The following is a 57,671-nucleotide window of genomic DNA, read 5'->3' as shown; positions in this document are numbered from 1 at the left end:
CCGACGTCTTGCCGCTGCCGGCCGCGCCGGTGACAAGGAGCGCCGGCGACTCGTCGTCGCGGATCACGACGTTCTGTTGGCGCTGGATGGTCGCGACGATGTTGTGCATCTGCGCGTCCGAGCGGCGCGACAGGGCATACATCAGGAGCTCGTCCCCGATGGTCAGCCCTGCGTCGAACATGGCCAGGATGGTGCCGCCGCGGATGACGAACTGGCGCTTAAGCTTGAGCTCGCCCCGCACTATCCCGGCCGGCGCCTTGAACGACGCCGGCCCCGGCAGCGCGTCGTAGTAGACGCTCGAGATGGGCGCGCGCCAGTCGTGCACGAGGAACGTGTGATCGCGCTCGTCGCGAAACGACGCAATCCCGATGTAGATGGGCTCGGCTTCGCGCTCGCCCTCATATCGAAAGTCGATCCGCGCGAAAAACGGCGACGAAATCTGGCGTTCCAGCGTGCGCTTTGTCTTCGCCGCCTGCTGATAACGCCGCTCCCGTTCACCGAGGACTTCTGCCTGCTGGCGGATGGCGAAGTGGGTTTCGACGAGATCGTCCAAGGTACTCAGGTTGATGGTGACGTCGTCCCAAAAGTGCCGGCGAAATTCGACGATCTCGCCGCGCACGCCGCGCAAGACGCCTTCAAGCTCCGCGAGCTTGGCGCGCATGGCGGCCACGACGCGATCGACGTAAGCTTGTTCCGACTCCCAGTCGGGGTGGCGTGCGGATGGTTGTCCTTCCATGCGATGTTCCTCCTTCGGCGTGGCGCTCTGCGAACGGCGCGACGACCTTCGCGGTCCGCGCGACGCCGTCTCAACAGACGGAGGCGCTCCCGTCAGGAGCGGGGGAGCGCCTCGATGGAGTTCTCCGTATCAGTTTACACCGTTTTGGGCTCCGCGCGCCCAAGGCGGCGGAAGAAACCCGCGAAAATGACCACGCCGATGACGATAAACGCCACTGTGTAGATGGCGAGCTCCGCGAGATCGCGCGCCATCAGGGACGGATCGCCGCCGCCGATGAGATAGCGGAATCCGCTCACGGTGGCGTACATGGGCAGCCAGGGCCCCACCGCCTGGAAGAAGCGGGGCGACAGGCTCACCGGGTAGGTCCCCGACGTCGACGTGAGCTGCAGAATGAGCAGCACCACGCCGAGGAAGCGGCCGGGATTGTCGAGCAGCGCCACCAGCGCGAGCAGGATGGACGCAAAAGTCGTGCTCGCGAGGAGCGAAAACAGCACAAATTCGACTGGATGCGCCGTGTGCACCCCGACGAGGCCGAGCACGACAGCGTCGGCGATGAGCGCCTGCGCCCACGCAATGGCGACGACGAGCAGCCACTTGGAGAAGAACCACGCGACGCCGTTTTTCGGTTCGCCGTAAGGCTGGCGAAATGGAAAGACAACGCTCATCATCAGCACGCCAACGTACAGCCCGAGCGATAGAAAATACGGGGCCAAGCCGTTCCCGTACGTCTGAATGTCGCCGAGCTCCACCTGGTGCAGGGAAACCGGGTGCGCCACGGCGGTCATCACCGCGCTGCCGTCGAGCGCCTGCAGCTTGGACACGCCGCTTGTGAGATTCGAGGCGAGATCGGCGGCACCGCTCGCAAGCTTGCCCACGCCCGCCTGATAGGCGCCGAGGCCGTTTGCAAGCTTTTCGGCGCCGCCTGCGAGCGAGGCCGCGCCTCCGGCGAGGGCGTGGTTTCCCTCCGCGAGCTTGGCGGCACCGGCCTGAAGCTGCGCCAACCCGCCGCGTAGAGAGGACGATGCCTGTTGCGCCGCACCGCTGCCCGCCGCAAGGCCCTTCGCGCCTTGCGCGATTTGGCTGGCGCCTGTGGCGAGTTGGCCGGACGCCGCCGCCAACCGTGCGCCTCCTTGCGCCACGCCGCTTGCGCCCTGCGCCAACCGCTGAAGCCCCTGTTGCAGCGGGGCCGCGCCGGCTTCCGCCTGCGTCAGCCCAGACGCAAGCGACGATGCGCCAGACGCCACCTGCGAAGCCCCCTGCGAAAGACCTGCCGCGCCCGCGGCGAGCTCTTCGTTGGCGGATGCGGTCTGCGAGGCGCCCTGCGCCACCTCTGCGCTCGTCGCGAGGAGCGACTGAAACGCAGGTGTCTCGGCGAGCGCAGGATTGGCCTTCGCCAACTGCTGAAGCCCTTCCGCCAACTGTTTTGCGCCGGACGCCACTTGCTGCGATCCCGCCGCGGTCTGATTTGCGGCCTGTGCGAACTGGGACGCGTTTTGCGCGAGCGCCTCGGCGCCAGACGCGAGATGCGACGCGCCGGTATCCAACTGGCTCAAGCTGGTCGTCAGCTTGCCCGCGCCCACAGCCAGCTGGGACGCCCCCTGCCCGACCCCTTGAGCCGCCTCGCCCAGCTTGCCCCCTGCCTCGCCGAAGGCCCGCGCTTGGTTGGCCCAAGATGAAGCGCCCTGCGCGAGCGCCTCGGCGCCTTGGTTCAGCCGCGAAAGGCCCGCGTTCAAGTGGTCCGCACCGGACACGGCCTGCGACGCACCTTGCGCCAGCGCCCCCGCGCCCTGAGACGCCTGATCAAGTCCACCTTCCAGGCGATTCGCGCCCGCAGCCAACTGGGACGCTCCTCTCACGAGCAACTCGCCTTTCGCCTCAAGCTCTTGCCCGCCGGAGGCGAGCGCTTCCGCGGCCTTCGCCGCCTTGTGAAGCCCCGTGCCCGAGCTTTCCAGCGCATCGACGAGCGATGCCGTGTAGGACTTCGCAAGCCCCAGCGCCGTCTCCGACGCGAGCTTCACCGCCGCGTTCCGCCCGATCACGCCCGCGATGTAGTTGTAGCGATCATTCGTGACGCTCGTGATCTCCGGCGCAGGCGCGCCTGTATGCTCGGCGCGATTCACGGCGCGCTTGGAAAAGTCGCGCGGGATGACGATTTCCATCGCGTACGCCCCGTCCGCCATCCCGGCCGAGGCCTCGGCCGGCGTCACGAAGTGCCAGCCGAGGCTGTGATCGCTTTTCAGCTTCTCGACGAGGTCTCGCCCCGCGTTCAACCGCTCGCCGTGAAACGAGGCGCCCGCATCCTCGTTGATCACGGCCACCGGCAGGCGGTCGAGATGGCCGTAGGGATTCCAGAACGACCAGAGAAACGCGCCCGCGTACAACACCGGGATGAGGGCGATCCCGGCGGCTTGCACCATCATCTTGGGTGTTCTCAGCCTCGCGAATTCCTGAAAGACATGGCCCCGCGCTGTGACTTCGGAAGCAGTGGCCATCCGCCTCACCTCTCCTGCGCAGTCTGCGCGTTCCCGGGCTCGCCCTCGCCGGGCCTCAGGCGCAGGCCATCGACAAACAGGCCCGCGAAAAGCTCGTACAGCTCCTCGTCCGAGAGCGCACCTTCCGCAGACGGAAAGTCGCGCAACACCGCCGTGTACGCGCGCAACAGGACGAACGCCACGAGGTCCAGCCGGCACGGCCGCACCACGCCGAGATCCACGCCACGCTTCAGGTGGCGCGCGAGATAATCCAGGATGGCGGTCTCAAGCTCCCGGAGCCCCGCGCGCGCCTCCGCTGTCCCAAACTGCCGGACCTCCTGGACGAGCTTCGAGAGCATGGCGTGATCGGCGCGAAACCGCATGAGCGCGCGCAGGCCGCGCTCGAGATTGCGAAAGTAATCGTCGCCTTCCACCTGGGCCGACTCGAACGCGTCTCGCACCTGCGCGATGACCCCGCGCAGCATGTGTTGAAACAGCGCTTCCTTGCTCGGGAAGTGGAGATAAATGGCCCCCTTGCTCACACCCGCGAGCCGGGCAATCTGATCCATGGTCGTGCCCTTGTAGCCAAATTCGGAGAACGCGCGCTTGGCCGCCTCCTCGATGCGATCCCGCATGGTCATCCCTCGCTTTCTGCGCGCTGTGGCGCTCTGACCAAAATTCTAATTTGGTCATTTGGTCATTGCAAGCGCGACGCATTCCCTGAGCCGACAGGATTTCCTCGACACAAGCGCGAACAGTTTAGCGTAGGACACCGCGGCGACACCGCGGAAATCGGTCGGCGATGGGGGAAGGCCCATGGACGCGATATTGGTGACAGGATTCGAGCCGTTTCAGGGCGAGGCGCTCAACCCTTCGTGGGAGGTGGCGAGATCGCTCGCTGGAGAGACCGTGGGCGTCCACTATCGAATTGTCGCGCGGCGCCTGCCCACGGTGTACGGTCGGGCCGGCGAGGAGCTCGTGAGTGCCATCCGAGAGGTCAAGCCGCGCGCTGTCGTCTGCCTGGGCGAAGCGGGCGGCCGCACGCACGTGACCCCGGAGCGCATCGCCATCAATATCATGGACGCGCGCATCCCGGACAATGCGGGCCAGAAGCCCATCGACGAACCCATCGCGCCGGACGGGCCCGCCGCCTACTTCTCGACGCTTCCGATTCGCGCCATGGTGGAGGCCATGTGCGGCGCCGGCGTTCCCGCGCACATCTCCAACACGGCGGGGACGTTCGTGTGCAACGACACGTTCTACCGCCTGATGCACTTCATCGCCGAGGAGTCGCCAGGTATCATCGGGGGCTTCATCCACGTGCCCTACATGACCGAGCAGGCGCTTCACAAGCAGGCGCCGTCCCTGCCGCTTGCGACGCTTGTCACGGGCATCCGCACGGCGCTCGCCGTCGTCGCCTCGGCGCTCGGGCCGGCGGGCTTGCCAAAGTGCTAGCGGGACGCAGGCTGGGGACAGAAGTCGCCTCCAAGTCCCCACCCGCGCCCCTGCGCATCACCACGCGGCAATCGCCCCATCCGCCCGAGGCTCGGTCGCCCCTGCCAAGGCCCCGTTTGGCAGGCGCCAGATGACCTGCCCGCGGCCAAAAGGCGTGCCGTCGTCTGTCACCTCGACCTCGTGGCCGCGCGCCCGCAGCTTAGCGATCACGTCCTCACCCAAGGCCGCCTCCGCCAGCACGCGCTTCCCCTGCAGCCACTGCCAGCGCGGCGCGTCGAGCGCCGACTGTGGGTTGCGGGCGAGATCGAGCATCTGCACGAGCACCTGGACGTGGCCCTGCGGCTGCATGAAGCCGCCCATGACGCCAAACGGCCCGACGGGCTCGCCCCCGCGCGTGAGGAAGCCGGGGATGATGGTGTGGTACGGGCGCTTGCGGGGGCCGAGGGCGTTCGGGTGCGACGGGTCCATGGAAAAATTGTGCCCGCGGTTCTGCAACGAAACGCCGGTCCCCGGGACGACGATGCCGCTGCCAAAGCCCATGTAGTTGCTCTGGATGTACGACACCATGTTGCCCTCGCCGTCCGCGGCGCAGAGATACACGGTGCCCCCGTAGTACGGACGTTCCACGGCCGGCAATCGAGCCTCCGCTCCAATCTTCGCGCGAAGCGCCTCCAAGTGGTCCTTTGACACGAGCGACGCGGGCGCCACGCGCATAAAGCGGGGGTCTGCCACCTCGCGCAGCGCCACCTCAAACGAAAGCTTGATGGCCTCGAGCATCGCGTGTGCGCGATCCGCCTCGTCCATGCTGGCGAGATCCAGGCCGTCGAGCGCGCCGAGCGCCATCAGCGCCACGATGCCCTGGCCGTTCGGCGGCAACTCCCACACCTCGAAATCCCGATAGCGCACGGAGAGCGGATCGACCCACTCGGGCTTGTAGGCGGCGAGATCGGCCTTGGACAAAAGCCCTCCCGTCTCGCGGGCAAACGCGTCGATGATATCTGCGATCTCGCCCTCGTACAACGCGCGCCCGCCGGACGATGCAATCGCTTCCAACGTGCGCGCGCCGTCCGGGTTGCGGAAAAGGTCGCCGGGGCCGGGGACTTCGCCGCCTGGGGCGAAGAGGCGGAAGAACGGCTCGTGCTCCGGACCGGTCAGCCGGCCTCGATGCGCCTCCATCGCGCGGCGCCAATTGCGCGCGGTCACCGGCTGCACCGGAAAGCCTTCGCGGGCGAGCGCCGCGGCGGGCGCGAGCACGTCCTTGAGCGGCAGCCGGCCGAATCGCTCGACGAGGGCCGCCCACGCCGCCGGCGCGCCGGGCACGGTCACGGGCAGCCAGCCGTGCGTCGGTAGCTCGCGCAGTCCGCGGCGCTCAAGCTCCTCCCGCGTCAGCCGCTCGGGCGAGTGGCCGCTGGCGTTGAGGCCGTACAACTTGCCGTCTTTCCAAACGATGGCGAACGCGTCGCTGCCGATGCCGTTGGAGGTCGGCTCCACGATGGCGAGAGCAGCCGCAGCCGCCACCACCGCGTCGATGGCGTTGCCGCCGCGCCGCAGGACCTCGAGCCCCGCCTCAGAGGCGAGCGGCTGCGTCGTCGCCACCATCCCTCGCCTGGCGAACACGACCGTGCGCCGCGAAGCAAACTCGTACGTCGTCGCATCCCAATGAGGCTTTGCCATCCCTCGTCCCCCTCCCCGCCGCAAGCGGCCTTACGCCTCGCTCGCCCAGCGCCCGCTGCGGAAGATGGGCACCGTGCGGCCGTCCTGAAGCACCGCGTCGATGTCGAGATGAGGCGAGCCAATCATGAAGTCCACGTGCATGAGGCTGTCGTTCAGGCCGTGCGCCTCCCAGTCCTCATGCGCAAGCTGGTGGCCGCCCTCGATGAGGGGATACGCGCGGCCGATGGCCAGGTGGCAGCTGGCGTTTTCGTCGAACAACGTGTTGTAGAAGATGCGATTCATCTGCGCGATGGGCGAGTCCACCGGCACGAGCGCCACCTCGCCGAGGTAGTGGCTGCCCTCGTCCGCCTCGATGATAGCCTTGAGCGCCTCCTCGCCCTTCTCCGCGCTGTACTCGACAATGCGCCCGTTTTCGAAGCGCAGGCGAATGCCTTCGATGAGCGATCCGCCGTGATTGAGCGGCATGGTGCTCGCAACCGTGCCGTTCACGCCGGTCTTCTTGGGCGCCGTGAACACCTCTTCCGTCGGGATGTTGGCGACGAAGCGAAATCCCTTGACGTCGGGATGGCCGGCCGCCTCAAAGTAGTGGCCCTCCGCGAGCTCGATGGTCAGATCCGTGCCGGGCGCCCGATAATGCAGCGCGTGAATCTTGAGGCCGTTCAGCCAGGCCGCTCGGCGCTTCAGGTTGGCGATGTGCTGCTCCCAGTCCGCGATGGGATCTTCGCCCGTCGCCCGCGACGCCTGCAGGATATCCCGCCAGAGGGCTTCGAATCGCTCCTCGCGCGGCAACTCCGGGTGCACTGCGTCGGCCCAGGCCTGCGTCGGCGCCGAGGCGAGCGTCCAGCGATACTTGTCGCTTGTGCGCTCATTGTCGAACGGCCGGAACGCCTCTCGCACCGCCCGCTCCGCCTGCTCGACGCGATCGCGCGGGATGCCCGTGAAGAGCGCCGGATCGCTCGCCGGCATGGCGATGTACGCCGCGCCCATCTCCGCGAGGCGCTCCACCCATTCGACTTGCCACTGGGCGCGCTGACGCAGAATGGCGAGATCCGCGCGCTTGACCGTCTCGCGCAGCCACCACTCGTCGCCCCAGTCGATGTGCACGTAGCTCGCGCCCGCGTCGTAGGCGGCCTGCGCGAGCAGCCTTGCAAACGGCACCTGGTCCGGATACACCTGGCGCGATCCGAAGCCAATGACGAGCGGTTGGCCCGGCTGCAGATTCACCCCCACCCGCACGATGAGTTCTGCATATTTGCGCAATGGTTCGATCACGTCGTTCGCTCCCCTTGTCAGCCATGGATGTGATTCTGCACGAACGCTCCTCCCCCACTATATCAAATCGCGCGAGTTCACGAGAGCTTCACACAAGGGTCACACTTCCTTCGCAGGCGATTCACAGTCGACGCTTACACTCGCTTTGAAACCCATCCGCTTGAACATCGCACATGGGAAAGGAGGGCCATCGTGGCCAAGGCCGCCGAAGCCGTGATCGCAGAGCGCATCGAGGAGAGGCGCTTTGCGCGTGGCCGGTTGTCGCTTCAACTCACCGGCGTCGCGATGATGGCGCCCGCGCTCCTCTTTCTGCTCGCGTTTGTCTTTGTGCCGATGGGCTACGCGGTGTACCTGAGCCTCTACCAGTCGACGCTGTACACCCCGCAACCGGTGTTCGCCGGATTCGCCAACTACGCGCACCTGCTCGCCGCGCCCGACTTTTGGCAGGCGGCGTCGAACACGGTGTGGCTGGCGGTCGGCATGATGGCGCTGTCGCTGCCCGCCGCGCTCATCCTCGCCGTGCTCCTGAACCAGCGCATTCGCGGGCGGGCGATATTCCGAGCGGCCGTCTTCGGACCGTACGTGATTCCGCTCGTGAGTTCGGGCCTCATCTTCTCGCTTCTCTTCGCCACGGACGGAGGACCGGTGAATCTGGCCCTGCAGCGCCTCGGCCTGTCGCCGGTCAACTGGCTCGGCCAAGGGCGGACGGCGCTTCTGTCGGTGCTCATCCTCACCGCATGGCAGTTCACCGGCTATTACGCCATCATCTTCCTCGCAGGGCTGCAGAGCGTGCCGACGTCCCTGACGGAAGCGTGCCAGGTGGACGGCGGCGGGCGCTGGCAGGTGTTTCGCCACGTGACGCTGCGCGCGCTCGGGCCAAGCCTGTTTTTCGCCGCCGTCATCTGCCTCATCCAGACGTTCCAGACCTTCGATCAGGTGTACGTCATGACCGGAGGCGGTCCAGACGGCGCGACCACCACGTTTGCCTACTACATCTTCGAGAAAGGCTTTCAAGCGTTCAACATCGGGGAGTCTTCTGCGGCAAGCGTCATTCTCATCCTCGTGCTCGCGTGCCTCTCATACCTGCAGATGCGCTTGAGCCGCAGATGGGTGGTGGAGGAATCGTGAGGGCGAACCCCCTGTTGAAGGGCGTCTCGTACGCGCTGCTGACCATCGCGGCCTTGCTCTGCCTGGCGCCCGTGTACTGGATGATCCGCACGTCGCTCATGCCGACGAGCAGTCTCTTGTCTTCGGCGCTCTGGCCCGCGCACCCCGCGTGGAGCAACTTCGCCGCTGCGTGGCGCGCCCAGCCGTTCCTCCTGTACCTGTGGAACAGCGTGTTCACCAACGGCGCCATCGTCGCGCTGCAGGTGATCACGTCCTCGCTCGCCGCGTACGCGCTCGTCTTCATCCCGCTCCGCGGCAAGCGCTGGCTGTTCTTTGCTGTGCTCGTGGCCATGATGGTGCCCATGCAGGCGACGTTCGTCCCCGTCTACACCATGCTGTCCGCGATGCATCTCATCAACACGTACGGCGCGCTCATCCTGCCGTACGCCGGATCGGCCTTCGGCATCTTCCTCATGCGCCAAGGCTTTCTGACGCTGCCGCGGGACATCGTCGACGCCGCGCGGGTGGACGGCGCGAGCGAGTGGTGGATTTTGACGCGCATCGTCCTGCCGAACAACAAGCCGACCATCGTGACGCTCGTGTTGCTCAATTTTGTCTACCACTACAACAGCCTGTTCTGGCCGCTCGTGGCCACCAACTCCACCAACATGCGCGTGGTGCCCGTCGCCCTGTCGTACTTCCTGACGCAGGACGCGGGTCAAACCCTGCAGTGGAACTACGCGATGGCCTTTGACATCTTCGCCATCGCGCCCGTCGTCATCCTGTTCCTCATCGGCCAGCGCTACTTCGTCCAGGGCGTGGCCCAGACGGCCGTGAAGGGATAAACACGGCGCCCGCTTGAGGCGCATACATTGGGAGGGAAAACCATGAAACGAGATCGACTGTGGAAATCCGGCGCGCTCCTGGCGCTTGGACTCATGGCGACAGGATGTGGCGCGCCCGCCGCAAACGGCGGCGGACAGGCGGCGACGGGCGCCAGCCGGGCCGCGGCATCGAGCCAGCCCGTGACCATCACCTTCTGGTACGGCGTCGGCACGACGCTCAGCCAGGACATTCAACAGATGGTGCAGGAGTTCAACCAGACCCACCCCGGCATCAAGGTCGTGGCCACGTACCAGGGCAGCTACTCCGGCGGCGGCGAGGAACAGCAGAAGCTGCTCGCGGCCATCAAGGCGGGCGATCCGCCCACCATCGCGCAGATTGAAGTGCACGCGATGCCGGTTTTCGCGGCGAGCGGGCAATTGCTCGATCTCACCAACCTGATGCAGTCTTCGAGCGTCGACAAGCCGTCCAACTTCCTGCCGGGCATCCTCGTCTCGACGCAGTACCAGGGCCGGTACTACGCGGTTCCGTTCAACCGCAGCGTGCCCGTGCTCTACTACAACAAGACGCTCTTCGCGAAGGCGCACATTGCTTCGCCCCCGTCGAACTGGGCGCAGCTCGCGGCGGACGCGAAGAAGCTCACGAGCGGGGCCGGATCGAACAAGATTTACGGCTTCGAGCCGCTCGTCGACTGGTGGCCGTGGGAGTACGCGGTGGAGTCCGGCGGTGGCTCCATTCTGTCGGCCGATTTGAAGCGCGCCACGTTCGACCAGCCGCCCGCGCTCTCCATCCTGGAGACGGAGCAGTCGCTCGTGAAGCAGGGCTACGCGAAGGTGGAGACGGGGCCGAACTACTGGGACCTCATGACGCAGGACTTCATCAACGGCCAGGTGGCCATGGATATCGACTCCATCGGCAGCGCGGGTACGGTGACCAAGGGCGTGGGCGGCAAGTTCCAGTGGGGTACCGCGCTCCTGCCGCGCGGCAAGACGCTTGCCGTCCCGCCTGGCGGTGGCGATCTCGCCATCTTCAAGGACGCCACACCCGCGCAGCAGAAGGCCGCCTGGACGTTCATCCAGTGGTGGACCTCGCCCAAGCAGTCGGTGAAGTGGTCCACCGAGACCGGCTACCTGCCCGTGCAGAAGGCGGATCTGAACGATCCCGTCTACAAATCGTATCTGACACAGCACCCGCAGTACCGGACCGCCATTGAGGAGCTCCAGTACGAGCATCCTTCGCCGGCGTCCCCCGCGTACCTGGCCGTGTTGCAGCCGGTGCAGCAGGCGCTGCAAGGCATCTTCGACGAGGGCAAGCCCGTCGCGGCCACCATGCACCAGGCCGCAGAGGCCGCCGATCAAAACCTCGGATGACATCCGCGCTTGAAGACAAGGAGGTCTTCGCATGATTCGAGAACTCCTGATGCGCGACGACACGCTCTATATTGCCCACCGCGGCGCGTCCGCCGAGTGCCCCGAGAACACGCTGCCCGCCTTCGTGCGGGCGGCGGAGTTGGGCGCGGACATGATTGAGCTCGACGTGCGCCTCACAGGCGACGGCGGCGTCGTGGTTCTGCACGATCCGACGGTCGACCGGACGACGGACGGCAGCGGCCTGATAGCCGACATGCGACTCGCCGATCTGCGCAAGCTCGACGCCGGATCGTGGTTTGACGCCCGCTTTCGCGGCACGCTCATCCCCACGCTCGACGAGGTGTTCGCGACCGTGCCGCACATGTGCCTGAACATCGAACTGAAGACGAGCCCCGTCGCGCACACCCGCCAGCTCATCCGCCGCGTGCTCGGCGCCATCTACCGCCACAACGCGCGGGATCGCGTCCTCCTCTCCTCCTTCGATCACGCCGCGCTGGCCGAGGTTCGCCGCTTCGACCGCGACATCGCCCTCGGCGTGCTCTTCACCGGTCGCCTGCTCGAGCCCATTCAGCTCGCGGAGCGCCTTGGCGCGCAGAGCCTCCACCCCGACATCGAACACCTGGATCCGCTGTTTGTGGCCGAGGCCAAAGCCCACCACCTCGCCGTGTACGCGTGGACCGCGACGACCGAGCTGGCCGTAAATCGGGCGCTTGCATGCCAAGTGTCCGGCATCATCCTAGACGATCTCCGGCTCAGGCCATCCGCCACCCAGGCGCTCCCCTCGCCCACACCGCCCTCCGCGTGATGCCAGGGGAGAGATTTGTTACAATCGGATCACCATTTCACAGAGGGAGCGATGCGCGTGAACACAGGTCGGCTTCGGCTCAGGCTGGCTTCCACCCTGGCGCCTGCCCTGCTTTTCTTGACGGCGTGCGGCCAGGGAAACGTCTCTCCCGCAAACGCGGCGAACAGCGCACCTGCCCATGGCACGTCGACAGGCGCCGCGCCCTCGAAGGCCGTCGCCTCCATCGCGGCGTCCGCCAGCCAATTCACGTGGATTGGGGAGCCCGGCGCCGGATCGGCCCCCTGGGTAAGCGCGATTAGTCGGGCGCGCCAGCGCGTGGATTACAACGTCTACCTGCTCACCGACGAAAACATCGCCAACGCGCTCAAGCAGGCCGCCGCGCGCGGCGTGGCCGTGCGCGTCATCCTGGACAGCCACCCGTACGACTTCTCGGACGCTGTCTCGAAGGAACTCGCGATGTTCCGCGGCTCGAAGGTGCAGGTGAAGACGTGGTCGCCCTCCGCGACGAGCTACGATCACGCCAAGTACCTGGTCGTGGACGGGCGCGTCGCCATTGTCGGCTCGGCCAACGCCACGTATTCGGCTCTCGATGGCGGCGCCAACCTCGAGGACAACGTCGAGATCGACGGCGGTACCCTCCCGGCCGATCTCGACGCCCTGTTCCAGGCGGACTGGTCGGGTCGCCCACGGCCGAGCCTCCCGCCCGCGCTCATTGTGTCGCCGGGATCGGCCGAGGCGCTCGCCGATCAGATCCGCCAGCCTGGCCCGGTCGTGATGGCCGAGGAGGAGCTGTACGACGCCCCGGACGTCATGGCGGCCATGGAGGCGAAAGGCCGCCAGCTCGAGCTCTTGCTCCCGTCCTCCATCGACAGCGAGGAGATGGCGAACGCGCGCATGCTCGCGAGCCACGGCGTGCAGGTGCGGCTCCTGTCGTCCCCTTATGTGCACGCCAAGCTGATTGCGGGCACGGAGGCCGTCTTCATCGGCAGCGAAAATCTCTCCGCCAACTCGCTCGACGACAACCGGGAGGTCGGAATTGTCGTCACCCAGCCCCTCGTGCGTGCGCAGGCAGAGGCGTGGTTCGGCCAGTATTGGCAGAAGGCGCAGCCGTTGTCGAGCGCATCCGGCGCGTCCGGCACGGGGACATCCGGGGGCGGGGCGTCCGCGGGTTCGGGCGGGGCGTATCCCTACCTGCCGCTCGGGATTTCCGAGTCGGAGGCGCGGGCGAAGTGGGGACCGCCGTCGTCCATCTCGTCCACCACGTACCACGGCAGGCCCGAGACCGTCTGGACGTATCCGAACGGCGCGCGGCTGTACTTCCAGGACGGCAAGCTGGTGCACGTCTCGCGATGACACCGGCGCACGGCGAAAAGGCCCAGGACCTCAGACGGCCCTGGGCCTTTCCCTTGCGCGTCAGGCACGCGCCGCCTGTCGATCACGCCTCGCGCTTCGCGATCTGCCGCGCCACGTGCACGCCGCACGAGGCCGCCTGCGAGATTCCGCGCGAGATGCCCGGACCGTCGCCCGCGCAGTACAACCCGTCGATCTTCGTCTGTAGATCCGGCCCCACCTCGGCGCGCGCCGCGTAGAACTTCGCCTCTACGCCGTAGAACAGTGTGTGATCGCTCGCGACGCCAGGCGCCACCTTGTCGAGCGCCTCGATCATCTCCATCAGCGCGACCATCGTCTTGTACGGCAGCACGAGGCCGAGATCGCCCGGCACGGCCTCCTTGAGCGTCGGCTCCACAAACCCTTCGCGAATGCGCTGGGGCGTCGAACGGCGGCCCTTGCGCAGATCGCCGTATTTCTGCAGGATGATGGACCCGTTCGACAGCTCGTTCGCGTGCCGGCATATGCTCTTCGCGAACTCGTTCGGCTTGTCGAACGGCTCGGTGAACCTGTGGCTGACCAGAAGCGCAAAGTTCGTGTTCTGCGATCCGAGCGCCGGATCGTGATACGCGTGGCCGTTGGCCGCCATGACGCCCGTGTGGTTTTCAATCACGACGTGGCCAGATGGGTTGGCGCAGAACGTCCGCACCATGAGGCCGGTCGCCGGCGACTGGAACAGGAACTTGGCCTCGTACAGGTGCTCGTTCAACTCCTGCATGACCACGTTTGACGTCTCCACGCGCACGCCGATGTCCACCTGGTTGTTGGTCATCTTGAGCTTGTGGCGACGGAACAAGTCGGACAGCCACGTCGCCCCGTCCCGCCCCGGCGCGAGCAGCACGTAGCGGCTTCGGACCATCTCACCCCCGCGCAGGATCACGCCGCCGACGCGATCGCCCTCCACCACAATGTCCTCGACGAAGGTGCGAAACCGGAGATCGATGTGACGGCCGAGGTGCTCGAACAGCGACTGGATGAGCTCCAGGTTCTTGTCGGTGCCGATGTGGCGGACGCGCGCGCGAAGCAACTTGAGCCCGGCAGCCATGGCCCGCCGCTCGATGGCAGCCACGGCGGGCGTGGACGGATCCGTCACGGCGTCGGGTGCCCCGTGCCGAAGGTTGATGGCGTCCACATACTCGATGAGCCCGAGCACCTCGCTCGCGGGCAGGTACTCCGTCAGGTAGCCGCCGTATTCGGCGGTGATGTTGAACTTGCCGTCCGAAAAGCTCCCCGCGCCGCCCGCGCCGTTGATGACGCCGCACGCGGGCCAGCAGCTCGCGTACGTCTTGATCTTGTTGGGCGGCGGGCACTTGTCGATCCGCCCCTCCATGATGGGGCAGTGGCGAAACCGCGCCTCCACGCCCTTGTCGATGAGCAGCACCTTGAGCTTCGGCGCCTTCTCCACCAACTCGTAGGCGGCGTAGAGTCCGGCGGGCCCCGCGCCCACGATGATCACGTCGTAGTGCTCAGCCATGCGAAATCCTCCTCGTCATCGCGGCCTGAGGCGAACCGTGTCGCCTCCCGCGATCCGAACGTTCATTGTATATAAAGACAAAACGTTCGCCAAGGAGTCTGCGCCACCCTCTTGACACCGAACACACGTTCGCATATTCTGGACTCAAGATGCTGGGGAGGCGAGATCACGTGAAGCGCGTCTATCTGTCCGGTCCCATGACAGGGCTCCCGCACGGGAATCGTCCGGCGTTCCTGGAGGCAGCAAAGGCGCTCCGAGCGCGGGGCCTTGAGGTCATCAACCCGGCCGAGTATGGTTCGCCCGAAGACGATTGGTATGCCGCCATGCGCCGCGACATCCGCATGCTCATGGATGCGGACGCCGTCGTGACCCTTCCCGGATGGGAACGCTCGCGCGGCGCCCGACTGGAAGTGTACGTGGCATGCCAATTGAACATGCCCGTCTATACGCTTACCGCTTGTCTTCGCGCGGCGGAAGAGGACCTGGCGAAGGCGCCCGCCATCCAGCTTTCGCTCGAACTGTGACACCGAGGCGCCGGGGCGGAGCACTGCGCCGCTGAACGCTTGCCTCACGGGCCCGTCGCGCGCATCAGGCCCTCCACGTCCGGGTGAAAGTAGTGCTTGCGGCAGACGGATTTGTAGAGATCGTTCCCGCCGACTTCAATCTGCTCGCCCTCGTACACCGGGCGCCCGTCCTTGACCTTGAGAATCATCGTCGCCTTGCGGTCGCAGCCGGGATGCGCGCAGATGGTCTTGATCTCTTCTATCCGGTCCGCCCACAGGATGGCCGCCTCACTGCCCTCGAATAGGCGGTTGCGGTAGTCCTTGAGCAGGCCGTACATGATCACGGGAATGTCGAGATCGTCCGCCACGCGCGCCAGCTGCTGCACGTGATAGGCGCGGAGAAACTGAACCTCGTCCACCAGCACACAGTCGGGCATCTGCGCGCGCACGCTCTCGAAGAGGTCAGTGTCCTCCTCGACGACGAGGGCCTGCTTCGAAATGCCCACTCGGGATGCGATGACGCCGCGCCCGTACCGGTCGTCGATGGCAGGCGTAAAAAGCGCCACCTTTTTGCCCTGCTCCTCGTAGCTGTGCGCAACGGTCAACAGTTGGATGGACTTGCTGGCGTTCATCTGCCCAAAGCGAAAGTACAACTTCGCCACGTGTATCCCTCTTTCTGGCTCCCGGGAGCACAGGATGGCGCGGATTCATTCGTCCTCGAGCGCGTACCAGGCATCGCGCGGAATGCCGGCCATGTCGAGCGAGGCGCTCCAAAGCTCGCGCGCTGCGGCGAGATCGCGAGAAGCCGGGGACGAATTCATGACGACGGGATATCCCCGAGATCCCCGGTCAGGACCGACGTACTCGCCGCCCTCGAGGTCCGGATGTGTGGCGGCGTACAGCGTGGGAAGCGCGCCCATCTCGCTCGGCTGAGCAAAGCGGTTCACCACCCGAGCCAGCGGCTTGGCCCAGGAACTCTTCAGCATGCCGTTTTCCACGAGGGACGTTGCGGCAAACCCGGGATGGCACGCGATGCTCTTCAAGGGGAGTCCGCGGCGCTTGAGGCGCCGGTCAAGCTCGTAGGCAAAGAGGAGATTCGCGAGTTTGCTCTGCGCGTAGCTCTGGAATCGCCTATAGCGCCCACTCCCGCGCACGTACGCGAGATCGAGGCGCTTCGCCATCTGATGCGCCATGCTGCTTACGGTCACCACGCGCGCGCCCGTGGTCCCGGCGAGAATCGGGAGCAACTGAAGCGTGAGCGCGAAGTGGCCGAGGTGATTGGTACCGAACTGAAGCTCATAGCCCTGGCGCGTGGTGCCGTATGAGGTGGCCATCACGCCCGCATTGTTGATCAGCAGGTCGAGCGGCCGGCCGTCCGCCACGAGCGCCTCCGCGAACGACCGAACGCTGTCGAGATCGGCCAGATCCAACAGGCGCACGTCCACCTCCGCGCTCGGCACCTCCGCCAGGATGCGGGCCTTGGCGTCTTCTCCGCGCCCGCGGTTGCGGACCGCAAGCGTCACCCGCGCGCCGCGCTTCGCCAGCCAACGCGCCGCCTGCCAACCGATGCCGCTATTCGATCCCGTGATGACGGCCCATTTCCCCTTGAGATTCGGAATCTGATCCGCCGTCCATGCCACACGCATCCCCCCGCGCCAGCCGATGTCTATCCTTCATACTACTCCATCGGCGGGAATCGGGATAGACTGAAGACCTGGAGGTGTTCCGGTGAACGACTGGCTAGAGTGGGTGTTGTGGGCGATTGTGGCGGTTTCGGCCTTGGCGGGCTTGCGGCGCGGATTTGAACGAGAGTCGCGGAGGCTTGTACAGACCGCGGCATTTGTCGCCGAGGTGGTCGCCTCGTCCGCAGCCGCCTTTGCGGCGAGCCGCTCCATCCGCAACTTCGTCCTAGAGGATGGCCAGCGCGCTTTTGTGCCAGGCTGGCTAGCGCATCTCGCCGCGTTTTGGCAACAATCTCCGAGGCTGTGCAACTGGATAGCGTTTCTCGCCGCGTATCTCATCGTCTCGTCCGCCATCGGAGCGCTGCTCGCGCCACTTTTCGCCAGATGGATCCGGCCGCGGGGACGCGTCCGCGCCTTGAGCCGCGCCGGCGGGCTCGTGGTCGGCGGCGCGCTCGGCGCCGTTCGCGCCGCGGCCGCTGGCGCTTGCGTGTTTCTCGTTCTCCAGTACGTCTCGGCGCCGGCCCTCGCGCGAGCCGCTCAGGCGTCGCCCGCGTACCGCTGGCTTTCGCATCACGTCTACACGCCGTGGCTTCGACCCGTCGCGGAGCGGGAAATGCCGATTTTGGCCAAAGGTGCGGCGCAGACCGTGGCAGCCGATATCTCTCTGTTCGTCGTGCCCACCGGCCCTGGGGAGGAAACCGGCATTCTCGTCGTCCCAAAGCCGGTGGCGGAAAAAGCCCTTGCCATCACGCGCGGCTTAACCTCTCCGTACGCCAAGGCGCGCGCCTTGTACGAGTGGGAGATCCACCACATCCACTACGACTGGAAGAAATATGACGACTACGTCTACGATGGCAAATGGGACGCTCAGTCCCCGCTCACCACGCTCGAGACCGGAAAGGGCGTGTGCGCCGACTACGCGCTCCTCTATGCGGACATGGCGCATGCCGTGGGTCTGACCGTGCGCATCGACGAGGGCGTGGCGGTGACCGGCGGGGTGGAAGGGTCCCACGCGTGGAACGAGGTGTGGATTCCGGACCAAGACCGGTACATCCTGGTGGACCCCACCTGGGGCTCCGCCCAGGACGCGTGGTTTGACGTGCCGCCCACCCTGTTCGATGAGACGCACAAGCTCACCACGCGCATCACCATCTACGCGTCCACCTGAATCGGCTCGTGCTTGAGAGGCAGGCGCATGCGGATGTGCGTGCCCTGAGGGCTGGACTGGACGACGCCCACCGTCCCGCCGTGCGCGATGGCGATGAGGCCGCAGAACGTGAGCCCAAGGCCCAGCCCGCCCTTTTTCGTGGAACTGTATGGAACAAAAATCCGGTCCCAGCGGTCCCGCGGGATCCCGACGCCGCTGTCGATCACGTCGATGTGCAGCTCTTCGGCCTCTATTCTCACCGTCACGTCCACCTCGCGCCGGGCGCGATCGTCCGGGATCGCGTCAATGGCGTTTCTCACGAGGTTCACGACGGCGCCAAACAGCTTGTCTTCATCCACGTCGAGGTACACGTGCCGATGTCCGGTCTCGTTTCGGAACGAGAGCTTCACATGGCGGGCCTGAGCCATGGACGAACACAGGCCAACGGCGTCCGACACCAGCCGCACCACGTCGCGGCGCCTCACGGTCAGCATGCCGTTGCGCAAGAACGCCGTGAAGTCTCGTGCGATTCGATTCGCGTATTCAGAAGCGGATCGCATCCGCTCGAGGATCTCGCGCGCCTTCTCTCCGAGGTTCGGCTCGATCCTCGGCAAGAGCTCCGCCATCTGCCGAATGGCGGCGAGCGGCGTGCCGAGCTCGTGCACCAGCGCCTGGGTAGCCATCACGAGATAATCGACGCCCCTGCCGCGCTCCCGGCGCGTGAGTTCGCGCAAATATTCCACCAGCTTCTCCGACATCTCGTTCACGTGCGCGGCGAGCACGCCAATTTCGTCCGATCGCGCCACCTCGACGTGCGCCGCGAAATTCCGGTCGGCAATTTCGTCCACCGCCTCGGTGATGCGCTTGAGCGGGCGCGTGATGAGCTCCGCGCCGACGAACGAGAGCACGCCGGTCAGCACGAGGAGCGCCCCGCCCAGAATGGCCATGTCGTGCAGAAGATCCGCCAGTTGTGCCGTGATGAGGTGGTAGTTCATCACGATCTCGACGACGTATCGGTTCCCCTGCTCCGACTCGGGGATGAACGCCTTCATCACCGTCGTGCCGTCGACGTGATCGAGGGCCGTCTGCATGTGGCCCGTGGACAAAGCGCGGTCTTTGAGCTGGACGTCGAGGTCGTGATCGGCATACCGATAGGCGCCGTACATGACGGGCTGGTTGGCGATATCGATCCAGGAGACGCCCTTGTACGAGTAACGAATCGGCTTTTCGTCAAAGGTCTTGTTCAGCACGGCGATGGACAGGATGTCGGGCTCGGTCGCCAGGATGTGGCGGATGGTGCTGTTGACGCTGACCACCTGTTCGTAGCCGGGAATGGACGTCTGGACGTAAAACGGATCGATGATGTAGTCCGTCGTGCCGTCGTAGTAGTAGCCCCACTTGTCGACCTTGGACGGATCGGAGGCGGCGTTGGCGAAGGGCCCGGACCAGTAGTTTTTCTCTGCGGTGCCGTACGTGGACGCCTGGGGCCTTCCGGCGAGAAGATCGCGGAAAGCGATGTACCATTTGCCCATGCCGCGCGTGGAAAGCCCAATCTCGCGCGGATCCGACGAGCGCACGCCGACGATGTCGTCGGCCGTGGGCGCGAGAAGCGTGATGCCGCTCACGCCGAGCTCTGCGGATAACTGGCGCAACTGAGCGTTGGTCACGTCCCGCCAGTGGGGCGGGAGTTGCTTTTCAATCGCGATGGAGGCGATGCGCAGCTCGTTGCCGAGCAGGTTATCGATGTAAGCTTGCCCGGCCTCGCTCGACTCGACCTCGAGCTCAATTTGTTGCGCGAGGAGCTGCGCCTGCTTGTCCGCGCTCTTGAGCATCTGCTGCCTGGCGACACTGTAAAACAGCGTCCCGCCGAGCGCGAGGACCACGAGCATGGCGCCAAAGAGGATGGCGATGATCTTGTAGCGCAGCGAAAAGCGCACGCGGGGATGAGCGTTGACTTGCATGCTGTCCCGCCTTTACGCGTGCTTTCTCGTGCAGGTGCGAATGATGTGGGCGAGTTCCGCCGTGGCGGTGGCGACGTCATCGTTGAAGATGAGGAAATCGAACTGATCCGACAGCGACTCCTCGTACTTGAGGCGCTGCATGCGAATGCGAATGTCTTCCTCTTTGTCGCCGCGGTGGTGAAGCCTTCCTTCGAGATCGTCGAGGCACGTCGGGCGGACGTAGATCAGGATGACGCGATCGCCAAACACGCGCTTCATGTTGAGCGCGCCGTTTACGTCGATGTCCTTGATGATCATGCGGCCCTCGTTGAGGGCCCGCTCGTAACTCAACAGGTGCGTGCCGTACAAGTTCCCATGGATGGTTTCGTACTCGAGGAATTCGCCCCGCTCGGCCATGCGCATGAACTCTTCGCGGGACACGAAGTAGTAGGGATTGCCGTTCGTCTCACCCGGCCGCATCGGCCTCGTCGAAAACGACGGGATGAACGTAAGGCCGAGATCGTACCGATCCCGGAGCGCGTTGATGAGCGTGTTTTTCCCTGCCCCGGACGGCCCGGACAGGATGAAGAGCAGGCCCTTCGTATGCGTCTCCCCCTCTGGTTCGTAGGTCATGAGATCGGACAGCTTGCACGCGAGCGCGTCGCAAATTCGTTCTAACACCCGGAGATCCACGCGGGTGATGGCGTTTTTCTTCATGGCGTAAAGCGTGTTCTTGTTGACACCGGACCGTTTCACCAGATCGGGAACTTTCCAGTTTCGCTCAGACAGGAGCCGATCCAGGTGAAAGCGAATTTGACTCACGGGCATCCGTCCCCGCACGCAAGTTTCTAATTAGTATACTGAGTTCAGGTGCAATTGTACAGGCATCGTTGGACAACGCGGCGATAGGCGCCGCGAAGGAAGGAGCGTTGCCCCATGACGGCGCTGGCTTGGGCCGCGGCCGTAAGTCTCGTGGCGTGGATCTTTCTGCTTGTCGGGCGCGGCTTCTATTGGCGCACGGCGCTCTCCATGAACACCGCAAGAATGGCGGCCGAGGCGAGGGCGCCCCGCGCGTGGCCGGCCGTGTGGGCCGTGGTGCCCGCGCGCAACGAGGCGGACGTCCTGCCGAGGACGCTTCCGACGCTTCTCTCGCAGGCGTATCCCGGTGAGTTCCACGTCGTACTCGTGGACGATCACAGCACAGATGGCACGGCGGAGGTGGCCGAGCGCATTGCGGCGGAGCTTGGCCTGGCGGACCGGCTGCGCGTGGTGCGCGCGGATGCGCTTCCGCCGGGGTGGGCGGGCAAGGTGTGGGCCATGCAGAATGGGCTCAGGCACGTGCCGGACGATGCGGCGTACGTGCTGTTCACGGACGCGGACATCTCCCATCCACCGACGAGCGTCCAGGCCCTCGTGGCGCGGGCCGAGCGAGACGGGTTGGACCTCGTCTCGCTCATGGTCCGGCTCAGGGCCGAGAGCCCATGGGAAAAGCTCCTCATTCCGGCCTTCGTGTACTTCTTCGCGAAGCTGTACCCGTTCGCGTGGGTGTCCCACCCTAGGCGAAGGACCGCGGCCGCGGCGGGCGGATGCGTGCTCGTCCGGCGCCGCCTGTTGCCCATGCCCCCGGGCCTTGAGCCCATTCGCAATGCCGTGATCGACGACTGTGCACTCGCTCGGCTCGTGGCGGATGGCGGCGGGCGCCTCTGGCTCGGGCTTGGCGACGACGTGGTGAGCGTGCGTGCCTACGGAAGCCTCGGCGAGATCTGGCGGATGATTGCGCGCACCGCGTTCGTGCAGCTGCGGTTTTCCGGCTGGCTGCTCGTGGGCACCGCCCTCGGCATGCTGCTCTTGTACGCCGTGCCCCCCATAGCTCTTATCGCCGGCCTCGCAGGTCTTCTGGCGGGCGCGCCGGGGGGACTCGCCGCTTTGTGCCTTGGCGGGCTCGCGTACGCCATCCTCGCCGCGACCTTCGTGCCGATGCTCCGCTGGTACCACCTGTCGCCGGCGCGATCCGCCCTGCTTCCCGTGGCAGGCTTCCTGTACACGCTCATGACGCTCGATTCCGCCAGGCGGTTCTGGTGCCGCACAGGAGATCACTGGAAGGGGCGTCCGTACGAAATGCGCCGCCCCTGAGGGATGTTCACCGAAATGTCAACCTCAAACCGCTTTCAGCATGCGCCGCTCTCTCCGCCCCTGGGCGAAAATTGAAGGAGAGTCTCATCGCGCGAGATGCATCACGCGTTCGGCGCCATAGCGCCGGACGGGAAAGGAGAGGACCGCGTTGGACGCTCGGCAACCTATCCGCCGGGGCACACCGCCCCAGCTTGCGACAGAAGCGCGGGATGCGGGCGAAGCGCGCGTGTACCACGCCTTTCTTCTGCGCAAGGCGCCTTGGCCATGGCGGCGAGCGCTCTCCGCCGGCCTCAGCCTGTTTGCCGTGGTGGCGCTCGGCGCGCTGTTCCACCACCCAGCGGATGGGCTCCTGGCGTCCATTGGAGCCTTCACCGGCATCTATGCGACGGATTTGCCCACCGTTCGACTTGCCGCCAAACTGGCCGCCGTCGGCCTGGGGCTCACAGCCTCCTTTGCCATTGGCGCCGCGACAAGCTTCAGCCCGTACGCGGCCGCCGCTGCACTCGCGTGCGTAGGAGCTGTCGCGACTTACGTCGCCGTCGCCCTCGCCATGGCGCCACCGGGGCCTTTCTTTTTTGTGATGGCGGCCGCCATCGCGAGTGGACAGCCGCTGGGACATGCCATAGCCTCGTCCATAGCGCTCGTCCTCGCCGGAGCGGCCGTGGCCTGGGTGCTCTCCGTCCTCCTCGCCATCACGTGGCCTCGCCATGTGCCTGCGCACGCGAGCCGGTTTCGCCGCGTGAGCGCGCGGCGGATCGCCCCAATGTTGAGAAAGCATCTTCGAGTCCGCGATACGGCGTTCATGGGCGCCCTCCGGATGGCGGTCGGTCTCTTCGCCTCTGCCGTCATTGCGCACGCCATCGGCAGCCCTCGTAGTTATTGGGCGGCCGTCGGGTGCGCGGCGACCCTCGTCGGCATGACGGTGATGGGCACGTTGCACCGCGCCATCCAGCGCGCTTTGGGCAGCGCGCTCGGCGTCGTCTTCGCGGGTGCCATCTTGCGCGCCTATCCCCGCCCGATGGAGTTGGCGCTCTTGCTCTTCGCACTCCAGACCGTTGCTGAACTCCTCATTCCGCGAAACTACGGCCTCGCGGTCATCTTGATCACGCCGCTCGCCATCCTCATTGCCGAGACGGGACACGCCAGCCTCGGCGCGCCTGCCATCGTCCAGGCTCGGCTATGGGACACGCTGCTCGGATGCGCCATTGCGCTCGCGCTCAGGCTCTTGTGGAGACTGCCGCGCGGCGCCTGAACCCCGCATAGGCGGCGTTCCCACCCGAACGTCTGCACCTCATCCCGACGCCTGTCCCTTTGTTTCGACATGTTTCGCTTTCCAATGCAGCCGCCATGCGCTACACTTCGACATGCATGGGAGATGGGCATCACTCGACATCTTGGCCGGCGCGGAAGAATCGGGGCTTCGTCCCGATTCTTTCTGTGCTTTTAGGGGGCTTGTCGACAACCCGCCCATGCGCCCAATCTCTCGCCGCACAAAGGAGCGCATGCTGCGTTGAACCACGATTTTCGCCGCGCCTATCCCTACGCCCTGCTCGCCATTGGGCTCACGGTGCCCTTCTGCGCAGCCTGGGGCTTGTACGGACAGACCCACAGCCTTCTCTGGATCCTTATCGCCGTCGCGTGCGGGCTGGAGTTCTTCCCCCTCCAGCTTCCCGGCGGGCGGCAGTGGTCCACATCCGTCTTCTGCTATGTGTGGGCGGCCCATCAATTCGGCTTCTGGGCGGCGAGCACCACCATCTTGTTCAGCGTCATCGCGGCATTCCTTCGTTCTCTCGAGAGCAAGCTCACAGGCACGCACTTGAGACACCTTCTCATCTCGCTCGGCGCGCGCCAACTCGCGTTCGTCCCAGCTTACGCCGTGCTTCACGACGCGCTTTCCCTGCCCTACCTGATTCGATCCGCCCTCGCCGCCGTCCTGTTCGAGCTCGTTCGCTTCGCCGCGCTCGCATGCGGTCAAGGCGCCATGCGGCGGCTCGGCTCGGCGTTCGCGGCGCTTCGCGGCCTTCACCTAGTCGCGCTTATCATTCCCGCGTCGCTCGCCTCGCTTCTCTCCGCGCACGAAGCGGATTGGGCCGTCACGCTTCCCACCGCGGCGCTGTTTTTGAGCTTCCTCTGGCTATCCCGCGCCCACGCGCGCCTCGCCGACGAATGCGAGTCGGCGCGCCAAACGTATCGCGTCATCGCGGAACACTCGGCCGATCTCGTCCTCGTCGCCGCGTCGAGCGGCGAAATCACTTTCGCGTCTCCCGGCTTCCTCGCCGCCGCCGGCTTCAGCCGCGAATCCTTCGTCGGCCGCTCCGTGTTCGATCTCGTCGCGCCCGAAGACTTCGCCCGCTTCGACGAGCTGTTCACGCCGGCCGGTGCAAACGGCCAGGAGCACGATTTGGCGCTCGAGATTGACGGTGTGCGCGTCGACGTCGCGCTGCGCCTCACCCTCATCCGCTCGGGCACGTCCCATTCCGCGAGCTACATCCTCCAGGCCCGCGACCTTTCGCCGCGCCTGCGCAGGGAAGCCGCCCGCCGCCGCGAGGAGCGGCTCGAAGCCGTCGGCCAGCTCGCCGCGAGCATCGCGCACGAGTTTCGCAACCCTTTGACGACCGTGATGGGTTTTGTGCAATTGTTTCGCTCGCAGTTTGACGAGCATGCGCCTGGCGCATACGAGGCCATCTGGGGCGAACTCGAGCGGATGAAGGACGTGATCGACGCCCTGATGGTGCTCGCCAGACCCGAGGCCGTCAAACCCATTCCGTGCAATCTCGCCGAGATGGCCCGCACCGCCGCCGGCGTGTGCGAACCGCTCGCCCTCGAACGAGGCGTGCCGGTCGATCTCGGGCCGCTGCCGCCGGCCCAGGTTCTCGGCCACCCAGGCCAATTGCGGCAAATGATGGTTCACCTCCTGCGAAACGCCATCGAGGCGGCCGCAGAAACGCGAGGACGGGTGGTTCTGTGGGTCACGGCGACGGAGGCCGAGGCCATCGTGCACATCCAGGACACGGGGCCCGGCATCCCGGACTCCGTGCTCGAGCACCTGGGCGAGCCGCTGTACCACACGAGGGAAAAGGGGACAGGCCTCGGGCTGATGGTGGCGCATCGCATCGTGCAACTGCACGGCGGCCAGATCCACTTGCGCCGCACCGAGGCGCCCACGGGCACTTTGGTGGAAGTGCACCTTCCGACGCTCCGGAGATGACGCGCTTTGCCACGCGCCTTTTCCGCACACTGGGCAAGGCGCGTGGCCCGGATGCCGAGCACACCTTGCGTGCACGGCTGCCGCCCATCTTTCCAATGCATGTCTTTGACAGACAAGCTTGTCGTAGCTTATAAATAATGACGAGCTGCCCATCTGTAAGCGCTGACAGCCGGAGAGACAAAACAATCGGTTGTTTACATGGGCAAGCGCCAGCCATTCGGAAGGGAGGTGCACACGGTGAACGACACCCAGAAGCCGTCCACCAAAGCGAAGCGGTGGTGGTACCTGCTCATCCTCGCACCCGTCATCGGATCGCTGTTTCCGGGCCTGTACGGATCGCTCAAGCCGGAGCTGTGGGGCATCCCGTACTTCTACTGGTACCAGATGCTCTGGATCATCATCGCGGCCATCATCACCGCATTTCTGTACAACATCCTGAAAGACGACTGAGGGTAGGGGGGTGAATTCATGCAGATCAACTGGACTGCGTTCTCTATTTTTATTATTTTCTTTCTCTTTGTCGCCGTTCTCGGCTTTGTCGCGGCAAGATGGCGGCGCGGCGATTTGTCTCACCTAGAAGAATGGGGACTCGCGGGGCGCCGGTTTGGCACGCTCATCACGTGGTTCCTCGTCGGTGGAGATCTGTACACGGCCTATACCTTCATCGCTGTGCCGGGACTCATGTATGGCAAGGGCGCGCTAGGCTTTTACGCCGTGCCGTATACCACCGTCGTCTATCCTATCTTCCTGTTGATTCTCCCGAGATTCTGGTCCGTCGCCAGATCCAAAGGCTACGTCACCGCCTCCGACTTCGTACAAGGGCGCTACGGAGATCGCCTGCTGTCGTTTGTCGTAGCGCTGACGGGCATTGTCGCGACCATTCCGTACATCGCCCTGCAGCTCACGGGCATGCAGGCCGTCATTACGGCCATGGGCATCCCAGGCAGTTGGCCGCTCATCATCGCGTTCATCATCCTGGCCCTGTTCGCCTATACGAGCGGCCTGCGCGCGCCGGCGATGATCGCCATCGTGAAGGACCTCATGATCTACATCACCATCATCGTGGCGGTCATCCTCATCCCCATCAAGCTGGGCGGCTTCGGGCCTATCTTCCACGCGTCGGCCGCGGCGCTCGCCAAGCACCATCCGCCGGGGTCCATCGCGCTGTCGCCGAAGCTGTACGCGACGTACGGGACGCTCGCACTGGGCTCCGCGCTCGCGCTGTTCCTCTATCCACACGCGGTCACCGGCGTGTTCAGCGCCTCCAGCCGCCGCGTCGTGAAGCGGAACATGGCGCTGTTGCCGGCCTACTCATTTGCGCTCGGCATCATCGCGCTGCTTGGCTACATGGCGCTCGCCGCGGGCGTTCACACCAAGTCGACGAGCGAGGCCGTTCCGCTCCTGTTCCTGAAGGAGTTCCCAACCTGGTTCGCAGGCTTTGGCTTTGCCGCCATCGGCATCGGCGCGCTGGTTCCGGCGGCCATTATGTCCATTGCGTCGGCCAACCTGTTCACGCGCAACATCTACAAGGCGTTCTTCGCGCCGAACGCCTCGCATGAAAACGAGGCACGCATGGCGAAGATTGTGTCGCTCATCATCATTCTCTTGGCGCTCGTGTTCATCCTCGGGTTCCCGCAGCAGTACGCCATCAGCATGCAGCAGGTGGGCGGCATCCTCATCCTGCAAACGCTGCCGACCGTCGTGTTCGGCCTCTTCACGCGCTGGTTCCACCGCCGGGGGCTCTTCCTCGGCTGGCTGGTGGGCATCGTGCTCGGCGTCCTCATGTGGGCGAGCACCGGCTACCAGTCCACGAGCTACACGGTGGGCGGCGTGACCGCATACGCCGGCATCTGGGCGCTCATCGCCAACATCATCGTTGCACTCGTCTTCAGCGCCATCTTCCGGGCCATGGGCCTGTCCAACGGCGAAGACGAGACGAGCCCTGCCGACTACCGTCTGGACGTGGAAACCTCCGCCTGACCAGGTCACGACAACTTGCCGCGCAAAACGGGGTCCGAATCGGGCCCCGTTTCGCTTTGCACGCGCAAGACCTCATGCGCGCCGCGCGGAGGTGCAGGGATACAGCGTCCGGGCAAGACCCTCGCCCAGCGCAACGTTCGCCGCGATGCTCAGGCATACCGCGGTGGCATATGCCGCACCAAACGAAAGCCCCGCGGCGTGCACCCCCAGCCAGGTGAATCCGCGGTTCAGCGCGTTGGTGTCGAGAAACACGTAGCTCCTTACAGCCCAGCGCCTGTGCCCGTCAGGGCGGCGCTTTCGGGCCATCCAGTACACCAGAAACGCCGTGACCAACCAGTACACGTTCAAGAGATTGAACGCGATGGTGACCAACTCGCCCCCCGTCGCCTCGGGCGCGAGATAACCGCTCGTCCCATCCACGCCAAGGACGCCCGCGAGGTACACATAGCCCACGGCGCGATGCAGCACCGGGTGCGCGCGGGCTCGCGTCCAGACGAAGTTCAGCGCGCCCGCCAGGATGGCGACAAGCGCGCTCGCCACGTGAACGTGAAGGGCGACGAGCCACGCCCCATGGGACAGATGGCGGTGAAGCCCCGTCTTGTGGGCGAGGAACGACACATCCCCCGGATCTGCGATGAAGCTCTCGTAGGCCATGTACACCACGTACAGCGCGGCCACCGAAAAGACCGCGCTGCCAACCCACCCGATTCGCTTCCTCGTGGGAGACGACGCCACAGAACCCCCTCCATCGGCCAACATCCGCCGTATCCTTCTCGGCCGATGGCTTGAATCCCTGCTCAAGGATAGATGTGGCGCCCGCGGGCGTCCGGAATGCCACACTTTCGATAAAAATAGGTGTTGATCACGTCCCGCCACTCAATGGCGCGCCGCATCTGATCCTCGAGCCGCGCGAGGACGCGCTCGAAGCGGACGGGATCGATCCGCCCCTGAAGCCGCCGCCACGCCTCCATCATCCAGGCCACCGCCTCGACGCCGTCGAAGTGCGCGTCGTAGATGTGCTGAATGACCGTCTTCCCCGAGTGCAGCACGTGCGTGTACGGCACGTGGTGAAAGAAGAGGAGCAGCTCGTCCGGGCACGTCTCCAGGTGCTCGTACAGGCTTCGCACCGGCTCGTGGTACTGGCCGGTGTAGCCCGTGCCCGTGGCCATCGTCCGATCCACGCCCACGCCCTGCCAATCCGCGTAGTGGTACGTGCCCCACTTCGAGTACTCATACCCCTCCGGATTGGGCCCGTCGTGGTGGCCTGGGTTTACCATCCAGCCCACGCCGAGCGGCGCCGTGTACGCCTCGTACGCCGGCCAGGAGGCCATCAGGATGCCCACCACCGCGCGGACGACATCCGGATCCTCGCCGTACGTGAGCCGCGCCCACTCTTGCGCGATCTCGGCCGGGTCAAGCGACGGATCCCAGGCGAGGCGGCCAAACGCGTACAGGTTGGCCTGCGCCAGCGAGTGTCCCGTCCAGTTGACATCGTCGCCGACATTCGCGACGCCCGCCACGCCCCCTTGCGGCCGCCCGAACAGCCTGCCGCTCGCAATCTCGGCCACGGTCGATCCCGGCCCGCGCGCGTGCGTGTCGAAGTCGAGCACCTCTTTCCACATCGGCGCGAGATAGCACACGTGGCGCTGCTGGCCGGTGTACTCCTGCGTGATCTGAAATTCGAGCATCACGTTCGTCGCCGAAAGCCCGCCGAAGAGCGGCGAGACCGGCTCGCGCACTTGAAAGTCCATCGGCCCGTTTTTGATCTGAATCAGGACGTTGTCCAGAAAGCGGCCGTCGAGCGGCACGAAGTGATCGTACGCCGCCCGGGCGCGGTCGGCGCGCCGATTCCGCCAGTCCATGAGGCAGTTGTACACGAAAGCCCGCCAGATGACCACGCCGCCGTGAGGCGCCAGCGCTCGGGCGAGCATGTTCGCGCCATCGGCGTGATCGCGCCCGTAAGTGAAGGGACCGGGCCGGAACTCGGAGTCCGCTTTCACGAGGAAGCCGCCGAAGTCCGGGATGTGCTGATAGATGCGATCCGCCGCCGCAGACCACCAGTCCTGGACACGCGGATCGAGCGGATCTGCGGTCGGCAGGTCGCCGAGATCGACGGGGCTCGCGAAGTTGATGCTGAGGAACAACCGGATGCCGTACGGGCGGAACATGTCGGCCAGCCGCGCGACGCCCGGCAGATGCGCTTCCGTGAGGAAGCGCGTCTCGGTCTCGTGCACGTTGACGTTGTTGATGGCGATGGCGTTCACACCGATGGACGCCAAAAGCCGCGCGTAGTCCCGCACGCGCGCCTCGTCAAAATCGATTTGTCCTCCGCGAAAAAACAGCGATTTCCCCGCGTACCCGCGCTCAATCGTGCCGTCGGCGTTGTCCCAGTGGTCCAGCATCCGCCAGGCGTTCTGGGGTGAGGAGATGCAAGGCTCGTGGAGCGGTTCACAAAGCCGTAGGCGGCGAATCAGGTGGAACACGCCGTACAGCACGCCGGCAGACGTCCGCGACACAACCGCGGTGCCCTGCCCGTCCACCGGCACGATGGCGTACGCCTCGTCCGAAGGCGCGCTGGCGAGCGCGGCCTGCGCGTCTTCACGAAGCCCGCGCGGCATCGCTGACAAAAGCCCTATGGCGACGCAGGGGGCACTCGGCACACCACCCGGGTCTGCCGCCAGGGGCTCGGGGCTTTCTCCGCACGCCGCGCGAACCGCGCGCGCCCACTCCGCCGCCGCGGTGCGAAGCACCAAATCTTCGGCCGGGCCGTACACTGCCATCCGCCGCGCCGCCTCCGGCACACCGTGGGTCAGAGGGCTCTCCTGCAACCAAGCGCAGTAGTCGAGATCGCCCTGAGAGGTGTTCGTCAAGGTGCGTCACCTCACACGTAGCCGTTGGCGAGAAACCCGCCGTCGGCGATGAGAATGGTGCCCGTGACGTAGTCGGAATCGCTTGAGGCAAGAAACACCGCTGGGCCCGCGATGTCGTCGGGTTGGCCCATACGGCCGGCTGGGATGCGCGCGACGAGCTTCTCGGGCTTGTGAATGCCGCGCTGGATGTAATCGCGCACAATCTCCGTCATGATGAAGCCCGGACTAATGGCGTTCACCTGGATGTTGTGCTTCGCCCACTCCACCGCGAGCGCCTGCGTGAGCTGCCGCACGCCGCCCTTGCTCGCCGCATACGTCGCCCGCTCCGGGATCCCTGCGTGCGCCACAATCGACGTGATGTTGATGATCTTTCCGCCCTGCCCGCGCGCAATCATCCCGCGCCCCACCGCCTGACAGAACAGAAACGTCCCGTCGAGGTTGATGTTCAAGCACGCCTTCCATCGCTCGAAGGAGAGATCCGTGGAAGGGGCCGCCACGGAGATGCCCGCCGCGTTGACCAGAATGTCGATCCGGCCAAAGCGCTCCTCGGCGGCCGCCACCGCGCGCTCGACGTCCGCCGGATTCGACACATCGCACACCACCGGCAACGCGGCGCGCCCCGTTTGCGACGCGATCCACTGCGCCTGTGCCTCAAGCTCAGCCTCCGTCCGGCTGACGAGGCAAACGTCGGCGCCCTCCTGCGCGAACCGGCGCGCAATCGCCGCGCCAATACCCCGCCCGCCGCCCGTGACGAGCGCCACCTTATCTTGTAACCGCATGTGCTGCACCTCCTCGCGCCGGTCAGGGGCCAAAGAACGCCGGATGGCGGGCTTTGATTCCAGGCAGATCTTCCATCAGCTTCGCCAGGTGATGGTGCATCGCCTCCGCGGACCGGTCGGCGTCGCCCGAAAGCACCGCCTCGGCGACCCGCTCATGCTCACCGACGAGCCGCTTCATCCGTTCCGGCTCGAAGAGCGAAAGCATCCGCACCCGGTTCAGATGCCCCCGCATCTGCGCCACGATGGCCGTGAGCGTCTCGTTGTCGAAGTGCTGCAGAAAGATCTGGTGAAACGCATCATCCGCGTGCATGAATTGAAGCGCATTCCCCGCCTCGGCCGCCTCCCGCTGGTCCTGGAGCGATCTCGCCATCTCCCTCTCCAGCCGGGCACGCACCGACGCGTCCCGCGCGACGTCCTCCGCGACGCGGCGGATGACCGCAAGCTCCAGGCTCTCCCGGACAAATCGGGTCTCTTCCACCTGCCGCTCCGAAATCAGCGCCACCTTCATGCCCCGCTGAGGCAGCACCTCAATCAGCCGCTCCATCGCAAGCGCGCGCACCGCTTCGCGCACCGGCGTGCGGCTCATGTTCAACATGCGCGTGAAATCCGACTCGTAGACCGTCTGCCCCGGATGCAGCCGAAGCGACAAAATCTCCTCGCGGATGGCCTCGTACGCCTGCTCTCCGAGCGTCTTCTTGGCCACACCGTAGGTCACACCCGCGATCACGCCTCCACCTCCTCGCAGTCTCAAGTCGATCGACATTGTACCGTATACTTGTATACCCTAGCAAACGCCGCATAGTTCACCTTCCGGTGCGCCGCCGACTTCGGAGCCAGCGGCGCTCCCGAGGTGATCCATCTCAGCCCATCGACTTGATGGCCTGCGCCAGGTTGGCGACGTTCGGCGTGCCAATTCCGGAGGCCGGATCGTACCCGGGCACCGCGGACCAATACCAGTTGTTTCCGGTCGTCAAGTCGTTGAACGGCTGATTCGCCCCGTACCCATTCTGCTGCATGAGTTGGTAGAAGACCGGGTTGAGGAAGCCGACGCGGCCGCCGACGTACTGATCGATGAGCGCCGTGATGCCGTTCAGCTGCGGCGCCACAAAGCTCGTGCCACCGTAGCCTGCGAGCCAGCCGCCCCCTGCGCTCCAGTACACGAGATAGCCCGTCTCCGGATCCGCGTCCATCGAGACGTCCGGCAGATTGCGACCCGCGTAATTGCTTGGCAAGTTGTAGGTGAAGGGAGAGCCGTACAGCACGCCCTGCGAATCGGTGAAGGCCTGGTTGGCCGCGCTGTTCTGGACGCCGCTCACGCCACTTTGGTACCACGGGCGCGGAAAGATGACGCTCACGCCGCCGCCTGTCCCGATGGGGAACAGGCCTTGATAGCCGAGATTCTGCAAATACTGCCACGACCACGGCTGCTCCTGCGTGATGTTGACTTTGCCGAGCGAGAACGTGGCGGAAAACGGCACCGTCGTGCCACCCGCGGCCGTGACGAACGGATCCGACGCCGGGAAGTCGACCGTCAGCGGCGTGGAGAATCCCTGCGAAGGCGGGAAATCGCGCGCGGTGTCGTACGCACCCGAGTCTCCGGCGGCCGCGTAGACGGAGATGCCCTGTGCCGCCGCCTCCATGAACGCCTGCGTGAAGGCGAGCAGCTCATCGACGTACGACTGGCCCTGGTTCATCTGAGGCAAATAGTCGATCTCCGGCTGCCCCCAGCTCACGGACAACGAGTCCACCTGGTTGTCGGACACCGCCTGGTAGAACGCGTCGATAAAGCCCTGATCGGTGTTCGGCGCATCGTACACCACGACATTGGAGTCAGGCGCAAGGCCACCCGCCTGCTCGACGTCGAGCGCCGTCTCGACCGACCCATCGTCCATCTGGCCGCCGCCGTCGACGTTCACCATCTGAATGCGGTTCTGCGAGACGTGCAGGCCGATGCCCTTCCAGTAGGTGTAGGCGTCCTGTGGGTTGAAGCTCGACAGCGTGACAATGCCGACCGTCTCGCCCTTGCCCGTGATGCCCTGTTGATAGAGTGGACTGATGTCGTAGCGATTCGCCGTGTCGCCGACGGTGTAGCTCCCCGGCGTGCCCGTCGCCGTGCTGCCTCCCTTCGGGAGCACTGCTTTCGGCGAGGACGTCCCCGACACATTCGGCGTCTTCACGGTGAGCGACTGCGCCGCATTGGCCGTATCAAGCCCCACCACTGCGAGCACGTTGGTGAGGAGCGCCACCGGAATTTGTGGCGGCTTTTTCGGCGCCCGGAACACCTGGCCATTTGCCTTGAACAGGTCGATCACGGTGTTGAACGCATTGTCAAACTGCTGGATGGTCCCCTGCACCTGCAGATCCAGGTGATCCGCGCTGACACTCACCACCTGCAGACCGTACTGCTGAAGTTCCTGTTCAATCTGCTGAATGGTCTGAGACGAGGGCGCGAACTGCGCGGCGAATTGGCTCGTCGTCAAAAACTTGTGATACTGTGCGCTGCCCGGTGTCTCTGTCTGCTGGATATAGTTCTGCAAAGCGGTCGGGTTCTGCACGCGCAGAATGACCGACGCCGTGACGGTCTGGCTCGCGTTGGCGGGTCCCAGATCCTGCGCGTTTTCCGTTGACGGATTGGCGAGCGGCGCCGCCTCTACGGCGTCTGCCTCCATGGTCGGAACCCCGACAGCCAACATGCCAAGCGCGGCCGGGAGCCCGAACGCAAGTCGTTTCCACAGTCCCACAAGAACGCCCCCTGTTGTCCGAATCGAAGCTTGCGCGGGATGGATTCGGCAACGCCGGCCAGGATTCCTGCCACGAAATGCATCGATTTTTGTAGAAAAAGCAGGAAAGCGGCGCAAGTCGCAACTCGCTCGACTTTGCGCCGCCCTCCCATCGCGCCGAGGATCTAGGCGAAAACTCGCCAGACCAACCTCACGCCCCCACGAGGTTGCCCGATGCGGGAATGTCTTCTTCCACCGTGGTTGCCTCCACGACGCGCGCCTGAAGTTCCCGCGCGTGCCGCTCGGTTTCTTCATCGCTCCAACCGCATGCCGCAGCCATGTACCGGATGACGGCGTTCTGGTTCTCCCGCACCCAGCCGATGTCGAAGTACAGCGCGCCTGTCCGCCGGATGAAGAAGTCGGACGGCGTCACCACCATCTCGTGCCGCAGGCCGTACGCCAATTCCGCGTACACATCCGGCCTCAGCCCATACGCCTCTGCGCGATCCCGCCCGGACACCAGCAGGTTGAACACGACATCCACATTGGTGCCATAGCGGCGGGCGAGGCGCCGCGCATCCCCCTCCGCCAGGCCAAGCTTCACGCCGCGCTGCACGCGATCCTCGACAAACGCCGGCATCTTGTCCGATCCGCCGAAATCCCCGCCCGAATACGGGATCTTGTCCGTGGTGCACGGTCCAAAGCGCCGCCCTTCTTGGGCGAGATGGCGCGCCACCATGTCAACGACCTTCTCCGCCATCTTGCGGTAGCCGGTGAGCTTGCCGCCTGCAATGGTGAGGAGTCCGGACGGCGAGACGAACACCTCGTCCTTTCGCGAGATCTCGGACGGATCTTTGCCTTCCTCGTGGATGAGCGGCCGAACGCCCGCCCAACTACTCTCGATATCCGCCGCCGTCAGCTTGACGCTCGGGAACATGAAGTTGACGCAGTCGATGAGATAGTCCCGATCCGCCTTGGTCATGCGGGGATGGACGAGATCGCCGTGGTAATCCGTGTCGGTAGTGCCGATGTAGGTCTTGCCGTCTCGTGGAATGGCGAAGACCATGCGCCCGTCGGGCACGTCGAAGTACACGGAATTTCGAAGCGGAAACCGCTTGCCGTCCACCACGATGTGCACGCCTTTGGTGTGATGCAGGGTTTTGCCGGACTTGGACCCGTCCTTCTCCCGGAGCTCATCGACCCAGGGGCCGGTGGCGTTGACGACCTTCTTCGCTCGGACGGCGAACGTTTCGCCGGTGAGCACGTCCTCGACTTCGGCACCCGCGACGCGGCCCTCATGGTAGAGAAAACCGGTGGCCTTCGCGTAGTTCAGCGCGATACCGCCCATCTCTACCGCCTTTTTCAGAATCTCGAGCGTGAGGCGGGCGTCGTCTGTCCGGTATTCGACATAATAGCCGGCGCCCTTCAGGCCATCGCGGCGGAGCAGCGGCTCGATCTCAAGCGCCTGCTCGGCGGTGAGCATCTTGCGCCGCTCGGATCGCTTGACGCCCGCGAGCTTGTCGTAGATGTAGATGCCCACGCTCGTCGCCAGCCAGCCGTACGTGCCGCCCTCGATGATGGGCAACAGCATCCACACGGGGGTCGTGATGTGCGGGCCGTTCTCGTAGACGATGGCGCGCTCCTTCCCGACCTCGGCAACGAGCCCTATCTCAAACTGCTTCAGATACCGCAGGCCGCCGTGCACGAGCTTCGTCGACCGGTTGGATGTGCCCGCAGCGAAGTCTTGCATTTCGACGAGCGCCGCCTTCATGCCCCGCGCCGTCGCGTCGAGCAGGATGCCCGCCCCCGTGATGCCCCCGCCGATGATGAGCAAATCAAACGGCTCGCCAGCCATTTCCGCTTTGATGGCCGATCTCGCCATCGTGGAAAACCGCGCCTCCGCCATGTTGTATGCCTCCTTTACCTCCGAACAAGAGAAAAAACCACAAACCAAGCGCCTCTCTCAGGCACCTGACCTGTGGTTTTCTCATCGTCTCAACCATGCTTGATGAACTTGTCAAGTTGATTATATCTTCCGCGAAGGCGCGGATCTACGAGCCGTCACACGTCCTCCTGCGCCCAGCCCATCGTGCGCTCCACGGCGCGCTGCCAGCCGCGATACAGGCGCGCCCGTGTTTTCGCGTCCATCTGTGGATCGAAACGGCGCTCGATGTCTCCGCTCTGGGCAATCTCGTCCTTGGACCAGAACCCCACCGCGAGCCCGGCGAGATACGCGGCGCCGAGCGCCGTGGACTCGGTGATCCGCGGCCGCTCTACTGGTACGCCGAGAATGTCCGCTTGGAACTGCATGAGCAGATTGTTCGCCACCGCGCCGCCATCCACGCGCAACGACTTGAGTTCAATACCGGAATCCCGCTGCATGGCGTCGAGGATGTCTTTCGTCTGATACGCGAGCGACTCAAGCGTGGCTCGAATGATGTGCTCCTTGCGGGTTCCGCGCGTCAGGCCGAAGATGGCGCCGCGCGCGTACATGTCCCAGTAGGGCGCACCGAGCCCCGCGAACGCGGGCACGACGTACACGCCGCCTGTGTCCTCCACCTTGCTCGCGAAGTATTCCGAGTCCGCCGCCGCGTCGAAGAAGCGCAGCCCGTCGCGCAACCACTGAATCGCCGCGCCCGCGATGAAGACGCTTCCCTCGAGCGCATACGTGACTTTGTCCTCGAGCCCCCAGGCGATGGTCGTCAACAGCCCGGACGGCGACGCCACGGGTTTCTCGCCTGTGTTCATGAGCATGAAGCAGCCCGTTCCGTACGTGTTCTTGACCATGCCCGGTTCGAAGCACGTCTGTCCAAAGAGCGCCGCTTGTTGATCTCCTGCGATCCCGGCGATGGGGATGTTCGCGCCGCCAAACGTGTGCTCGTCGGTGTGGCCATAGATGGACGAGGAAGGGCGGACCTCGGGCAGCATGGCGCGCGGGATGTCGAGGAGCTTCAGGAGATCATCGTCCCAGTCGAGCGTGTGAATGCTGAAGAGCATGGTGCGGGACGCGTTCGTGTAGTCCGTTACGTGAACCTTGCCGCGCGTCAGGTTCCACACAAGCCACGTGTCGATGGTGCCGAAAAGCAACTCGCCGCGTTCAGCGCGCTCGCGAGCGCCCTCGACGTGATCGAGAATCCACTTGATCTTCGTGCCGGAGAAGTAGGCATCGATGACTAGGCCCGTCTTGTCGCGGATGAAATCGGCGTGCCCGGCCGCCTTCAGTTGGTCGCAAATGTCGGCCGTGCGGCGATCTTGCCAGACGATGGCGTTGTAGACGGGTTTGCCGGTCTCCTTTTCCCATACCACAGTGGTCTCGCGCTGGTTGGTGATCCCGATGGCCGCCACCTGTTCCGGGGACACGGCCGCCTTTTCGAGCACCTCGCGCGCGACGCCGCTCTGCGTCCCCCAGATCTCCATCGGGTCATGTTCGACCCAGCCGGGCTTCGGATAGATCTGGGTGAACTCCTTCTGGGCGATGCTGTGAATGCGCCCGGCGCGATCGAACAAAATCGCGCGGGAGCTGGTTGTGCCTTGGTCGAAGGCGAGGATGAACGTTCGTGCGCCCATAATACCCTCCACAAGAAACGAGTCTGCGGTCGATACAAACAGACGGCGGACAAAGCCCGCATGGCGAACCACGCGTCATTGCCGCCGTCTCAGACGCTCAGAGGCTAACCTTTCAACTTGCCTCCACTGTACCGTGCCGCACGCATTCTGTAAAGGGTTTCAGTTGGGCTGCGGGCCGTCGCGCGCCACTCCCTCACCCCAACCCCTTGATCAAGATGCTCCCCACCATGTCCGCGGCCCTATCGAGCCTATCCGCAGCATTGCTCAGGTGCCGGTACACCTCGCGCATGCGGAAGATGTGGTGCACGTCCTGACTCAGGAACAGCTCGGCGTTCGACTCCCGATACAGTTCCTCCATCCGATTCTCCATCTTTTTCGCCCTCACAATCGCCGCGTGCACAGACGGCCCCGGCTTCACGAGCCCGGCCACCGCCTCGGCCAAGGCATCCACGCCTTCCTTCAGCGCCTCCGCCATTTCATGAATGGCGGTCTCAAACGGAATTGCGTACACCAGAAACTCCTGCACCGTCGTGTGCGCATAGTCGAGAATGTCGTCCAGGCTGCGGGAGAGATCATAGATATCCTCCCGATCCATCGGCGTCATGAAGCTGCGGATCAGCTCCTCGATGATCGTCCGCCGAATGGCGTCGCCCTCCTGCTCCAGCGCGCGCATCCGCTCCGCATACCGGCGCAGCTCGGCCTCACCCGGCTTCACCTCCACAATCTCGCCGAGCAAATGCACCCCTCGTTGTGCCTGCCGCGCCTGCGCCTCCAGAAGCGCGAAGAACCTTGACTCATGCGGGCGAAGCCACTGCGCCAGCTTGCTCATCGGTATCCCCCCCAAACAAACAGTTGTCCCGTCACACATCCGACGATAAACGCGAGCGGCATGGTCATCATCCACACCCCAGCCATCTTCCGCACCACCCGCCAGCGCACCCGCCGCGCATGCGCGCTCGCCCCCACGCCCACGAGCGAGCTGTCGAGCGCCTGCGTCGTGCTCACCGGCCCGCCCAGGCTTGAGGCCGCGATCACGACGGCCGCGGTGGCAAATTCATTCATGACGGCGTGAATGGGACGGATGCGAAAGACGTGGCCCTGAATGGTGCGCGCCACGCGCCAGCCGCCCATGAGCAGTCCCACCAGAAAGGCCGCGGTTGAGAAGCCGACCATCCACGGCGCCACGTGAAATGTGCCGCGGTGGTGCGACACACCCGTCACGAGCGCCAAAAGGCCCAGGGTTTTCTCCGCATCGTTTGCGCCGTATCCTATGCATACGCAAGCGGATGTTGCAATCTCCGTCCAAAGCGCCGCTCGTCCCGCTCGCGCGGACACACGTCCCAGAAGGAGCTTCGCGACAATGTGGGCCACATATCCCGCGACGCCGGCCAGGACCACGCTCAAGACGAGCCATCCCGCCACGCGCCCGACGCTTGCCCAGTGAACCCGATCCATCCCCAGCATCACAGCTCCCACTCCGCCCATTGCGCCTACGAGCGCAAACGTGATGCTGGTCGGCAGCCTTGACACGTAACACGCGGCAAGCGTCAAGAGCGTCGCCATCAGCGCGGCCGTCACAACGGGCAAGCTGAGTTCGGCAAGCGGCAGAATGCCGGCGCCGATGGTATTAGCTACTCGCGTTCCGACGAGGAACGGAGCAACCGCCATACATGTGCCGATCTCGACGATCACGACCGCCACCGGCAAGATTCGCGAACTCGCGAGCACCGCGAGCAAATTTCCTCCATCGTTCAATCCCGAGAGCGCCGAAAAGATCGCTACGAGAGCGTATGCTGCGAGAACACTCACCCATTGGCCACCCCCTTAGATCTCACCACGTTGAGATTGGGAGTAGAAGACATATTATAACGTGCGATGGGGAGCTTGAGAACGTGTTTTTGGAGCACATATGACACACGATAAGTCAAGTTCTGTGGTACAAGGGCAGCTCAAAGAGACACCATCATGACATGAGGTCCCGTCGGCGTCGGGATACGTGATCATTGCGTCTCCTTGCGGCGACGAACGTCATTGAAGAAGCGCGAACCTGAATCGATGGCGAAAACCCAAGGGGTTCGCGAAATGCAAGGATTCTGCGTGGGGACTGGATTTTTGGCCAGGGTGAGGATATGATGAGGGCAGTTGGGAGATCTGAAAAGTCCACGGGTCGGAGAGGTTCGCGATGTTCGCCCGGAAAGCCGCACCAGGAGCGGGCTGTGAAGCGTGGCGTTGATCCGCCGAGATCGTCGGCGGCCCCATTGAAGACCAAATCGTCGCGCCGGAATCCTGCGGGAAGGTGCCGTTGATCCGCCGAGATCGTCGGCGGCCCCATTGAAGAGCCCGGTTCCCGATACGCGCAGGCCCTGAGCTTCGGCGATGTTGATCCGCCGAGATCGTCGGCGGCCCCATTGAAGAATGCACGAGCGCAACTCCAGGCCATTCATTACGCCATGTTGATCCGCCGAGATCGTCGGCGGCCCCATTGAAGAATATAGACTTCTAGCATTGCGTCTTCATCTATGCGGTTGATCCGCCGAGATCGTCGGCGGCCCCATTGAAGGCTACAGGGACCTAATAAAGGATATTATTGGAGGGTGGTTGATCCGCCGAGATCGTCGGCGGCCCCATTGAAGGCTGTTCGCGCTCGTGGTACTGGTTGTGCTTGGCGCGTTGATCCGCCGAGATCGTCGGCGGCCCCATTGAAGGGTGATACCTGGATTTACACAGAGAAAGCGAATCGCGCAGTTGATCCGCCGAGATCGTCGGCGGCCCCATTGAAGGTCCGACATGTACCTGATGACCAAACAGGGCGTGCAGTTGATCCGCCGAGATCGTCGGCGGCCCCATTGAAGGTCGGACTCGACGCGAAAAGCCGCGCGCCCTGGGGCAGTTGATCCGCCGAGATCGTCGGCGGCCCCATTGAAGGTCCGACATGTACCTGATGACCAAACAGGGCGTGCAGTTGATCCGCCGAGATCGTCGGCGGCCCCATTGAAGGTAAATACATCTCAATATCAAGATGCCAAACATCAAGTTGATCCGCCGAGATCGTCGGCGGCCCCATTGAAGGCTCATACTCCACATTGATGATCATACAAATCAGCCTCGTTGATCCGCCGAGATCGTCGGCGGCCCCATTGAAGGGGGCAGGGAATGCCCATGAAATGGAACTGAGCCATGTTGATCCGCCGAGATCGTCGGCGGCCCCATTGAAGCGGTGCGCCGAGGGCCTGTGCGCTTGCAACAGCCGCGTTGATCCGCCAAGACCGTCGGCGGGCTCGCCTTGCAGCTTCCCTTCTACCTGGTTCAGATGATGCGAGTATGCGCGCCCTAAACCTCACGTTGACGTGAGTTTCTGATTGGCGTACACTGGGGTGCGGCAGAAGCTGAGGAGGTGGAAGATGGATCGCGGCAAACTGTGGACCGTGGAAGCCGTGGCGGAACGGTTGGGTGTCACGCCGCGCACGCTCCATTATTACGAAGAGAAGGGCCTCATCCCTGAGGTTCCGCGAACACCGGGTGGACATCGGGTGTATGACGAAGACACGATTGAACGCATCGAACACATTCTTCGCCTCAAGGAAGCCCTGGGCTACTCGCTGCAAGAGATTCGGTCCATTCTCTCCACAGAAGACCAGTTAAAGGCCTATCGGGCGCGCATCGCAGAAGGTCAGGAGCCCGAATACAACGTCCAAATGCTTTCGGAATCCGTGCACTTGCTCGAGGACGTGATTCGCCACATTGACGAAAAGATGTTGAGACTTGCGGCCATGCGGGAACATTACATGAACCGATTGACACGCATTCGAGCCCGTCTAGAGCGCGAGGAGGAAGCAACAAGGGCGGTTGGATTTCAAGACCAAGAGGGTGAGTGAGGAATTTGGATGCGAGAAGTCCTGCTTACAAGTGGATTGCGCTCTCCAACACCACGCTCGGCGTGTTGATGGCTTCCATCAATGGCACGATTCTTATCATCGCACTGCCCGTCATCTTTGCAGGGATTCAGGTCAATCCGCTGCAGAGCGGGCAGACGAGTTTGTTGCTCTGGGTCCTGATGGGCTTCAACGTGGCGACGACGGTGTTACTCGTGACGTTCGGCCGACTGTCCGACATGTTCGGCCGCGTTCGCCTGTACAACCTGGGATTCCTGGTGTTCACCGTCGGCTCGGTGCTCTGCTCGCTGACGTGGAGCCATGGCAAAGCAGGAGAATTGGAGCTCATCATCTTCCGCATGATCCAGGGCATCGGCGGTGCATTCCTCTTTTCCAATAGTGCCGCCATTCTGACCGACGCGTTCCCCAACAACCAACGCGGTCTTGCGCTTGGCCTGAACCAAATCGCCGCAGTGGCGGGCAGCGTCGTGGGCCTTGTGCTGGGTGGGATCCTGGCCTCGACCGGGCATTGGCGTTACGTGTTCCTCGTCAATGTGCCCATCGGGATCGTCGGAACCGTGTGGGCGTACCTGATGCTGAAGGAGATTGCCAAACCGCAGCGCAACGCGAAACTCGACATCCCGGGTAACGCGACCTTGGCCCTCGGCGTCCTGGCCCTCATGCTCGCGCTGACCTATGGCATTATGCCGTACGGGGGACACAGCATGGGCTGGTCGTCGCCGATGGTCATCGCGCTCCTGGTCGGCGGCGTGGTGATGCTCGGCGTGTTCGCCGTGATCGAGCGGCGTATGCCAGATCCGCTGTTTCGCCTCGAGCTGTTCCGGATCCGGCCGTTCACGCTGGGCAACGTGGCGCTGTTCATGGGATCGCTCGCGCGAGGCGGCCTGAGCTTTATGCTGATCATCTGGCTGCAGGGGATCTACCTGCCATTGCACGGCGTGTCGTATGAGAACACACCGCTTATCGCGGGGCTTTACACGCTGCCGCAGATGGTGGGATTTCTTGCCGCCGGACCGCTCAGCGGCTACCTGTCCGACAAATTCGGGCAGCGCGCCTTCGCGACGGGCGGCCTGCTTGTGAGCGCGGCCGGATTTTTGCTGCTCGCCGCACTTCCCATCGATTTCAACCGCTTTGCGTTCTGGGCGGACATCTTCGTCATCGGCGTGGGGATGGGGCTGTTTGCATCGCCGAACAACGCCTCCATCATGAGCTCCGTACCGGCGCAGTACCGGGGCGTGGCGTCCGGCATGCGCTCCACCTTCAACAATGCGGGGCAAATGATGAGCATGGGGATCTTTTTCTCCATCGTGGTGGCCGGGCTCGCGGCGCAGCTGCCACAGGCGCTCGTGTCGGGGCTCACGGCGCACGGCGTGCCGGTCAAGGCGGCGGAGGCCATCGCCAAACTTCCGCCCACCTCGTCGCTGTTCGCGGCGCTCCTCGGGTACAATCCGCTCGAGTCCCTGCTCGGCCCAAGCGGCCTGAACGTGCTGAGCAAGCTACCCGCATCCCAGGCGGCCGTGATCACGGGCAAGCACTTCTTCCCGACGCTCATCTCGTCGCCGTTTCACACCGGCCTCGCCCTGGCGTTTGTCATCTCGGCGGTCCTCATGGTGATTGGCGCAGTGGCCTCGATATTTCGAGGCACGTACCAAGAGCCTCAGGCCATGCCGACGCGCGAAGCGGAGCGCATCGCCAAGTGAGGCCGACGTACAACCCACCTACATCTGCCACAGTTCCTTCACGGAGGTGGTCACCGCCGTCGCGCCAGCCGCGACGGCCCGCTCCACGTCCTCCTTCGTCCGCACAAAGCCTCCCGCAAGCACCGGCAGGCCCGTCTGCTCGCGAATCTCCGCAATGAGCTGCGGCACCACGCCCGGCAGGACCTCCAGGTAATCCGGCTTCGCCTGCTGCAGAACGCGGTAACTTGTGCGCAGGCTGTGCGAGTCGATGAGAAACACGCGCTGGATGGCGATCACGCCCTGCTTCTTCGCCGTCGCAATCACGCTCGCATGCGTGGAAATGATGCCGTACGGCCGGATCATCTGGCACAGAAACTGGGTCCCCGCCTCGTCGTGCTTCAACCCTTGAATCAGATCCGCATGGAGGATGAGACGCTTTCCCGCCTTGTTCGCCAGGCGCATCAGGCTCGGAAGCGCGGTGAGATTCGTCTCCAAGAGCACCACCACCGGATGCGGCCCCTGCATCAGCTCCTCGAAATCCTTTGGGCTGCGCACCGCAGGAAGCACGCGCCGGCCCTCGAACGGATTCATGCCCGCCTCCGCTCCGCGGACGACCGCTCAATCACCACAGGCCGGATGCGCTCCACCTGCTTGGGCAACTCCTCTCCCTTGATGAGCCGCATGAGCATGGCGGCCGCCTGCTGGCCCTGCTGAAATACCGGTTGCTGAATGGTCGTCAGCGCGGGCGTGCTCGCCTCCGCCACGTCCGTGTCGTCGAAACCCAGGATGGAGATATCGTCTGGGACCCGAAGGCCCGCGCTCGCCGCCGCTCGCAGCGCGCCGATGGCCATATAGTCGTTGAAGCAAAAGACCGCCGTGGGGCGATCCGGCGCCTCCAAGATCCGGCGCATGCCCGCCTCGCCGCTCTCCATGTCGAACTGCCCGTGCGCCACCCACTCCTCGCGCCAGCTGAGGCCGAGATCGCGAAACACCGCCTGCACCGCCTGTAAGCGAAGCACGTTGTCCACGTGTTCCGCCGGGCCTGCGATGACGCCGATGGCGCGATGGCCGAGATGATGCAGGTGCCGAATGGCCAATTCCACGCCCGCGGCTTGATCGATCACGACGCAGTGCCCGGGGCTCGCCGCCGGGTCCTGTTGCATATAGACCACAGGGAATTTCTCGGGCAGTTCCTTCAACAACCGCTCCGTCACGCCGCTAAACTGGGGCAGCACGAGCATCCCGTCGACAGAATGTTCGAGCGCTTTCTTCGCTAAAATATCGAGTTTGTCGGGCGTGATGATGTCAAACTGCATTGCATAGTTGTCCTCGGCAAGCACCTTCGAAATGCCTGCGAGCATGGGAAACAAATACCCGTTCAAGCGCGGATCCAGGCTTGGATTGACGATGTAGAATCCGATGGAAAAGACCTTGCCCGCGCGCAGACTTCGAGCGCTCATCTTCGGGTGATAGTTGAGTTCGCGCGCGGCTTCCAGCACTTTGCGCAGCGACTCCTCGCTCACGCGCTTGCCGTTCAGCGCCCAGGATACCGTCGTGGGCGAGACCCCGGCCAGCCGCGCGATGTCCTTCACCGTGGCCACGTTCAATCCCTCCCGGTGCTCGAATGCGATGCAATGCGGAAACCGCTGCCGTTGGAATCGCGAAAAAGATGCTCATTGACATTATAGACAACCGACGCTATAACGAAAGTAAATCGATTTTACTAAATCGTTTTGATCTTGGTGAAACCGCTTTCGTCCATGGAGGGATCGCGTTGAAGAAGACTTGGTCCGCTTCGCTCGCCGCCGTCATCACGCTGTGGACCGGGGCGTCACCCACATGGGCCGCGGCCCATCCCACGGCCCATCTGGCCTCGCAACATCGCCCGAGCCTCGCCACTCGCGTGCGCGCCGACGACCTCGTGTCGACGTCCATGACCACGGAGATGCAGGTGATTCACGACGCGCTCACGGTGCCCGAGCTCAACGCCGTCCAGGCCGCAGCACAGGCAGCGTCCAACCTGTCGACGTCGCAGTGGCTCCAATGGCTGTATCCGAATGCGTCCCCGGCGACAAGCGCGCAGTCCCAGGCCGCGCAGGCCGTCGCCAGCCTGTTCAACCTGGCCACGTACGGCGCCGTATCGACTCGCGGGAGCAACGCCGCGCAGATTTTACAGACGCTTCAGTCGATTTCTCCCCTGCTCTCTTCGCCCGCCGTCGGCCTCTTCTATCAATCGTTTTTGACCGTCATCGGCCAATCGTCCAAAGCCATCTTGGCCGGCCAAGCCTCGAGCTCGACCGTCGGCAACGCGCTCGCGCAGGCCGCGTCCTTGTCCCCCACCATCTCCGCCTACCTGCGCCAGAATGGGCTGTCTCCGTCCGATCTCGCCCGCACCTGGTCGAGCTTTGAAACGCAAGTCGATCCGCAGGGCGCCGCGCAGACCGCGCTCATGACCCGCATCTGCACGAACGCGCTCGGCTTCGGCGCGCCCACCGCCAGCGCCACCATCACCGTGAACGCAGCCGCGAGCCTCCAGGCCGTCCCCGCCACCGCCTTTGGCCTGAACGCGGCCGTGTGGGACAGCGGGCTCAACTCGCAGACCGTCATCTCCGAGGTGCAGGCGCTCCATCCCACGCTCATCCGCTGGCCCGGCGGCTCCATCTCGGACGTGTACAACTGGGAGACCAACACGCGCAACGATGGGGGCTACGTCAACCCCAGCGACACCTTTGACAACTTCATGCAGTTCGTGAACGCCGTAGGTTCCACGCCCATCATCACCGTCAACTACGGCACCGGCACGCCCCAGCTCGCGGCCGACTGGGTCAAGTACGCCGACGTCACCCATCACGACAACGTCCTCTATTGGGAGCTCGGCAACGAGACCTATGGCAACGGCTACTACAACGGCAACGGCTGGGAGGCGGACGATCACGCCGTCCCGAACCAACCGCAGAAAGGTAACCCCGGCCTGAGCCCGGAGACCTACGCGCAGAACGCCCTGCAGTTCATCCAGGCCATGCGCGCCGTCGATCCCAACATCAAAATTGGCGCGGTGCTCACCATGCCGTACAACTGGCCCTGGGGCGCCACCGTGAACGGCAACGACGACTGGAACACCGTCGTGCTCAAGGCGCTCGGCCCGTACATCGACTTCGTCGACGTGCACTGGTACCCCGAGACTCCCGGCCAGGAGACCGACGCCGGGCTCCTCGCCGACACGGATCAGATCCCCGCCATGGTGGCGGAGCTCAAGCGCGAGATCAACGCATACGCCGGATCGAACGCAAAAAATATCCAAATCTTCGTGACCGAGACCAACAGCGTGTCCTACAATCCGGGGCAGCAGTCGACGAACCTGCCCGAGGCGCTGTTCCTAGCGGACGATCTCGCCGGCTTCGTGCAGGCGGGCGCGGCCAACGTCGACTGGTGGGACCTCCTGAACGGCGCCGAGGACAACTACACGAGTCCCAGCCTCTACGGCCAGAACCTGTTCGGCGATTACGGGCTGCTGTCGTCCGGGCAGACCACGCCCAAGGGCGTTCAGGAGCCGCCTGAATACACCCCGCTGCCGCCGTACTACGGCTTCCATCTCGTGTCCGACTTCGCGCGGCCGGGCGACACCTTCCTGGGCTCCGCCTCGTCCCAGAGCGACATCGACGTGCACGCGGTGCGGGAGCCAAACGGCGACATCTCCCTAATGCTCGTCAACCGCAGCCCTTCGACCATCTACAGCGCAAATCTGAACGTGCTCGGCGTGGGGCCCTACGCCATCACGAAGGCGCTCGTGTACGGCGAAGGATCGAGCGCCATCACCCCAGCGCTGACACTGCCAACCGCCCAGTCGATCAAACTCATGCCGTACAGTGGCATGGATCTCGTCCTACACCCGCTCATCCCCGCGCCGCACGCCGCCGCGTCGGTGACGGACACCCTGGCGCTCTCCTCGCCCACCGTGACTGCCGGCGGCTCCGAGACCGTGACCGCGTCGTTCAGCTCGGATAGGCCCGTGCACGGCGCGACGGTGGAACTTGAGCTGTACGACTCGACGGGCGATCTCGTCGCGAGCCACGAGGTGACAGGCGTGGAGATTGCGCCAGGCGCGCCGGCGAGCGAATCCTGGAGCTTCGCGGCCCCATCCGCCAACGGGACCTACACCGTCGAGGCGTTCGCGTTCGATCCAGCCACAGGCGCCACGTACGACGCCGATACGGCGGGCGTAACCTTGACCGTGAATCAGCCGCCCGCTGCCAAGTACGGCGACATTGTCACGAAGAACACCATCATCACGGTGAACGGCACCACGTACAACGTGCCGGCGCCGGACGCGAGCGGCCACTATCCGTCGGGAACCAACATCTCCATTGCGCCGGGTGACACGGTGACCATCCAGACCACGTTCGCGAACGTCTCGTCGACCGACGCGCTCCAGAACGGGCTCATCGACGTGGAGGTGGACGGGCAAAACGGCGCCATCTTCCAAAAGTACTGGCCGAGCACCACGCTCCTTCCCGGCCAGACCCAGACCGTGACGGCCACCTGGCAGGTGCCGTCGTCGGTGACCGCGGGCACGTATCCGCTCAACTTCCAGGCGTTTGACACGAGCAACTGGACGGGCAACTGCTACTTCACCAACGGCGGCGTGGTCAACTTTGTCGTGAGCTGACCCGCTCGCCCCTGCCAATGCCGGATGGCGCCCGCGGGGGCGCCATCTGCGCGTCCGGGCTTCCTGCCGTCGCGCGAATGCGCGCATCGGGCCCATCGCCCGCGGGCATGCGCTCGCCTCGACGGATGAAGACCGGAACCTTCTGTCAGCGGAACGTGAGCAGGATGTGGATGAGGAGCCCCGCGGAGACCCACATCATGAGGGCGGAGATGCGGTTGATGACGCGCTTCAGCCCCACCCCCGCCGCGGCGCGGCCCGCCACATGGCCGAGCGTCATGAGGAAGAAAAACCAAACCCACGAGACAAGTGCGCACGCCGCCGCGAACGACGCCCTCTCGCCCCAAGTGCCGTACACGGCCGCGCTCCCGCCGATCACGGCGAGCGTATCCATGAGCGCGTGCGGATTCAGGAGGGAGACCGACATCGCGAAGCCCATCTGCCGACGCGGCGACCAGACCTCGGATGTGACGGCGTCGTCATGGTCAGGATTTTCGCGCCACGTCTGAAAGCCCATGTACAACAGAAAGGCCACGCCCACGATGCCAAGCGCGACGCGCAGCCAAACGATATGAAACACGGCGCCCGACACCCCAAAGACCGCGAGCGCCACGAGAAACGTGTCGCAGAGGGCCGCCGTTACCACGGCCGGCAGGGCCGCCAGCCATCGCCGGTGCAGCGCGCCTTGGCTGAGGAGGAATCCGTTCTGCATGCCAATCGGCAGGATGAGCGCAAAGGCCAAAATCAGGCCGTGCCAAAACGCGCCGACCATGCGAAGCCCCTTTCCGGCGTTCGTTCAACCGATTCACAATCCTCCGTTGATTCCAAGCACAGTGGGAATCACGCCGAGAACAGCCCAGACGGTCGCCATCCACAGCCTCTTCCTTTTCGACAACCTCACCTGAAACATGCGCGCAAACGCCCAGGCAAAGAGCAAGCCTACGGCGAATTCAATCGCCGCGTACAAGAGAAGAAGGAGAATTTCGGCGGCGAGCACGCATCACGCCTCCCCGAAGGACACAAGAATTCACGAGCTACGGCGATGGAACGCCAATCCTCAGCTTCCACCCTGAGTATACGGCAGGTGCACCTTGAATGTCGACCCACGCCCTGGCTCACTTTCGACCGAGATGTCCCCGTGGTGCATCTCCACAATGCGCTTGGCGATGGCGAGGCCAAGCCCATTGCCCGGCTTGCCGCGCGACCTATCCGCCTTGAAGAAGCGAGTGAATACGCGGCTCATATCCTCCGGACGGATGCCGATGCCGGTGTCCGCAACCGAGGCGCAGACGCCTGCGTCTTCCTTCTCGAGGCGCACTTGAATTCGGCCGCCCGGTTCCGTGAACTTGATGGCGTTGGACAGGAGATTCATCCACACCTGGCCGAGGAGGTCCTCATCACCTTCCAACTCGACGGGCTCCACCTGCATGTCGAGAAGGAGACCCTTCTCCGTCCAGAGCGGCTCGCACGCAATCGCCACCTCGCGCAACTGGCGGTCGAGACGGAAGCGCTTGAGCGTCACCGGGTGATGGCCTGATTCGAGCGAGGTGAGTTTGAGCAGGTTGTCCGCCAGGCGGGACAACCGCTCGCTCTCCGCCTCAATGATGTCGAGATAGTGGCGCCGCTCGCCTTCCGACAGCCCTTCCGATTTGAGCGCCTTCACGAAACCGAGGATGGACGTGAGCGGCGTCTGCATCTCGTGGGAAACGTTCGCCACAAACTCCTGGCGCATCTGTTCAATGCGCTCGAGCCCTTCCGCCATCTCGCGAACGTGCAGCACCAGCTGGTTCATGGGGTGATCCGGAAAGCCACGCCGGACCTCCAGCATGGCGCGAGCGCTGAAATTCCCGCGGCCAATCTCGCGCAAGGAGTCGAGAATGCGGAAAAAGAGGCGATCATCGCGATCAAACCCAAGCGCATTCCAGAGAAGCGCGACGAGCGCGAGCATCACCACGCCCACGCCGCCAATCATCATCAGCTGGCCGTACGGCACGGGCCGCCACCCGAATGCGCGCCCGATGAGGCGCACCACGCCGTACGAGGCGCTCAGCAATACGAACGACCAACACGACATCCAGATAAGCCTATCCAACGCTTCGCGCCACTGCCAGCGCACATGACGGGCGCGGAAGTCATCAGACCCCCGCGAGGCGGCTCGCTCCTTCACGCGTTCACCTCCAGGCGATACCCCAACCCGCGCACGGTGCGGATGCGAAACGGGTAGATGTCCTCGGGGAATTTGTCGCGCAACCGCTTGATGTGCACGTCCACCGTCCGCTCGTCCCCCGCGTAGTCGTACCCCCACACTTCTTCAATCAGCTTGTCGCGGGAGAGCGTCCTGCCCGCCGACGCGGCCAGCGTGAACAGAAGCTGAAACTCCTTCGGCGGAAGCGCTATGCGCTCCCCGTTCGCCTCGACTTCATACGTGTCCGAGAGGAGGCGGAGGCCGGCGAGATCGAGCGCGCCGTCCGCCCGCATGCGGTAACGGCGCAGAAGCGCCTCGACGCGCGCCACAAGCTCCTCGGGGGCGAAGGGCTTGACGAGGTAGTCGTCCGCGCCAAGCCGAAGGCCGCGCACCTTGTGGCTTGTCTCCCCGAGCGCGGTCAGGAGCAGAATCGGCACATCGCGCTCTTCGCGCAACCATTGCGTCAGCTCGAACCCGTCCACCTCGGGCATCATCACGTCGATCACGGCGAGCTGCACGGACTCACGGGTCAGTGCATCCGCCGCCTCGCGCCCGTCCGCCGCCTCCACCACCCGATGCCCTTCCCGCTCGAGCGTGCTGCGCACGAGTTCGCGGATGTGAGGCTCGTCGTCGGCCACGAGGATGGTCGCCATGTTCATCACCTCACGCGCGAGGATACCTCGCCAAGATGAACGGCGCGTGAACGGCGGGCCTGTTGAAAAGCGGGCCTGTCTGTCACGGCGCGAGGCGGAGGCGCTCCACGTCCTTGCTCGGCGGCAAGCCAAAGAGGCGGGCGTAGTCGCGGGTGAACTGCGACACGCTCTCATAGCCGACGGAGAGCGCCGCCTCCGTCACCGATTGCGCGCCGCCGAGGAGGAGCCTGCGGGCCTCCAGCAATCGCAGCCGCTTCTGATACTGGATGGGCGTCATGTGCGTGAGCGCTTTGAAGTGGCGGTGCAAGGTGGACGGGCTCATGTTCACCAGGGCGGCGAGATCGTCGATGCGGACGTGATCGCGAAAATGCTCCGCGAGGTGGCGCACGGCGCGGTGCGCTGGGTTGGCCTGGCCGGCGGCAGCGAGGAGGCGCGCCCACCGCTGGCCGCCTTCGCCGCGAATGACGCGATAAAAGATCTCGCGGCGCCAGAGGGGCGCGAGATACGGCACGTCCTCAGGGTGACGCACCAGATCGACGTAGCGAGCGATGGCATCGAGGAGATGTTCCTCCATGCGCGCAACCCAGAGACCCGCCTCGGGCTCGACTTCGTCTTCGCGGCCCAACGCGCCCCCTTCGAGCAGGTCCAGCCACTCCTGCGGATCAAACTCGATGCGAAGCGCCAGATAGGGCTGTGCGGCAGACGCCCGGCTCACGCGCGATTGCGCCGGAACGTGGATGGAAGAGATGAGGTACGTGGCCGGATTGTACGTGAGGACCTGCTGACCGAACCATACCTGCTTCTCGCCCTGGGCGACCACACAAAGCGACGGGCGATACACCCCGTGCCGCGGGGAGGACGCCTCGGACCAGCGGTACAGCGTGAGACCCGGCACAGGCGTCGAATGGACGCCGTCTTCGCAGAGAGCTTCTGCCATGACCGCCCTGATGCGGCCCAGGAGCTCGGAGCTTCCAGGCGCGCTCGCGCCTCGTTGGGTGACCTCCTGCATGATCTTCACCTCACCTGCTGTCATGAGCATTCGACCTCCCGCCGCTCGGTTCCTACTCACACGCGCGAGGATCTGGCAAGCCCGCGCGAGAATGTGCGTCGCCGGGATGCGGTCTGTGTGGGACAATCTCCATAGACGGAAAGGAGGTCCGCCCATGGAGTATGTGACGTTGAACAACGGCGTTCGCATGCCGATGCTGGGCTTCGGGACGTATCAGATTACGGATTTGGACCTTTGCGAGCGCTCGGTCCTTCACGCCATCCGCGTGGGCTATCGCCTGATTGACACCGCGGCGTCGTACCAAAACGAACAAGCGGTTGGCGAAGCCATCCGCAAGAGCGGAGTCCCGCGGGAAGAACTCTTTGTCACCACCAAGCTTTGGGTCGAGCACGCGGGCTACGAATCGACGTTGGCGGCCTTTCAGCGATCGCTCGACCGGTTGCAGCTTGACTACGTGGATCTGTATCTGATCCACCAGCCGTTCGGCGACGTGTACGGCGCGTGGCGCGCCATGCAGGAATTGTACAAAGCCGGGAAGATCCGCGCCATCGGCGTGAGCAACTTCGCGCCGGATCGGCTGATCGATCTCATCATGCATCACGAGATCACGCCCGCGGTGAATCAGGTGGAAACGCACCCCTTCTGCCAACAGATTGAGGCTCACAAGATCATGCAGGCGTATGGTGTGCAAATCGAATCTTGGGGCCCGTTTGCGGAGGGGAGAAACGGGCTGTTTGAAAACCCCGTGCTCGCCGAGATCGGCAAGCGGCACGGAAAGTCGGTCGCCCAGGTGGTCCTGCGCTGGCTCATTCAGCGGGGTGTCGTCGTCATCCCCAAGTCCGTTCGCCCCGAGCGCATTGAGGAGAACTTCAACGTGTTCGACTTCGAGCTCTCCGCGGAAGAGATGGACGAAATCCGGACGCTTGACACGGGCAAGAGCCTGTTTTTCTCCCACACCGACCCCGAGATTGTCAAGTGGATGTGCTCGCGCCACCTGGACGTCTGAGGCCAAGCCATCCGCGCACCAGGAGGATTCCCATCCACGGCACAAAAGGAGGTTTCAGCGATGGAATACGTCAAACTCGGCCAAACCGGGCTTGAGGTCTCTCGCATCTGCCTCGGCTGCATGGGCTTTGGCAAGCCCGGCACCTGGCACCATCCCTGGGTGCTCGACGAGGCGGACGCGCGCCCCATCATCCACCGCGCGCTCGATCTCGGCATCAACTTCTTCGACACGGCGAACGTCTACTCCATCGGCACGAGCGAAGAAATCGTCGGCAAGATCCTCAAGGAAGCGGTGCCGAGAGATCAGGTCGTGATCGCCACCAAAGTGTTTTTCCCGCTCCGCGAGGGGCCGAACGCCAGCGGCCTGTCGCGCAAGGCCATTATGGAGGCCATCGACCAAAGCCTGAAGCGGCTCGGCACGGACTACGTGGATTTGTACCAGATCCACCGCTGGGACTACCAGACGCCCATTGAGGAGACGCTCGAGGCCCTGCACGATCTCGTCAAGGCCGGCAAGGTCCGCTACATCGGCGCGTCGGCCATGTACGCGTGGCAGTTCATGAAGGCGTTGGCCGTGGCGGATGGGCGCGGGCTCACCCGGTTCGTCTCCATGCAGAACCACTACAACCTCATCTACCGCGAGGAGGAGCGCGAGATGATGCCGCTCTGCCGCGAGGAGGGCATCGGCGTCATCCCGTACAGCCCGCTCGCCGCTGGCCGCCTGGCGCGGGGGCGGTCCGAATCGACGCTTCGCTCCGAGACCGACCAGGTGCAGCGCGCCAAGTACGACCGCATGGCAGAGGTCGATCAGGCTATTCTGGATCGCGTCGGCGAGCTCGCGGAGCGCCACGGCGTCCCGCGCGCCCAGATTGCACTGGCCTGGCTCCTGCACAAGCCGGGCGTCACCGCCCCGATTGTCGGGGCCACCAAGATGCACCACCTCGAGGACGCGGTGGCCGCCCTCGACGTCAAGCTCTCGGACGACGAGATGCGCTATCTGGAAGAACCGTACGTCCCGCATCCGGTGGTCGGCGCGCTCGACGCACCCGCGCGCTGACGCGAAAAACCGACCTCCTTTCCGTTCATCGTCTGTTCATCTTCCGCCGCTACGATGAGCGCGAAAGGAGGTTTTTTCGCATGTCCCTGATGGTTACACAAGCCCAGACCTCGGCCGCCACGGGCGCCGACGCGCTCGCCATCGAAGCGGTCGATCTCGTCAAGGCCTTCGGCCCCCATCGCGCCGTCGACGGCATCAGCCTGTCCGTGCTGGCCGGCACGGTGTACGGCCTGCTCGGCCCCAATGGCGCCGGCAAGACCACCACCGTGCGCATGCTCGCGACGCTCATCCGCCCAGACGCAGGCCAGGCGCGCATCTTCGGCCACGACGTCGTGAAGGACGCGCACCGCGTGCGCCAGCTCATCGGCGTGACTGGTCAGTACGCCTCCGTCGACGAGACGCTCACCGCCGCGGAAAACCTGGTGCTCTTCGCGCGCCTCCTCGGACAGAGCCGCCGCGAGGCGCGAGCGACGGCAGAGCGCCTGCTCGAGCAGTTCGGCCTCACCGAGGCGCGCAATCGCCCGCTGAAGCACTTTTCCGGCGGCATGCGGCGCCGCCTGGATCTCGCGGCCAGCCTCATCGCCACGCCGCCGCTCATCTTCCTCGACGAACCCACCACCGGGCTCGATCCGCGCACGCGCGCCCAGATGTGGGACACCATCCGCCAGCTCGTGCGCGAAGGCACAACCGTGCTCCTGACCACGCAATATTTGGATGAGGCGGACCAGCTGGCGAACCGAATCGCCGTGATCGATCGCGGCCGCGTGATTGCGGAAGGCACGCCGGACGAGCTGAAGTCGTCGGTGGGCCGGTCGTCCCTGCACCTCACCTTCGCCAACCCGGAGGATGTGCCGCGGGCGCGCGCCATCGTGGAAGCGGCGCTTGGCGCGCAGGCCACGCCCTCGCCCGAGGGGCGCCGGATCATCGCGCCTGTGGCCGACACGAGCGTCTTGCCGGATCTGCTCGTGGCGCTGAAGGCAGCCGGCATCGACATCACCGAACTCGGCGTGCAAAAGCCGACCTTAGACGAGGTGTTCCTCGCCCTCACCGGTCACGAGGCCGAAACCGCCGACGAAGGAGAGAGTGCCTGATGCAACAGACAGCCTTCGAAGTCATCCCGGCGCGCGCCTCTATGGCGATTGCACTGCGCCAGTCGCTCACCATGGCCTACCGCGGCCTGTTGAAGATGCGCCGGACGCCAGAGCAGCTGTTCGACGTCACGCTGCAGCCCATCATCTTCACGCTCATGTTCACCTACATCTTCGGCGGCGCCATCTCCGGCAACTCACAGAACTATTTGCCGCTCGTCATCCCGGGCATCCTCGTGCAGACGGTCATCACCGCGTCCGTCGTCACCGGCGTCCAGCTGCGCGAAGACATGGACAAGGGCGTGTTCGATCGTTTCCGCGCCCTGCCCATCGCCCGCATCGCGCCGCTTGCGGGCGCGCTCCTCGCCGACATGGTGAGGTACCTCTTGGCCACGGTCCTCATCTTCGCCGTGGGGTACCTCATGGGCTATCACCCGCGCGGGGGCCTTGCGCACGTCGCTATCGCTGCGCTGCTCGTCATCGTGTGCGCGTTCGCCCTCAGCTGGATCTTCGCGTTCTTCGGCGTCGTGGCGCGGACGGCGGCGAGCGTGCAAGGCATCTCCATGCTCATCCTGTTCCCGCTCACGTTCCTGTCGAACGCGTTTGCGCCGGTCAACACCATGCCCAAGTGGCTGCAGGTGTTCGTCAACGTCAATCCGCTCTCCCACCTGATTGCCGCCGTGCGGTCGCTCGCCAATCAGGGCCAGGCGACGCCGGACATCGCCATCTCGCTCGCCGGCGCCGCGGCCATCATGCTCATCTTTGCCCCGCTCGCGGTGCGGATGTACATGCGCAAAGCGTGACGAAATCTCAACACAAGGTTCCCAATCTTTAACCGTTGCGTGCGCTTCCCTTCATCGAATCTCCACACACGCTCGGTACCATCGGAGCAAGGAGTCGAATGGAGGGTGAAACGCATGCTCATGAAGGGATTGAGTGTCGCCGCGGCGGCGGTGGTCGTCGCGGCGGGCGTCGCAGCGTGGCACGCCGAGCAACATCCCCATGCCCCCGCAGAGTCCTCGGCGAGTGCCCAAGGGACGAAGCCCGCGGGCACCGTCACGGTGTACGCCGCGCTGACCCAGCAGAACGCCCAGGCGCTGGCGCAAGCGTTTGAGGCGTACGATCCGGCCGCGCGCGTGCAAATGGTGACCACGGGCACGGGCGCGCTCGTGACGCGGCTCGAGTCGGAGGCGAAGGCGCACGCCATCGGCGCGGATATGGTGCTCTTGGCCGATCCGACCGCGGCGGACACCTTGGCCGCCCAAGGCATTCTCTCGCGCGAGAAGCCGTCTGGCGCAAGCCACCTGCCGAGCGCGGATCAGGGCGCGGATTGGGTGGGGGCGTACGTGTTTCACGACGTGATCGTGTACCACAAAGGCATGTCCCTGCCTGTGCCCCACTCGTGGCGCGACCTCACCAGCGCCGCGTACAAGGGCGAGGTGGAAATCGGCGATCCGTCCTATTCCGGCACCACCATGGCGTTTGTCGGCATGATGGAGACGCGCTACGGCTGGAACTACTTTGAGACGCTAAAGCAGAACGGCGCGGCGGTGCAGTCGTCGGTGAAGACCGTGGCGGACGACGTCGCGAGCGGCAAGGTGGACGTGGGCATGACCAACGACAGCGCCGCGTTCACGCTTGTGAAGCAAGGATCGCCCATCGCCGTGGTGTGGCCAGAGGACGGCGCCATCGTGGTGCCGGGGCCTCTCGCGTTCGTCAAAGGACACGAGACGCCGGTGGCCAAGGCGTTTGCCAACTGGCTCCTGAGCCCGGCCGGTCAGAAGGTGGTGGCGTCCGTCGGCCTGTCCCCGGTCGTCGGCGCGTCCCCCACGGTGCCGAAGGGTGCGGCGGTGATGCAGGTGCCCTGGGCGCAGTTGGAACGAGACCGGGCGAACATCCTCCACCAGTTCGCCCAGATCTTCCGATGAAATCGCGCATCTCGTGGATCGCCGCGGTTGGCACGCTGGTGCTCGCCGCGGCCGCCGCGGTTCTATGCGGTTACCCCGTGTTCCATCTCGCCCTTGAACTCCCGTCGGCGGCGGGCCTCGCCTCGACCCTCGGCCCGCTCTGGAACTCGCTGTGGACGAGCGCCGTATCGAGCGCCATCGCGAGCCTTGTCGGCATGGCCTGGGCCGTCATGCTCTCTGGCGCCGTGCGCCGGGGTCAGGCGGCCCTTCACGCCATCAGCCTCCTGCCGCTGTGGACGCCGCCGTTCATCGGCGCGTTCGCGCTCGGCGACGCCTACGCCCGGGCGGGCCTTTTGGACCAGTTGGCGCACGTCCACGTGAGCTGGCTGTACGGGCCATGGGGCGTCACGGCGGCCCTCGCCATCCACGCGGCCCCCATCGGCTATCTGAGTGGACTGACCGCCGTTGCGGCCATGAACGTCGAACCCATGTGGGCCGCGCGCTCCTGCGGGGCCGGGCTTTGGCGCGCCTTCTGGGCCGCGTTCCGGCCGGTGGCGCTGCGCCCGCTATTGGCGGCCTGCGCGCTGTCGTTCGCGTTTTCCCTGGGCGACTTTGGCGTCCCGTACGAACTCGGCGAGCCGAGCGGGTTTCGCACGGCGGCCACCTCCATCTTCGCCAACCTGTCCACGGGCGGCACGCAGGGTTTCACGGCCGCCACATGGCAGGCGTTTGAACTCATGGCCGTCGGCGCGCTGGCGGTGACCGTGAGCCGAGCGGCCATGCGGTTCGATCCCGGCCTCGGCACGTCTGCCCCCAGCGCACCGCCCCTGCCCCTGTTTCCCAAGCGGGTTCGCGCGATTTCGCTCGCCGCATACGGGCTGTACGTGGCGACGACGAGCGGCCTTCCGCTCGCCGCCCTTGTGCTCACCGCCCTCACGCGAGCCTACGGCCTGCCGCCCACGCCCAGGAACTGGGACGCGGCGGGACTGTTCTCGCCGCTCGTCAGCGCGTGGCCGGCGCTCGTGCACACGGTCGTCCTCGCCGTGTTGGCCGCCGCCGTGATCGCCCTGCTTGGTCTTGTCGCCGCAGAAGCCGTGCCAGCCTCCGCGGTGGCGCGGGCGGCCCATCTCGCCTTATGGCTGCTGTACGCGGCGCCTGGAACGGCCGTGGCCGTCGCCATCCTGGTGGCCTTCGGGCACGTGCTGTACGGCACCTGGTGGATCCTGGGTCTCGCGTACGTAGCGAAGTTCTACGGCCTCGCCGACGCCATCGTGGCGGCGCGCGGGAATGCGCCGCCCGAACCGTGGCGCGCGGCGAGATCGTTTGGCGCAGGGCCTGCGGGGGCGTATGGTGCGGCGATTTGGCCCGCCATCCGGCCCGCGGCGCGCCAGGTGGCGCTGCAGGCGC

48 protein-coding genes and 1 CRISPR repeat array (2 of these 49 cut by a window edge) are annotated in these 57,671 nt (G+C 64.9%); of the genes, 22 read left to right on the top strand and 26 right to left on the bottom strand.

Going from position 1 to position 57,671, the window contains the following annotated elements:
• From helD to AC27E8_RS06080, 3 genes are all read right to left on the bottom strand, one after another.
• Nucleotides 1-736 carry the start of an RNA polymerase recycling motor HelD gene (gene helD / locus AC27E8_RS06090; RefSeq protein ID WP_487097294.1) on the bottom strand. 1,622 nt of this gene lie to the left of the window's left edge, so only the first 736 of its 2,358 coding nucleotides appear in the window; its start codon is at nt 734-736; its stop codon lies beyond the left edge, outside the window.
• A gap of 134 nt (nt 737-870) precedes the next feature.
• The gene (locus tag AC27E8_RS06085; protein WP_487097296.1) at nt 871-3,228 is read right to left on the bottom strand and encodes a YhgE/Pip family protein; all 2,358 of its coding nucleotides are present in this window, start codon (nt 3,226-3,228) and stop codon (nt 871-873) included.
• A 5-nt stretch (nt 3,229-3,233) separates the two neighbouring features.
• Nucleotides 3,234-3,842 (bottom strand): TetR/AcrR family transcriptional regulator, encoded by a 609-nt coding sequence (locus AC27E8_RS06080; protein ID WP_487097297.1) that lies wholly within the window; start codon nt 3,840-3,842, stop codon nt 3,234-3,236.
• A 181-nt stretch (nt 3,843-4,023) separates the two neighbouring features.
• On the opposite strand from AC27E8_RS06080, the gene pcp reads away from it, so the two are divergent.
• The gene (gene pcp, locus AC27E8_RS06075) at nt 4,024-4,662 is read left to right on the top strand and encodes a pyroglutamyl-peptidase I (protein ID WP_487097299.1); all 639 of its coding nucleotides are present in this window, start codon (nt 4,024-4,026) and stop codon (nt 4,660-4,662) included.
• Between the two features lie 57 nt (nt 4,663-4,719).
• Here pcp and AC27E8_RS06070 read toward each other — a convergent pair whose 3' ends face one another.
• Nucleotides 4,720-6,336: a gamma-glutamyltransferase family protein gene (locus AC27E8_RS06070; protein ID WP_487097301.1), complete on the bottom strand. Its 1,617-nt coding sequence runs from the start codon at nt 6,334-6,336 to the stop codon at nt 4,720-4,722.
• Between the two features lie 30 nt (nt 6,337-6,366).
• A complete protein-coding gene (locus AC27E8_RS06065) occupies nt 6,367-7,608 on the bottom strand; it encodes an aminopeptidase (RefSeq protein ID WP_487097303.1) in 1,242 nt (413 codons plus the stop codon).
• A gap of 192 nt (nt 7,609-7,800) precedes the next feature.
• Between AC27E8_RS06065 and AC27E8_RS06060 the strand changes: the two genes are divergently transcribed.
• From AC27E8_RS06060 to AC27E8_RS06040, 5 genes are read left to right on the top strand one after another with little or no spacing between them, the layout of a single operon-like run.
• On the top strand, nt 7,801-8,736 hold the full coding sequence (locus AC27E8_RS06060) for a carbohydrate ABC transporter permease (RefSeq protein ID WP_487097305.1): 936 nt from the start codon (nt 7,801-7,803) through the stop codon (nt 8,734-8,736).
• Nucleotides 8,733-9,560 carry a carbohydrate ABC transporter permease gene (locus tag AC27E8_RS06055; RefSeq protein WP_067849300.1) on the top strand — a complete coding sequence of 276 codons (828 nt, stop codon included), beginning with the start codon at nt 8,733-8,735 and terminating at the stop codon, nt 9,558-9,560. The genes AC27E8_RS06060 and AC27E8_RS06055 overlap by 4 nt, the downstream gene beginning before the upstream one ends.
• 42 nt (nt 9,561-9,602) lie before the next feature.
• Entirely contained in the window at nt 9,603-10,928 is a 1,326-nt protein-coding gene (locus tag AC27E8_RS06050) for an ABC transporter substrate-binding protein (protein WP_487097306.1), read from the top strand.
• Between the two features lie 31 nt (nt 10,929-10,959).
• Nucleotides 10,960-11,733 (top strand): glycerophosphodiester phosphodiesterase, encoded by a 774-nt coding sequence (locus AC27E8_RS06045; RefSeq protein ID WP_487097308.1) that lies wholly within the window; start codon nt 10,960-10,962, stop codon nt 11,731-11,733.
• Between the two features lie 51 nt (nt 11,734-11,784).
• Entirely contained in the window at nt 11,785-13,086 is a 1,302-nt protein-coding gene (locus tag AC27E8_RS06040; protein ID WP_487097310.1) for a phospholipase D-like domain-containing protein, read from the top strand.
• A gap of 82 nt (nt 13,087-13,168) precedes the next feature.
• Here AC27E8_RS06040 and AC27E8_RS06035 read toward each other — a convergent pair whose 3' ends face one another.
• Nucleotides 13,169-14,596: an NAD(P)/FAD-dependent oxidoreductase gene (locus AC27E8_RS06035; RefSeq protein WP_487097312.1), complete on the bottom strand. Its 1,428-nt coding sequence runs from the start codon at nt 14,594-14,596 to the stop codon at nt 13,169-13,171.
• A gap of 170 nt (nt 14,597-14,766) precedes the next feature.
• Here AC27E8_RS06035 and AC27E8_RS06030 point away from each other — a divergent pair, with 170 nt between their 5' ends.
• The gene (locus tag AC27E8_RS06030; RefSeq protein ID WP_041695582.1) at nt 14,767-15,120 is read left to right on the top strand and encodes a DUF4406 domain-containing protein; all 354 of its coding nucleotides are present in this window, start codon (nt 14,767-14,769) and stop codon (nt 15,118-15,120) included.
• A 44-nt stretch (nt 15,121-15,164) separates the two neighbouring features.
• On the opposite strand, the gene AC27E8_RS06025 is transcribed toward AC27E8_RS06030, so the two are convergent.
• The gene (locus AC27E8_RS06025; RefSeq protein WP_487097314.1) at nt 15,165-15,761 is read right to left on the bottom strand and encodes a thymidine kinase; all 597 of its coding nucleotides are present in this window, start codon (nt 15,759-15,761) and stop codon (nt 15,165-15,167) included.
• A 45-nt stretch (nt 15,762-15,806) separates the two neighbouring features.
• The gene (locus AC27E8_RS06020) at nt 15,807-16,745 is read right to left on the bottom strand and encodes an oxidoreductase (protein ID WP_014462985.1); all 939 of its coding nucleotides are present in this window, start codon (nt 16,743-16,745) and stop codon (nt 15,807-15,809) included.
• A gap of 82 nt (nt 16,746-16,827) precedes the next feature.
• Between AC27E8_RS06020 and AC27E8_RS06015 the strand changes: the two genes are divergently transcribed.
• Nucleotides 16,828-17,949: a CvpA family protein gene (locus AC27E8_RS06015; protein ID WP_487097316.1), complete on the top strand. Its 1,122-nt coding sequence runs from the start codon at nt 16,828-16,830 to the stop codon at nt 17,947-17,949.
• Here the strand turns inward: AC27E8_RS06015 and AC27E8_RS06010 are convergent.
• Both AC27E8_RS06010 and gmk read right to left on the bottom strand, forming a co-directional pair.
• On the bottom strand, nt 17,934-19,889 hold the full coding sequence (locus AC27E8_RS06010; protein ID WP_487097318.1) for a sensor histidine kinase: 1,956 nt from the start codon (nt 19,887-19,889) through the stop codon (nt 17,934-17,936). The two genes, AC27E8_RS06015 and AC27E8_RS06010, sit on opposite strands and share 16 nt — an antisense overlap.
• A 12-nt stretch (nt 19,890-19,901) precedes the next feature.
• Nucleotides 19,902-20,696 (bottom strand): guanylate kinase, encoded by a 795-nt coding sequence (gene gmk, locus AC27E8_RS06005; RefSeq protein ID WP_014462982.1) that lies wholly within the window; start codon nt 20,694-20,696, stop codon nt 19,902-19,904.
• Between the two features lie 108 nt (nt 20,697-20,804).
• On the opposite strand from gmk, the gene AC27E8_RS06000 reads away from it, so the two are divergent.
• From AC27E8_RS06000 to mctP, 5 genes are all read left to right on the top strand, one after another.
• Nucleotides 20,805-22,001, top strand: a complete 1,197-nt coding sequence (locus tag AC27E8_RS06000; RefSeq protein WP_487097320.1) for a glycosyltransferase — start codon at nt 20,805-20,807, stop codon at nt 21,999-22,001.
• A 148-nt stretch (nt 22,002-22,149) separates the two neighbouring features.
• Nucleotides 22,150-23,253, top strand: coding sequence for an FUSC family protein (locus AC27E8_RS05995; protein WP_487097321.1), 1,104 nt, complete (start codon nt 22,150-22,152; stop codon nt 23,251-23,253).
• Between the two features lie 258 nt (nt 23,254-23,511).
• A complete protein-coding gene (locus tag AC27E8_RS05990) occupies nt 23,512-25,209 on the top strand; it encodes a two-component system sensor histidine kinase NtrB (RefSeq protein ID WP_487097323.1) in 1,698 nt (565 codons plus the stop codon).
• A 237-nt stretch (nt 25,210-25,446) separates the two neighbouring features.
• Complete coding sequence (locus AC27E8_RS05985; protein ID WP_008337877.1) at nt 25,447-25,659, top strand: DUF3311 domain-containing protein; 213 nt, start codon at nt 25,447-25,449, stop codon at nt 25,657-25,659.
• A gap of 18 nt (nt 25,660-25,677) precedes the next feature.
• The gene (gene mctP / locus AC27E8_RS05980; protein ID WP_487097325.1) at nt 25,678-27,189 is read left to right on the top strand and encodes a monocarboxylate uptake permease MctP; all 1,512 of its coding nucleotides are present in this window, start codon (nt 25,678-25,680) and stop codon (nt 27,187-27,189) included.
• A 72-nt stretch (nt 27,190-27,261) separates the two neighbouring features.
• Here mctP and AC27E8_RS05975 read toward each other — a convergent pair whose 3' ends face one another.
• The 9 genes from AC27E8_RS05975 to AC27E8_RS05935 all read right to left on the bottom strand — a co-directional run bounded on the left by AC27E8_RS05975 (nt 27,262) and on the right by AC27E8_RS05935 (nt 38,934).
• The gene (locus AC27E8_RS05975) at nt 27,262-27,924 is read right to left on the bottom strand and encodes a DUF2306 domain-containing protein (protein WP_487097326.1); all 663 of its coding nucleotides are present in this window, start codon (nt 27,922-27,924) and stop codon (nt 27,262-27,264) included.
• Nucleotides 27,925-27,986: 62 nt separating this feature from the next.
• Nucleotides 27,987-30,059, bottom strand: a complete 2,073-nt coding sequence (locus AC27E8_RS05970; protein WP_487097327.1) for an alpha-glucuronidase — start codon at nt 30,057-30,059, stop codon at nt 27,987-27,989.
• Nucleotides 30,060-30,070: 11 nt separating this feature from the next.
• On the bottom strand, nt 30,071-30,838 hold the full coding sequence (locus tag AC27E8_RS05965; protein WP_487097328.1) for an SDR family NAD(P)-dependent oxidoreductase: 768 nt from the start codon (nt 30,836-30,838) through the stop codon (nt 30,071-30,073).
• A 22-nt stretch (nt 30,839-30,860) separates the two neighbouring features.
• Nucleotides 30,861-31,565 (bottom strand): GntR family transcriptional regulator, encoded by a 705-nt coding sequence (locus tag AC27E8_RS05960; RefSeq protein WP_487097330.1) that lies wholly within the window; start codon nt 31,563-31,565, stop codon nt 30,861-30,863.
• Between the two features lie 133 nt (nt 31,566-31,698).
• Nucleotides 31,699-33,579 (bottom strand): S53 family peptidase, encoded by a 1,881-nt coding sequence (locus AC27E8_RS05955; protein WP_487097332.1) that lies wholly within the window; start codon nt 33,577-33,579, stop codon nt 31,699-31,701.
• 190 nt (nt 33,580-33,769) lie between these two features.
• Entirely contained in the window at nt 33,770-35,464 is a 1,695-nt protein-coding gene (locus AC27E8_RS05950; RefSeq protein WP_487097334.1) for a glycerol-3-phosphate dehydrogenase/oxidase, read from the bottom strand.
• A 155-nt stretch (nt 35,465-35,619) separates the two neighbouring features.
• Entirely contained in the window at nt 35,620-37,125 is a 1,506-nt protein-coding gene (gene glpK, locus AC27E8_RS05945) for a glycerol kinase GlpK (protein ID WP_487097336.1), read from the bottom strand.
• A 193-nt stretch (nt 37,126-37,318) separates the two neighbouring features.
• Complete coding sequence (locus AC27E8_RS05940) at nt 37,319-37,954, bottom strand: DUF47 domain-containing protein (protein ID WP_487097338.1); 636 nt, start codon at nt 37,952-37,954, stop codon at nt 37,319-37,321.
• Nucleotides 37,951-38,934 carry an inorganic phosphate transporter gene (locus AC27E8_RS05935; protein ID WP_487097339.1) on the bottom strand — a complete coding sequence of 328 codons (984 nt, stop codon included), beginning with the start codon at nt 38,932-38,934 and terminating at the stop codon, nt 37,951-37,953. Before AC27E8_RS05935 ends, AC27E8_RS05940 begins: the two co-directional genes overlap by 4 nt.
• 419 nt (nt 38,935-39,353) lie before the next feature.
• A CRISPR array of direct repeats spans nt 39,354-40,341; the repeat unit is 37 nt; unit sequence GTTGATCCGCCGAGATCGTCGGCGGCCCCATTGAAGG.
• Nucleotides 40,342-40,526: 185 nt separating this feature from the next.
• Between AC27E8_RS05935 and AC27E8_RS05930 the strand changes: the two genes are divergently transcribed.
• Nucleotides 40,527-41,000: a MerR family transcriptional regulator gene (locus AC27E8_RS05930; protein ID WP_487097341.1), complete on the top strand. Its 474-nt coding sequence runs from the start codon at nt 40,527-40,529 to the stop codon at nt 40,998-41,000.
• Complete coding sequence (locus AC27E8_RS05925) at nt 40,997-42,718, top strand: MFS transporter (RefSeq protein WP_487097342.1); 1,722 nt, start codon at nt 40,997-40,999, stop codon at nt 42,716-42,718. The genes AC27E8_RS05930 and AC27E8_RS05925 overlap by 4 nt, the downstream gene beginning before the upstream one ends.
• Nucleotides 42,719-42,736: 18 nt before the next feature.
• Here AC27E8_RS05925 and AC27E8_RS05920 read toward each other — a convergent pair whose 3' ends face one another.
• Together AC27E8_RS05920 and AC27E8_RS05915 are read right to left on the bottom strand one after the other, a co-directional pair.
• On the bottom strand, nt 42,737-43,288 hold the full coding sequence (locus AC27E8_RS05920) for a glycerol-3-phosphate responsive antiterminator (RefSeq protein ID WP_014462963.1): 552 nt from the start codon (nt 43,286-43,288) through the stop codon (nt 42,737-42,739).
• Nucleotides 43,285-44,298 (bottom strand): LacI family DNA-binding transcriptional regulator, encoded by a 1,014-nt coding sequence (locus AC27E8_RS05915; protein ID WP_487097344.1) that lies wholly within the window; start codon nt 44,296-44,298, stop codon nt 43,285-43,287. The genes AC27E8_RS05920 and AC27E8_RS05915 overlap by 4 nt, the downstream gene beginning before the upstream one ends.
• A 173-nt stretch (nt 44,299-44,471) precedes the next feature.
• Here AC27E8_RS05915 and AC27E8_RS05910 point away from each other — a divergent pair, with 173 nt between their 5' ends.
• Complete coding sequence (locus tag AC27E8_RS05910; RefSeq protein ID WP_487097346.1) at nt 44,472-47,363, top strand: alpha-L-arabinofuranosidase; 2,892 nt, start codon at nt 44,472-44,474, stop codon at nt 47,361-47,363.
• 145 nt (nt 47,364-47,508) lie between these two features.
• Here AC27E8_RS05910 and AC27E8_RS05905 read toward each other — a convergent pair whose 3' ends face one another.
• The 5 genes from AC27E8_RS05905 to AC27E8_RS05885 all read right to left on the bottom strand — a co-directional run bounded on the left by AC27E8_RS05905 (nt 47,509) and on the right by AC27E8_RS05885 (nt 51,231).
• A complete protein-coding gene (locus AC27E8_RS05905; RefSeq protein WP_487097348.1) occupies nt 47,509-48,132 on the bottom strand; it encodes a LysE/ArgO family amino acid transporter in 624 nt (207 codons plus the stop codon).
• A gap of 33 nt (nt 48,133-48,165) precedes the next feature.
• Entirely contained in the window at nt 48,166-48,357 is a 192-nt protein-coding gene (locus AC27E8_RS05900; protein WP_487097350.1) for a hypothetical protein, read from the bottom strand.
• Between the two features lie 60 nt (nt 48,358-48,417).
• Nucleotides 48,418-49,527: a sensor histidine kinase gene (locus AC27E8_RS05895; RefSeq protein ID WP_487097351.1), complete on the bottom strand. Its 1,110-nt coding sequence runs from the start codon at nt 49,525-49,527 to the stop codon at nt 48,418-48,420.
• Complete coding sequence (locus tag AC27E8_RS05890; RefSeq protein ID WP_487097353.1) at nt 49,524-50,198, bottom strand: response regulator transcription factor; 675 nt, start codon at nt 50,196-50,198, stop codon at nt 49,524-49,526. The genes AC27E8_RS05895 and AC27E8_RS05890 overlap by 4 nt, the downstream gene beginning before the upstream one ends.
• Before the next feature lie 82 nt (nt 50,199-50,280).
• A complete protein-coding gene (locus tag AC27E8_RS05885) occupies nt 50,281-51,231 on the bottom strand; it encodes an AraC family transcriptional regulator (protein WP_487097355.1) in 951 nt (316 codons plus the stop codon).
• Between the two features lie 130 nt (nt 51,232-51,361).
• Here AC27E8_RS05885 and AC27E8_RS05880 point away from each other — a divergent pair, with 130 nt between their 5' ends.
• The 6 genes from AC27E8_RS05880 to AC27E8_RS05855 all read left to right on the top strand — a co-directional run.
• A complete protein-coding gene (locus tag AC27E8_RS05880; RefSeq protein WP_487097357.1) occupies nt 51,362-52,213 on the top strand; it encodes an aldo/keto reductase in 852 nt (283 codons plus the stop codon).
• A 60-nt stretch (nt 52,214-52,273) separates the two neighbouring features.
• Nucleotides 52,274-53,269: an aldo/keto reductase gene (locus tag AC27E8_RS05875; protein WP_487097359.1), complete on the top strand. Its 996-nt coding sequence runs from the start codon at nt 52,274-52,276 to the stop codon at nt 53,267-53,269.
• A gap of 80 nt (nt 53,270-53,349) precedes the next feature.
• Complete coding sequence (locus AC27E8_RS05870) at nt 53,350-54,360, top strand: ATP-binding cassette domain-containing protein (RefSeq protein WP_487097360.1); 1,011 nt, start codon at nt 53,350-53,352, stop codon at nt 54,358-54,360.
• Complete coding sequence (locus AC27E8_RS05865; protein ID WP_487097361.1) at nt 54,360-55,160, top strand: ABC transporter permease; 801 nt, start codon at nt 54,360-54,362, stop codon at nt 55,158-55,160. The genes AC27E8_RS05870 and AC27E8_RS05865 overlap by 1 nt, the downstream gene beginning before the upstream one ends.
• A 114-nt stretch (nt 55,161-55,274) precedes the next feature.
• Entirely contained in the window at nt 55,275-56,285 is a 1,011-nt protein-coding gene (locus AC27E8_RS05860; protein WP_487097362.1) for an extracellular solute-binding protein, read from the top strand.
• Nucleotides 56,282-57,671 carry the 5' portion of an ABC transporter permease gene (locus tag AC27E8_RS05855; protein WP_487097364.1) on the top strand. The gene runs 260 nt beyond the window's last position, so the window shows 1,390 of its 1,650 coding nt (coding positions 1-1,390); it begins with the start codon at nt 56,282-56,284; its stop codon lies off the right edge, out of view. Before AC27E8_RS05860 ends, AC27E8_RS05855 begins: the two co-directional genes overlap by 4 nt.

Source organism: Alicyclobacillus sp. CIJ1, from assembly GCF_057538885.1.
The sequence above is the reverse complement of the archived record's forward strand: the minus strand, read 5'-3'. Positions and strand labels throughout refer to the sequence as shown.

What these genes read in the sequence shown, in the direction of transcription:
- AC27E8_RS05905 (WP_487097348.1), bottom strand. Translation starts at nt 48,132, where the DNA reads ATGGTCGGCGCGTTTTGGCACGGCCTGATTTTGGCCTTTGCGCTCATC.
- AC27E8_RS05930 (WP_487097341.1), top strand. Translation starts at nt 40,527, where the DNA reads ATGGATCGCGGCAAACTGTGGACCGTGGAAGCCGTGGCGGAACGGTTG.
- AC27E8_RS05875 (WP_487097359.1), top strand. Translation starts at nt 52,274, where the DNA reads ATGGAATACGTCAAACTCGGCCAAACCGGGCTTGAGGTCTCTCGCATC.
- AC27E8_RS06035 (WP_487097312.1), bottom strand. Translation starts at nt 14,596, where the DNA reads ATGGCTGAGCACTACGACGTGATCATCGTGGGCGCGGGGCCCGCCGGA.
- AC27E8_RS06045 (WP_487097308.1), top strand. Translation starts at nt 10,960, where the DNA reads ATGATTCGAGAACTCCTGATGCGCGACGACACGCTCTATATTGCCCAC.
- AC27E8_RS05920 (WP_014462963.1), bottom strand. Translation starts at nt 43,288, where the DNA reads ATGAATCCGTTCGAGGGCCGGCGCGTGCTTCCTGCGGTGCGCAGCCCA.
- AC27E8_RS06085 (WP_487097296.1), bottom strand. Translation starts at nt 3,228, where the DNA reads ATGGCCACTGCTTCCGAAGTCACAGCGCGGGGCCATGTCTTTCAGGAA.
- gmk (WP_014462982.1), bottom strand. Translation starts at nt 20,696, where the DNA reads ATGCCCGTGAGTCAAATTCGCTTTCACCTGGATCGGCTCCTGTCTGAG.
- AC27E8_RS06000 (WP_487097320.1), top strand. Translation starts at nt 20,805, where the DNA reads ATGACGGCGCTGGCTTGGGCCGCGGCCGTAAGTCTCGTGGCGTGGATC.
- AC27E8_RS06040 (WP_487097310.1), top strand. Translation starts at nt 11,785, where the DNA reads ATGCGCGTGAACACAGGTCGGCTTCGGCTCAGGCTGGCTTCCACCCTG.
- AC27E8_RS05940 (WP_487097338.1), bottom strand. Translation starts at nt 37,954, where the DNA reads ATGAGCAAGCTGGCGCAGTGGCTTCGCCCGCATGAGTCAAGGTTCTTC.
- AC27E8_RS05880 (WP_487097357.1), top strand. Translation starts at nt 51,362, where the DNA reads ATGGAGTATGTGACGTTGAACAACGGCGTTCGCATGCCGATGCTGGGC.
- AC27E8_RS05950 (WP_487097334.1), bottom strand. Translation starts at nt 35,464, where the DNA reads ATGGCGGAGGCGCGGTTTTCCACGATGGCGAGATCGGCCATCAAAGCG.
- AC27E8_RS06020 (WP_014462985.1), bottom strand. Translation starts at nt 16,745, where the DNA reads ATGCGTGTGGCATGGACGGCGGATCAGATTCCGAATCTCAAGGGGAAA.
- AC27E8_RS05890 (WP_487097353.1), bottom strand. Translation starts at nt 50,198, where the DNA reads ATGGCGACCATCCTCGTGGCCGACGACGAGCCTCACATCCGCGAACTC.
- AC27E8_RS05870 (WP_487097360.1), top strand. Translation starts at nt 53,350, where the DNA reads ATGTCCCTGATGGTTACACAAGCCCAGACCTCGGCCGCCACGGGCGCC.
- AC27E8_RS06050 (WP_487097306.1), top strand. Translation starts at nt 9,603, where the DNA reads ATGAAACGAGATCGACTGTGGAAATCCGGCGCGCTCCTGGCGCTTGGA.
- AC27E8_RS05865 (WP_487097361.1), top strand. Translation starts at nt 54,360, where the DNA reads ATGCAACAGACAGCCTTCGAAGTCATCCCGGCGCGCGCCTCTATGGCG.
- AC27E8_RS05860 (WP_487097362.1), top strand. Translation starts at nt 55,275, where the DNA reads ATGCTCATGAAGGGATTGAGTGTCGCCGCGGCGGCGGTGGTCGTCGCG.
- pcp (WP_487097299.1), top strand. Translation starts at nt 4,024, where the DNA reads ATGGACGCGATATTGGTGACAGGATTCGAGCCGTTTCAGGGCGAGGCG.
- AC27E8_RS06010 (WP_487097318.1), bottom strand. Translation starts at nt 19,889, where the DNA reads ATGCAAGTCAACGCTCATCCCCGCGTGCGCTTTTCGCTGCGCTACAAG.
- AC27E8_RS06080 (WP_487097297.1), bottom strand. Translation starts at nt 3,842, where the DNA reads ATGCGGGATCGCATCGAGGAGGCGGCCAAGCGCGCGTTCTCCGAATTT.
- AC27E8_RS06070 (WP_487097301.1), bottom strand. Translation starts at nt 6,336, where the DNA reads ATGGCAAAGCCTCATTGGGATGCGACGACGTACGAGTTTGCTTCGCGG.
- AC27E8_RS05965 (WP_487097328.1), bottom strand. Translation starts at nt 30,838, where the DNA reads ATGCGGTTACAAGATAAGGTGGCGCTCGTCACGGGCGGCGGGCGGGGT.
- AC27E8_RS05885 (WP_487097355.1), bottom strand. Translation starts at nt 51,231, where the DNA reads ATGACAGCAGGTGAGGTGAAGATCATGCAGGAGGTCACCCAACGAGGC.
- glpK (WP_487097336.1), bottom strand. Translation starts at nt 37,125, where the DNA reads ATGGGCGCACGAACGTTCATCCTCGCCTTCGACCAAGGCACAACCAGC.
- mctP (WP_487097325.1), top strand. Translation starts at nt 25,678, where the DNA reads ATGCAGATCAACTGGACTGCGTTCTCTATTTTTATTATTTTCTTTCTC.